The sequence below is a fragment of the Pseudacidovorax sp. RU35E genome (assembly GCF_900156165.1).
Lineage (GTDB): Bacteria > Pseudomonadota > Gammaproteobacteria > Burkholderiales > Burkholderiaceae_C > Xenophilus.
Map to the genome: position 1 here is coordinate 1 of NZ_FTMY01000016.1, position 55301 is coordinate 55301.

The window sequence follows — 55301 nt, forward strand, 5'->3', positions numbered from 1 at the left end:
ATGATAGTGCGGACTCCCGTGTGAAAGTAGGTCATCGTCAGGCTCTTACAGCCCTCAAAAAGCCCCTCAGCCCTCGCTGCGGGGCTTTTTGTTTTTGTCACCTACGCTGACGCGAATCCGGCTTCATTTCAGTTAAGGCGAAAACTGAGCCTGTCTGGGGCGCAATACCTCCAGCACGTTGCCGGTCAGACCACAGTTCAACTCACGTCTTCGATCCAGGCTCCGCTTCGCCGTGCGGCGCCGCTCCTGATCAGACTCTCCAGCGCCCGCGTCACAAGCGCGGCGCTTGGCTCGGACGCAAAGTACCTCTGGCTCAGCCCACGCCCATGCGGCATGCACAGCGCCCACTTCAACAGCGAACTGCGCTCCATGCGCCCCTGCTCCAGCAACTTGAACTTCAGCAGCACTTTCAGTGCGTGCCACGCGTGGGACTGCGGGTCGCTCCGCTGCTGATGAAGGCGGCGCCTCGCGCGGGCGAGTGCTTCTTCGACATCGACGAACACCGGACCGTGGCCTGGGATCACGATCTTCGGCGCGAGGCTTTCGATCACATCGAGCGTGGCAGCGACGTCGGCAAAGCCCCCTGCGCCATCGAGTTCGGGAAAGACCACGCCATAGCCATGCTGCCAAAGTGCGTCCGCTGAAATGAGGATGCCATTCGTCTTCTCGAAGAACAGCACCTCGTCCGGATCATGGCCAGCACCGCCGACGACCAGCCATGTCAGATCACCCATCTCCACCATATCGCCGGGGCGCAATCCATCATGGGCCTGAAACGGTGGGCATTGTTGGCCTGTCGCTTGGTAGGTCAGCACGTCTTCCCGCCATGCCTGGACGTCGGCCAGCTGCGTATACGGAACGCTGATGCTCAGTGCCGGGTAGCGCTGTTTCAGCTGCGCGTTGCCGCCGCAATGGTCGCTGTGTAGATGGGTGTTGACGATCCGGTCGAGGGGCCGGCGCTGCAGCGCGTCCTCCACCAACGCCACTGTCTGCGCACCGTGGGTGCAGTAGCCCGAGTCGACCAGAACGGCTTCGTGCGAACCGGTCAAAAGGACGTTATTGGACGACAGCCATCCCCGCTCGAAGACGGTGATCTGCGCAGGCAAGGCCGCAACCACGCAGCTCACTTCAGTGCGCGGGGCTGCTGCGGGTGGTTTGTCGAAGCTCCCGACGAAGAATCTTGCCCACATTCGTCTTGGGCAGGGCGTCGCGAAATTCGATGTACTTGGGCCGCTTGTAGCCCGTGAACTGCGCTTGGCAGTAACGCATCAGGGCGTCCTCGTCCAACTGCGCGTCCTTGCGCACGACGAAGACCTTGATCGCTTCACCCTGCTTGTCATCTGCAACGCCGACGGCAGCACATTCGAGCACCCCTGGGCACAGCGAGATGACGTTCTCCAACTCGTTCGGAAAGACGTTGAAGCCGCTCACCAGGATCATGTCTTTCTTGCGGTCGATGATGCGAGCCTGGCCATCGGGCTGCATGACGGCGATGTCGCCGGTGCGCATGAACCCGTCAGGTGTGAACGCGGCCGCCGTCTCCTCGGGCTGACCGTAGTAGCCGGTCATCACGTTCGGGCCCTTGATGCACAGCTCGCCCGACTCTCCATGCGGCAGGGTGTGCCCTTCATCGTCCTTGATGGCGATCTCGATCCCGGGCAGCGGCAGGCCGATGGTCCCAGAGAAGCTCGTGTTGGTGACGGGATTGTTGGTGCCGATCGCGCAGGTCTCGCTCATGCCCCAGCCTTCGATCATGGGACAGCCGGTGGCCTCGAACCACGCCCGCGCGGTGCCCTCGGAAGCGGCCATGCCGCCGGCCTGCGAGATGACGAGCTGCGAGCAGTCCACGTTCTTGAACTCTGGGTGCGCGAGCAGCGCATTGAACAGCGTGTTGACGGCCGGCAGCACGTGAAAGGGCCGCTTCTTGAGCACGTCGACAAACTTGCCCACGTCTCGGGGGTTGGGGACCAGCGTCATGTGTGAGCCTTGTCGAATCGCGAGCATGCACAGCGTGAGCGCGAAGATGTGATACAGCGGCAGGGCCGCGATACCGTTGATGCGCGCGGGATCCCCCACCTTGGCCATCGCCGGCGCGAACCAGGCTTCGGCCTGCAGCGTCGCCGCAATGATGTTCCGGTGCGTGAGGATCGCGCCTTTGGAGCGGCCCGTCGTCCCGCCCGTGTACTGGAGGAAGGCCGTGGAATCGAGCGTGCATGCGTCGGCAGCGAGTGTCCGGCCCTGTCCCTTCGACATCGCCTCGGACCACGTGCTGACGCTGTGCTCGCTGTCGATCGGCAGCTTGAAGGGGGGCACCATCTTGGCAAGATGCCGTACGGCCGTGGTGATCCAGGTGCCGTACAGCCCCCCGAGTTCATCGCCCATCGCCGTGAGCAGCACATGGCGCACCGGTGTACGCAGCAGCACCGGCTCCAGCGTGGCTGCAAAGTTCTCGAGGAGGATGATGGCACTCGCGCCCGAGTCGCTCAGTTGATGCTCCAGCTCACGCGGCGTGTAGAGCGGATTGACATTCACGCAGGTGTAGCCCGCGCGCAGCACGGCGATCATCGCGATGGCGAACTGGGGGATGTTGGGCAGCATCAGCGCTACGCGTGCGCCCCGTTCGAGCCCCAGCGACTGGAGCCAGCAGCCCAAGGTGCGGGACAGCACGTCCAGCTCTCCGTAGCTCATCCAGCGCTCCATGCATACCGAAAAGGGCCGATTGCCATGGGCCTTGAACGAGGCCTCGAACAGTTGGTTGAGCGAGCAGTACTGCGCCGGGTCCACCTCGAAAGGCACTCCGGGCGGGTAGTAGGGGAGGGTGGACGGATGCATGCGGTCTCCAGACTCTGTTTGCCGCATTGTGGAATGTCAGCGTGACCCTTCGTCCCCGGGCTTGCCCGAAGCGCGTGCGATCATGGCGCGATGATCGCGAGATGGCAGCGCTGGTTCGTGGTGGTCTGGTGCCTCACGGCATTGGGCTGGACGACATTCGCCGCGCAGCATTCCGTCGGATGGCTTGTTGGCGGCTGGGCGGTGCTGGTCGGTGGCCATGCACTGGTGCTGGCCGCGGAATTCGTGGCGAGCGCACTCGTCAATCGGCGCGAAGAGGGGCCCCACGCCAGCGCCAGCGACCTGCTGCGCGCCTGGTGGGCAGAGTGCCTGCTGTCACCACGCATCTGGGCATGGCGACAGCCCTTTCGATCGACCGCCCTTCCGGACCATTTCCCGGCAACGGATGGCCGACGGGGCGTTGTCCTCATCCACGGCTTCTCATGCAACCGTGGCTTCTGGCTGCCTTGGCTGCAGCGCCTGACCTCGCAGGGGCGCTACGTCGTCGCGGTGGATCTCGAGCCGCCGCTCGGCAGCCTGGACGGCTTCGTCCAGACCGTCGATGAAGCCATACGGCAGGTTCGCACCGCGACGGGCCTCCCGCCCATGGTGGTGGCCCACAGCATGGGCGGGCTCGTGGCCCGTGCCTGGTGGTGCCGCACCCGCGGCGCGCAGCCGGTCCACCGCATCGTGACGCTGGGCACCCCGCACGCGGGCACGTGGACCGCGCGCATCGGGCGGGCTGCGAGCAGCCTGGAGATGCGCATCGGCAGTCCCTGGCTGGCGGCCCTGGCGCATGCGCAACAGGGCTGCGAACCAGCGCGCTTCACCTGCTGGTTCTCCAACTGCGACAACATGGTGTTCCCCATGCACACGGCCACATTGCCGGGCGCCGACAACCGGCCTGCGCACGGGCTGGCGCATGTGGAACTGGCGTTCGACGCCGCCGTCATGAACGGGACGTTGGCACTCCTGGACGAGGATTGAGGCCGCCACCCCGCCGGTCGCCAGCGCGCGGCCGCCACGGCCGATGGGAACGCTCGCCGCTGCGCGCGATCGCGGCAAGAATCCACCCATGCACGCACTCGACAAGCAGGACCGGCTCATCCTCCAGCTGCTCCAGGCCGATGGCCGGGCCACCTACGAACAGATCGCCGAGCAGGTCAGCCTCTCGCCCAGCGCCGTGTTGCGCCGCGTCCGGCGGCTGGAAGAGAGCGGTGTGGTCGACCGCTATGTCGCCCTCGTGCGGCCGGAGGCCGTGGGGTTGGGCCTCACGGCCTACCTCAACGTGCGCCTCGAAAAGCACACCGAAACCCACAAGCGCAACCCGATGGACCTGTTCCGCGCCAGCATCCAGGCATGGCCCGAGGTGGTGGAATGCAGCGCACTGACAGGCGAGATGGACTACCTGCTGCGGGTCGTCGTCGCCGACATGGCGCATTACAGCCGCTTCATCATGGACACCCTGCTCAAGCACCCCAGCGTTCAGGACTGCAAGACCAGCTTTGTGCTCGACCGGGTGAAAGCGACGACGGCCGTGCCGGTGTGATCTTGGTGGCCAAAGGTTGCTGCGCCGCAACATTCACGCGGATGCCCTCACCCCGTGACCGGTTGGCGACAGCGCCCCGCCTGCATCCATAGGGAAAACCCTTATGATCGACCCTATGTTCCCCAAGGCTCTCGTTCAGACCGTGCGTGCTGGCGTGCAGTTGCTGCGCCCCGGCGTGGTCGCTGCCGATCCTGCGACCGCCGGCACGGCCCGCCCCCTGCGGCCCCGTCCCGCGGCGGGGATGGTTCCGATCCGGTCCGTCGGGCCCCGCGAACGTCACCGAATCCTGTCCCACCTGCTGGCGCTGTCGCAACGCGACCGGTACCTGCGCTTCGGCTATGCCGCATCGGACGAACAGGTCCAGCGCTATGTCGATGGTCTCGACTTCCAGCGGGACGAGATCTTCGGCATCTACAACCGCCGCCTTGAGATCATCGCGATGGCCCACCTTGCCTTCGCGCCGACGGGCCAGGATGGCAGCTGCGCGGAGTTTGGCGTCTCCGTATCAGAGCATGCCCGTGGCCGCGGCTATGGCGCGCGTCTGTTCGAGCGGGCCGTGACCGTTGCGCGCAACGAAGGCGTGAGCATGCTGTTCATCCACGCCCTGAGCGAGAACACGGCCATGCTGAAGATCGCACGCAACGCAGGCGCCACCGTGGTGCGCAGCGGTTCGGAGTCCGAGGCCCACCTCGAGCTGCCTGCCGCCGACTTCGACAGCCGCGTCTCCGGCATCGCACTCGACCAATTCGGCGAAGTCGACTTCCAGCTCAAGGCGCGGGCCCATCAGTTCTGGACCTTCCTGGCCGGTCTGCAGGAAGTGCGCTCCGGCGTGCGTGAAGCGCGCCAGCGCTCGGCCCCCTGAACGGATGACCGCCCGCGCGCTGCTCGCGCAGGCGACGGCTGACACGAGGCCGCCAAGGCATTCCGGTATCCTAGGCATCCCTCAACTACCGCCCTCACGCAGTGGCCGACCCCCACCCTGAACGCGCCTCCCATCCCCGGGACGACAAGCGCGGCCTGCTCCAGAAGATTGCCGAATTCATCCATCCCGGACCGGATTCGCGCGACGAACTGATCGAAACCCTCGCCGACGCCGAAGACAACGACATCATCGGCCCTGATTCCCGCGTGATGCTCGAAGGCGTGCTGCGCATGGCCGACATGACGGCCGGCGACGTGATGGTGGCAGCCCCGCGCATGGATCTCATCGACATCGACGCGGCCTACGAGGACATCCTCTACCTCGTCATCGACACCGCGCACTCGCGCTTCCCGGTCTACGAGGGCGAGAAGGAAAACATCATCGGCATCCTGCTGGCGAAGGACCTGCTCAAGCTGCAGCGCTCGCCGGAGCTGAACATACGTGCCCTGTTGCGTCCCGCCACGTTCGTACCCGAGAGCAAGGGCCTGAACGACCTGCTGCGCGAGTTCCGGGGCAACCGCAACCACCTGGCGGTGGTGATCGACGAATTCGGCCGCGTGGCCGGCCTCATCACCATCGAGGACGTGCTGGAGCAGATCGTCGGCGAGATCGAGGACGAGTTCGACATCGCCGAGGACGAGGGCGACATCTTCGGCCTGGCCGACCACACCTACCGCGTGAGCGGTGACACGCCCATCGAGCGCGTGGCCGAAGCCTTTGGCATCCAGTTCAGCGAAGAGCAGCAGTCCGAGGACTTCGAGACCATCGGCGGGCTCATCGCGCACGAGATGGGCCATGTGCCCAAGCGCGGCGAACGCCACGAGGTGGGCGGCTTCGACTTCGTGGTGATGCACACCCGTGGTGGCGCGGTGCGCTGGTTCAAGGTCTCGCCCGCACGGGCCGAAGACACCACCGCCTGATGCGCGCGCGCCGCCTCCCGGCCTATGCGCTGGCCGGTCTGGCCCAGGCGGCGTCGATGGCCTGGCCCTGGGGCGGCGAGCCGCTGTGGTGGCTGCAACTGCTGTCCCTGGCCGCGCTGGTTTTGCTGCTCGACGGCGAACAACGCCAAGGCCGTGGCTGGCGCATGCCGGCCCTGGGCGCCTGGCTCTATGCCACCGCGTGGTTGTGCGGCACCTTCTGGTGGCTCTTCATCTCCATGAACACCTACGGCGGCCTGCCGGCGCCGCTGGCAGCGCTGGCCGTGCTGTTCCTGGGTGGCGGGCTGGCGACCTACTACGGTGTGGCTGGCGGCCTGTGGGGCTGGCTGGCACCGCGGCTTTCCGCCGGAGGCCGTACGCTGCTCTTTGCCGCCCTCTGGACATTGGCCGAGCTGGTGCGAGGCAGCCTGTTCACCGGCTTTCCATGGGGCGCCGGCGGCTATGCGCACGTGGACGGGCCGCTGGCGGGCTATGCGCCGTGGGTGGGCGTCTATGGTCTCGGCACCGCGGCAGCTGCCATTGCGGCCTGTGCGGGCCTGTGGACGAGCCGGCGTCGCATGTGGGCTCTGCCGCTCACGGCCGCGGCGCTGATCGCGCTGCCACAGGCCCTGGGTCTCGTGCGCAGCGACGGTGGACCGAGGGCCAGCACCGGCCCGCTGAAAGTCGCTCTGCTCCAGGGCAATATCCCGCAGGACGAGAAATTCATTCCGGGCGCTGGCATCGACACCGCGCTTCGCTGGTACGGCGAGCAACTGCAGAAGAGCCGGGCCGCCTTGGTCGTCACGCCCGAAACTGCGCTCCCCTTGCTTCCGCGCCAATTGCCCGAGGGCTACCTGGGAGCCATTGCGCAGCGCTACGCACAGGGCGATCAGGCCGCCATCGTCGGCGTGCCGATGGAGGACGGCCCGGGCCGCTATGCCAACTCGGTGCTCGGCTTCGGCCCCGGGCTTGCCGAGCGACCGTACCGCTACGACAAGCACCACCTGGTGCCCTTCGGTGAATTCATCCCCTGGGGCTTCCGCTGGTTCACCGACATGATGAACATTCCGCTCGCCGACTTCGGCCGCGGCGGGCTTCCCCAGCGCAGCTTCGACTGGCAGGGCCAGCGCATCGCGCCCAACATCTGCTACGAGGATCTGTTCGGCGACGAGATCGGCGCCGGCTTCCGCGATGCCGCCGCTGCGCCGACCGTGCTGCTCAACGTGAGCAACATCGCCTGGTTCGGCGACACGGTGGCCATCGACCAGCACCGCGCCATCTCGCGCATGCGGGCACTCGAATTCGAGCGCCCCATGCTGCGGGCCACCAACACCGGCGCGACGGTGGTGATCGACCACCGCGGCCGCGTGACGCACGAACTGCCCCGCCTCACGCGCGGCGTGCTGGAGGCCGAAGTCGAAGGTCGCAGCAACATCACGCCCTTCGCCTGGTGGGTGTCGCGCTTCGGACTGGCGCCGCTGTGGCTGTTGTCGCTGGCCGTGCTGGGGCTGGCGGTCTGGCGGGCGCGACGGACACCTGAACGCACCTGATATCGACAGGCCGGAGAGCAGGCCGACGCGGATCAATTCACCCGAGAGGGACCCGCTCAGCGCACGGGAAAGTGCCGCAGCTTGCCCGGGTTCAGCAGCCCCAGCGGATCGAAGCGCCGCTTGACCGCCACCACCTCCTCCGGCAGGTCGCCGCCGGCCTTGCCGTCCTCGACGATGAAGGTGTGCGGGTTGTTGATGCGCACGCCGAATTCGCGGTGCTCGCGGATGATCTCGGCCAGCCGCTCTTCGGTCGTGAAGCGCACCAGTTGCAGCGCGCTGCAGCTCATCTGGCCGTCCATCGTGCGCAGGAACTCGGCGTGCATGAACACCTCGCCGGCATAGCGCTTCGTCAGCTCGGTGATCTGCTGCACATGCTGGCCGGCGGTGAAGCTGGTCTGCAGGTAGGTGAGGGTCTTGTCCACCTTCAGCGCATGCAGCGTGGTGTGGTTCCAGGTGAACTCCATCAGCGTCTTGTGGCTGCGCGCCACTTCGTCCGCGGTGCGGCGGTAGCTGACGGTGCCGCCGCGGGCCGCCACCATCTCGTTCATCGCTTCCTCGCCCGGCTCGGCCACCAGCGAGAGCACGGCGTGGCAGCCCTTGGGCAGGTGCTCGGCCAGCTGCGAAAGATAGTCCGGCACGGGGCTGGCGAAGAAGGCGACCTCGCGCTTGGACAGGCCGGGCGCACGCGCCAGTTCGTCGGCGAAGGCAATGGCCTGGTCGAAGTCGCTGAAGGTGACCAGCGTTTCCAGCCAGGGCTGGCAGGGCGCGAGACCGACCTCGATCTCCAGCACCAGGCCGTTGGTGCCCCACAGGTGGTGCATGCGCATCGCCTCGGCGCCGCGCAGCTCGACGATCTGCGGCTCGGGCTCGATGGTCATGGCCCGGATGCCCAGCACGTTGCCGGGCGCGGCCAGCGGGCCGTGGTTGATCGAACCGACGCCGCCGAAGCCGCCGCCGAAGAGCCCGCCCAACGTGGCGCTGCGGAAGGTGGAGGGCACGCAGCGCAGCTCCCAGCCGGTGGGGCGCGTGGCCTTCTCCAGCTCGTTCAGCCGGATGCCGGCCTGGGCGCGGGCCACGCCGGGTCGCGTCCACAGCACGCCGTTGTAGCCGGTCATGTCCAGCACCACGCCGCCGGCCAGCGGCGTCGTCTGCCCATAGTTGCCGGTGCCGCTGCCGCGGATGGTGAGCGGCAGCTTGAGCCTCGCGCAGGCGGCCACCAGGCGGCGGATCTCGTCCTCGGTGCGGGGCCGGACCACGCTGTCGGCCACCTTGCCTTCGAGCTGGCGCTTGAGCACCGGACTGAACCAGGAGAAGTCCTGCGACAGCCGCTCGATGCGGTTGGGGTCGGTGATCCAGTCCAGGTCGGGCAGTTCGATGTGCAGCTGCTCGATGGCGTGCAGGCGGGCGTTCATGGTCAAGGGGTCCTCGGAATCGGATTCAGTCGTGCTGCATTCAGTCGTGCGACAGCTCGCTGGCGTGCCAGCCGCCCAGCGCCACGCGCGTGAGCCAAGCCATGGCGGCGAAGAGCGCCACGCCGGTCAGCGAGATGAGCAGCAGGGCCGCGAACATGCGCGGAATGTTCAGCTGGTAGCCCGCCATCAGGATCTGGTAGGCCAGGCCGGTCGCGTTGCCGCCGGTGCCGGCGACGAATTCCGCCACCACGGCGCCGATCAGCGCCAGGCCGCTGGAGATGCGCAGGCCACCGAAGAAGTAGGGCAGCGCGCTCGGGATGCGCAGGCGCATGAGCGTCTGCAACCGCGTCGCGCGGTTCATGCGGAAGTAGGCCTGCAGGTCGGGGTCGATGCTGCGCAGGCCCAGCGTGGTGTTGGAGATGATGGGGAACAGTGCCACCAGCGCCGCGCAGATCACCAGCGAGGCCGTGGGCTCCTTCACCCAGATGATGATCAGTGGCGCCACGGCCACGATGGGCGTGACCTGCAGCAGCACCGCGTACGGGAACAGCGCCGTCTCGATCAGGCGGCTCTGCACGAAGAGGAAGGAGATCAGCACGCCCACCACCGTGGCGACCACGAAGGACAGCACCGTGATCTTGAGCGTGACCAGCAGCGCGCCGCCCAGCACGGCCCAGTCGGTGACCAGCGTCTGCAGCATCAGCACCGGCGAGGGCACGAGGTAGGGCGGCAGCTCCATGCCGACGACCAGCGCCTGCCAGCCGCCCAGCAGCACCAGGCCGACGATCAGCGGCAGCAGGATGCGCTGCACGCGCGGCTGGCGCAGCAGCGGCACGCGGGCCGCGCGTGCGGGCGGACGTTGCGGCGCAGGCGCGAAAGCGGCGGGTGCCGGCGCGGCAACGGCGGGCGAAGCCGCCGGGGCGTCGGAAGGCGCCGGCGCGGCGGCGTTCCAGGTGATGCTCATGGGATCGATCTCCGTGGCGGCCACAGCCGCCGGTCTGCGTGGCGAAAGCGGCGGGCGCGGGCGCCCGCCACGGTCAGGCCGTGTGTTCCTCGTCGGTGTTCTGGCTCGCGGCCAGCAGGCTGCGCTGCAGGTGCTTGGCGTAGTGCTGGAACTGCGAGGACACCATGAACTCGGCGCTGCGCGGATAGGGCTCGTCGATGCGCACCTCTTCCACGATGCGGCCGGGGCGGGCGGCCATCATCACCACGCGGCTCGACAGGAACACCGCCTCGTGGATGGAGTGGGTGACGAACACCACCGTCAGCTTCTTCTTGCGCCAGAGTTCGAGCAGGTCGGCGTCGAGCTTGTGGCGCGTGATCTCGTCCAGCGCGCCGAAGGGCTCGTCCATCAGCAGCAGGTTGGGCTGCACCACCAGCCCGCGGGCGATGGAGACGCGCATCTGCATGCCGCCCGACAGCGCCCGCGGCAGGGCGTTGGCGAACTTCGCCAAGCCCACCAGTTCCAGCGCCTCGGCCACGCGGGCATCGGCTTCGGCGCGGGGCACCTTGGCCAGGTCCAGCGGCAGCCGCACATTGGCCTGCACCGTGGCCCAGGGCATGAGCGTGGGCGACTGGAACACGAAGGACATCTTCTGCGTGCTCTCGTGCATCTGCTGCACCGGCTTGCGCCACAGCAGCAGCCGGCCGTCGCTGGGTTCCAGCAGGCCGGCCACCATCTTCAGCAGCGTGCTCTTGCCGCAGCCCGAGGGGCCGAGCAGCGTGACGAACTCGCCTTCTTCGATGGTCAGGTCCACCGGCTGCAGCGCGACCGTGCCGTTGGGGTAGGTCTTCTGCGCCGACAGCACCTCGATGGCCGGCACGCCCGCGGCGGGCGCGTGGACGCGATCGGTCACGGCAGCACCTTGGCGTTGCGGGCCAGGTCCAGCTTGTAGGCTTTGGCCAGGTCCACCTTGGCAGGGTCGATGAATTTCTGGCCGACCAGGAAGTCGTAGTTGGCCTTGATGCGCGCCTCGGTCATGGTGCCGATACCGCTCTTGACGGCGTCGCCGGAACCGACGATGCCCATCTCCTTCATCTTGGCCACGCTGTAGGCGAGCTGGTCGTCGGTCATGTTCGGGTTATCCTTCTTGATGAGGGCATTGCCCGGCGCCGGGTCGGCCAGGTAGCTCTTCCAGCCTTCGGCCGAGGCCTTGACGAAATCGGCCACGGCCTTTGCGCGGTCGTTCACCGTCTTCTCCATGCAGGAGATGGTGGTGGCGTACGAGGGATAGCCATGGTCCGCCAGCAGGAAGGTGTTGGCCTTGGCGCCGGCCTTCTGGATGGCGTAGGGCTCGGAGGTCAGGTAGCCCTGCTGCACCATGTTCTTGTCGGCCAGGAAGGGCTGGATGTTGAAGGTGTAGGGCTTGGTCTGCGCATCGGTCAGGCCGTACTTGGACTTGACCCAGGCCCAGTAGCCCTGCTGCGCGCTGGCGGCGATGAGCACCGTCTTGGTCTTCATCTCTTCCATGGACTTCACGTCGTCATGGGCGATGAGCACCTGCGGGTCCTTCTGGAACAGCGCCGCCACGGTGACCACCGGCAGGCCGTTGTCGCGGGCCCGCATCATCTGCAGGTCGCTGGAGCCCATCACGCAGTCGGCCTGGCCGGCGCCCATGATCTGCAGGATGTTGACCTGCGGGCCGCCCATCTTGACGGTCACGTCCAGACCGTACTTCTTGTAGATGCCCGTGGCCACCGCCTGGTAGAAGCCGCCGTGTTCGGCCTGCGCGTACCAGTTGGTCATGTAGGTGAACTTTTCCTCGGCCTGGGCGCCGGAGGCGGCGAGCGCTAGGACGGCGGCGCCCAGGGCCAGGGCGGATTGCGAAGCGAGGCGGGTGAAGCGGTGGTTCAAGGCAGGGCTCCTGGAAAGGTCGGACAAATCAGTACGGGGATGGGGACGAAAAGGGGGCGCGGGCCGGTGCGTTTCCCAAGCAAGAGCCGCACCGTTCGGCAAATGGCGTCAGCGGGCGCTCTCGATGTGACCCGTGAACTGACCTCGCTCCCAGGTGGGCTCCTCGCGCACCAGCCAGCGCAGTTGGTAGAGCTCGGTCAGCGCTTGGACCCAGCTGTCGGCCAGCGTGTCCAGGATCTCCTGGCCCTGCTCGCGCGTGGCGCTGGTGGGGTCGCCGATGACGCCGCTGGGGCCGAAGTCGCGTGCCGTCCAGGCGCAGGCGGGGCGGCCGTCGGGCGAGAGCAGCTTGATGGGGAAGGGCGGTGGAAAGTTGGCGGCGGCGCGCTCCATGTGCACCGTCTCGGGCGCCAGGGCCAGCATGAGCGCGGTCTCGGAATGGCCGGCGTGCATGGAGAGCTTCTTCTCCTGCTCGCTGACCTGCTTGCTGGCCGCGCTGGGCAGGCGGCTCACGCCATGGGGCACGACCACGAAGTCGCCGTGGCGCAGCCGAAGCTCGCGCGCGGCCATCTCCAGCACCTGCGGCTGGCCGCCATGGCCGTTGGCCAGCAGCAGCTTGCGAAAGCCCGCGCGGTAGACCGACTCGCCGATTTCGGTGACGTTGGCGAGCAGCGTGGTGCCGGTCAGCGTCATCGTGCCGGGAAAGTGCAGGTGCTCTTCCGACTTGCCATAGGTGATGGGTGGCAGCGCGAAAGCGCGCACCGAGGCCGGCAGCCGGCGTAGCGCTTCGCCCATCACGCCGGAGGCGATCACGCTGTCGACCGAGCAGGGCAGGTGCGGGCCGTGCTGCTCGATGGCGCCGCAGGGCAGCACGATCACGGTGTTCTCGCGGTCGGGCAGCTGGTCGATCTCGGTCCAGCTCAGATAGGGCAGGAAGCGGTGCGGAGGGATGTAGCCGTGCAGCATGGCGGGAGTCCTTGTTCGGGGAAGGCGTGTCAGGCGGTGGCGGCGGCCCGGGGCGGCAGGAAGGCCGCCGGCGCTGCGCCATGGGCCATGCCGGTGCGCAGCACCACGCGCGTGCCGGTGCGCGAGGGCCAGGCGCTGGCATCGGCCTGGGGAAAGATCAGCAGGTCGGCCGGCTGGCCTTGCAGCCGCGTGGGGCCGGGCGTGCCGCGGGCGAGGAAGTCGGCGCGGCACAGCGTGTCGGACCAGCGGTCGAAGGGGGCGTCCAGCTGGCCGGCGAGCACCGCCGCGGCCATGCCTTCGAGCGGGTCGTAGCTGCCGACGGGGCAGAACGGGTCCTGCACGTTGTCGCTGGCGAAGAGCAGCGGAATGCCGCGGGCGCGCGCCTCCTTCACCAGCGTCAGGCCGCGCTGGCGCGGCGTGCGGCCGGTGCGGGCGTCCTGCAGCAGCAGGTTGGTGATGGGCAGGCTGACCAGGGTGATGGGCGCGCGCGCCACCTCGTCCAGGATGGCGAGGGCGCGGGATTCGGGCATGGCCGCCAGCGCGCAGACGTGGCCGCAGACGATGCGGCCGGCAAAGCCCAGCGCGCGGGCGATGCGCGCCGTGCCGAGCAGGCCTTCAGCCTCGGCGTGCAGTTCCTCGTCCACATGCAGGTCCACGTCCAGGTCCTGCGCCTGGGCCGCCTGCAGCAGATGGCGCATGGCCTGGGCGTCCCAGTTGGTGGAGTGCACGAAGCCGCCCATCAGCGCATGCGGTCCGGTGGTCTTGACCTGTGCCGCCACGGTGCGGGCGGCAGCCGGGCCGGCAAAGCTGTCGAGCTTGGTGAGGCTCACCAGCTGCAGCGCGAGGCGGTCGGCCCAGTCGTGGGCCAGGCGGTCCAGCACCGGCCAGGCGCCCGGCAGCGGACCGATCTCGGACCAGTTGACGTGGGTGCGCAGCAGCGTGGTGCCGGCCTCCCAGGCCCACTGCAGGCCCTGGCTGGCGCGGGCATGGATGTCCTCGGGCGTCCAGCGGGCCATGTCGGCCACCGAGGCCTCGATGGCGCCGAGCAGGCCGGGCTGCACCTCGGGGATGCGCGCGAGGGTGAAGGTCTTGTCCAGGTGCACGTGGGCATCGACCAGGCCGGGCAGCACCAGGGCGCCGTGCAGGTTCCAGGCGTTGGGCTCGCAGGCGCGGTCGTCTTCGGGCGTCACGCTGCGCACGCGCCCCTGCGCCAGTTCGATGCGCGCCAGCGCGGTGCGGGTGGCCGTGTGCGGCCAGTCTTCGCCCAGCAGCCAGGCCGGCAGGCGGGCATGGCGCAGCACGGATGGCGTGGAATGCGCGGTCATGGCCGGGCCTCCGGTGCGCGGTATGCAGTGCGGGCGTGCATGGCGCGCTGCTCAGCGGAAGGCCGCCATGGCGGCGCCCACGCGGGCCTTGAAGCGGCCCAGCTGCGCCTCGGTCGCCACGTTCATGTGGTAGTGCGCGTGGTAGTCCACCCGCGCCTGGGCGGCCGTGAGCCGCTTCATGTAGCGGGTGATGATCTTGCGCGGCGGATCGCCCATGTACCAGGCCATCCAGCGCGGCCGGCCGTAGGTGACGACGGCGCTGATGCGCTTGATGTTGCGCAGCATCGGCCGGACGTTGGCCGGGTCGCTGATGTCGAAGGCCACGCCGGGCATCAGCAGGCGGTCGAACCAGCCCTTGAGCATCGCCGGCAGGCCGAAGCACCAGGTCGGGAAGCAGAACACGATGGCCTCGGCGCGCTCCAGCCGCTCGATGTAGGGCTGCAGCGGCACCCGGTTGGCGGGGACGTCGTGGTAGCCCAGGCGCTCGTCGCGCGACATCACCGGGTTGAAGCCCTCGGCATAGAGGTCGCAGTCGTCCACCTCGTGGCCCGCGGCGCGCAGGTTGCGCAGCACCTCCTGATGCATGGCCGAAGCGAAGCTGGTTTCGACTGGATGGCAGTAGACGACGAGCACGCGCATGGTGTTTGACCGATGAGTCAGAGCAATCGGTCAAATTAAGCACGTGGCGTGCCAGCGCAGATGCACCGGGGCGGTGCGGACGGTTAGGAGTCTGCAGTCAGGCGTCGGCCGGTACCGCCATGCCGCAGCCGGCGAGTACGAAGCCGATCAGCTCGCGCGCGATGGGCTCGCGGTCGATGTGCGCGTCCTCGGGCAGGCCGCCCATCGAGCGCACCTGCAGCGCGTAGTCGGCGTGGTACTGGGTCATGGCCCAGATGTGCTGCAGCAGCAGCCGGCCATCGAGCGGGCGCATCAGGCCGCGGGCAATCCAGCCGTCGATGATGTCGATCTTCTTCTGCGTCCACTGGCGCGACATGGGCCAGAAGCGCTCCAGGTTGCGGCCGCCGTCCAGCACCTCGCGGGTGAAGATGCGCGACATCTCCGGCTTGTCGAAGGCATGGTCCAGCTTCTGGCGCACATAGGCCGCGAGAACCCGGGCCGGGTCGTTGGCATGCTCGTCGAAGGAGAACACCACCTTCCATTCGTGCAGCACCTGCATCAGCAGCTCGGAATAGAGCTCTTCCTTGCCGGCGATGTAGTAGTGCAGCTGCGGCTTGGTCAGGCCCGCGCGCTGGGCGATGGCCTGGGTCGAGGTGCCCTTGAGGCCATGCAGGCTGAACTCGGTGATGGCCGCCGCGCGGATGGCCGCCAGGATGCGCTCGCGCCCGGGGCGTGCGCGCGACAGAGGCCCGTCGGGCGCGGGCATCTCCTGCGGGGGCGGGGTGCCGTCGGCAGGCATGTCGGGATCGGAGAGATGGAGAGGCACGGCGCAGCGCGAGGGCGGTCGAGAGTCGCGCGATGGTACTGCGGGGCATGGCTGGATGCCGCTTCGGCATCGACCCGGGCCGGCCGCGGCACAAATCATGAGTAGCGTTGCGGGCGGCCGCATCGAGGGTCCTACAGCAAGTCCACAGCGCTTGCTTCAGGAGCGTGCAGGCCGTGTGATCCCACATCAAGAACGGAGTTTCCGCATGTACCTTTCCTACCGTCTTCGCGCGCTCGCCGCTGGCGCCGCGCTCATGGCCGGCGCCGCCCTGGCCCAGGCCCAGCCCGCCCTGCCCAACGTGGTGATCCTGGCCACCGGCGGCACCATCGCTGGCGCAGGCGCCTCGGCCGCCAACAGCGCCACCTACGCCGCCGCGAAGGTGCCGGTGGACAAGCTGATCGCCGGCCTGCCCGAGCTCTCGAAGGTCGCCACCGTGCGCGGCGAGCAGGTGTTCCAGATCGCCTCGGAGAGCTTCACCAACGACAACCTGCTGACCCTGGCCAAGCGCGTCTCGGCCCTGGCCAAGCAGGCGGACGTGGACGGCATCGTCGTCACCCACGGCACCGACACGCTCGAAGAGACGGCGTATTTCCTCAACCTGACGGTGCACACGGCCAAACCCATCGTGGTGGTCGGCTCCATGCGCCCGGGCACCGCCCTGTCGGCCGACGGCGCCCTGAACCTGTACGACGCCGTCAACGTCGCCGCCAGCAAGGACGCGTCCGGCAAGGGCGTGCTGGTGACGATGAACGACGAGATCCAGTCGGGCCGCGACGTGGCCAAGGCCATCAACATCAAAACCGAGGCCTTCAAGAGCCAGTGGGGCCCGCTGGGCATGATCGTCGAGGGCAAGAACTACTGGTTCCGCGCGCCGGTGAAGAAGCACACGATGCAGTCGGAGTTCGACATCGACCAGATCACCGCGCTGCCCGCGGTGGACATCGCCTACGGCTACGGCAACGTGCCCGCCGCCCAGTACGAGGCCATCGGCAAGGGCAAGGCGGCGCTGGTCCATGCCGGCACCGGCAACGGCTCGGTGGCCGACCGCGCCGTGCCCGTGCTGCAGAAGCTGCGCAGCGAAGGCGTGCAGATCATCCGCAGCTCGCGCGTGAACACCGGTGGCTTCGTGCTGCGCAATGCCGAGCAGCCCGACGACAAGTACGACTGGGTGGTCGCGCACGACCTGAACCCGCAGAAGGCACGCATCCTGGCGATGGTGGCGCTGACGAAGACGCGCGACTCCAAGGAGCTGCAGCGGATCTTCTGGGAGTATTGACACCCACCCCGTGTGCGGGCCTCACTGCGTGTGGCCCGCACTCCCCTCGAGGGGCTGCGCCACTGGCGCAGCGCGGTCTGCCAGACGCCCCAGCGGCCCGGCGGAGCCGGTTCCGCGTGGCCTGCTGGCATGGCCTGCTCCGCGGCCTTTCGATCCTTATTGGGATGAGCCGTGCCGACGTTAGGGCCGGTCTGGCGATGATTCGCTTGTGATGCAGCGAGCAGCGAATGAAGGGCCTGTTTCTCACGCCGGCTGCGCATGCAGCCGTACGCCCAGGGCCTTGGCCACCTTGAGCACCGTGGCGAAGCTCGGATTGCCGTCCGCGCTCAGCGCGCGGTACAGGCTTTCGCGGCTCAGGCCCGTTTCCCGGGCGACATCGCTCATGCCCTTGGCGCGGGCGATGTCACCGAGTGCGCGGGCGATGCCGGCGGCGTCGTCGGGCGCCTCTTCCAGCCAGGCGTCGAGGTAGGCCGCCATTTCCTCCGGTGTGCGCAGGTGCTCTGCCACGTCGTAGGCGGAGGTCTTCGTCTTCGACGGCTTGTCAGTGTGTGCCTTGGTCATGCGCTTACCCTTCGTAGTCCTGTGCCAGTTGGAGGGCGGCGGCGATGTCGCGGCTCTGGGATGCCTTGTCTCCGCCCGCCAGCAGAAGCAGAAGTCGGTCGCCGCGCTGGCTGTAGTAGACCCGGTAGCCGGGGCCGACGTCGATCTTGAGTTCCGATACCCCGCCCGTCAGATGCCGATGCGCGCCGGGGTTGCCATGGATCAGCCGGTCGACGCGCATCAGGATGCGTGCGCGGCCTGCCACGTCCTTCAGGCGATCAATCCACTCCCTGTACTCGTCTGTCTGCTCGACGCGCATGCGTGGATTGTAGCCTATGGGCTACATGAGACCAGTGATTCATGCGCTTTTGCCTGCGTTTGAGGCGACTGACCCGGCCCGCCGTGTCATCCCAGCATCGGCACCAGATCCGGATCGCCCTTGGCCATCGCGCGCTGGTAGGCGGGGCGGGCGCCCATGCGTTGCAGCCATGCGCGGATGTTGGGGTAGGGCGCAAGGTCCACGGGCTGGAACAGGCGCATGGTGCTGAGCGAGAACACGCTCAGGATGTCGGCGGCGGTGAATTCGGCGCCGGCCAGATGGGCAGCCTCGCCCAGGCGCGCTTCCACCAGTGCCAGCACGCGGTCCAGCCTGCCCTGCACGGCCTGTTGCACCGGATGGTCGGCGGGCAGGCCGGCGCGGCTGACCATCATCAGGCGGCCCATCACCGGCTGCAGGTTGCCGTTGGCGAAGTGGAACCAATAGAGGTAGGCGGCGAAGTCGGGATGTTCAGGTGCCAGCCGCAGGCGGCCCTGGCCGTGGCGGGCGATCAGGTAGTCGACGATGGCGGCGGACTCGGCCAGCACCAGGCCGTCCTCCTCGATCACCGGCGCGGCGCCCAGCGGATGTAGTGCCTTGAGCGCCGGAGGCGACAGCATGGTCGTCGCGTCGCGCTGGTGGCGCACCAGTGTGTAGGGAAGGCCCAGCTCTTCGCAGAGCCAGAGGATGCGTTCGGACTGGGAGCGGCCCAGGTGATGGATCGTGAGCATGCGATGCATTCTGCGGGCCGGCGCGTGGCCGTGTCGCGGTGCGGGTCAGTCCCGGCTCAGGCCGTGCGCATGTGCAGCCGTGCGCGCCGCCGGTGGCGCGCCGACTCGGCACTCACGATGCTGATGGCGAGCCAGGCCGCGCCCGAGCACAGGCCCGCAACCACATCCGTCAGAAAGTGCGCCTGCAGGAACACGCGGCTGGCCGGGATGGCCACGGCCATCGCCGCGGCCAGCGCCAGCATCGGCAGCCGCAGGCCCTTGGGCCCGATGCGCAGGCACAGGTAGGCCAGCATGCCCCACAGCACGATCGCGGCCGAGCTGTGGCCACTGGGAAAGCTGAAGCCCGGCGCGTTCACCAGCAGCGTGTCGTGCACCGGCCGCACGCGCTCGAAGACCTGCTTGAGCGAATAGTTCAGCACTGCATTGCCCGCGTTGGCCAGCAGCCATCCCCAGGCGAAGCCGGGGTGCCCGCGCAGCCGCAGGAACAGCGCGAAGAGCAGCACGAAGACCGTCACCGGCAGCGGGTCGCCGATGTGCGTGAAGAGGGAAAAGGCTTGCCGTGCCCAGTCGGGCGTGTGGTTGCCCACGGCCACGCTCAGGGCGTCGTCCATGCGGCCCATGGGTCGACCGTCGCCCAGGTGCCGCGCGAAGAGCGTGAACAGGCTGGCCAGGCCGATGATGAGCACGAAGCCGGCGACGAGTCCGGGCACGATGCGTCCCAACTGCGGCGGCGTGTCGGGTTCGGGGCGGGTGCGCCGACGCCACGCCAGGCCGAGGCTGCCCGCAAGCAGCGCCAGCAGCATGGCTGCCAGCACGAGGAAGGGAAAGGCCGTCCAGGCCTGGCTGCCCATGCGGGCACCGAGTGCGCTCCAGTCGTCAGGGGTCATCGATCGTCGGTCGTCAGGGGTGGCTCCAAACCGGGTGGTGTCAGCCGTTGGCGGGGAGTTCCAGGGTGTCGGTGCGTGCCAGCGCAAAGGCCGTGCGGCGGGCGTCGAAATCCCACCGCTCCAGGGTGCATCGGCGGCGTGTGTCGCCGTCCGGTGCAGCCCAGCGCAGCAGGTTGACCGAGTTCGGCGCGCCGGATCGTATCCGCGAGGAAACGGCCGTCCCCGCCTGCACCGCCCAGGCGCCGCGGGCTTCGGGCAGCCGCACGGCAAAGGGCAGGTGGATGTGGCCGCCCAGCACCAGGTCCACGCCTGCCTCGGCCCAGCGTGCCAGCGCGGCCTCGCGGCCGTGCAGGAGGTTTTCGTGGTCCTCCGGCCGGGTGACGGCCACCGGCTGGTGGACCATCACGACGCGCAACTGGCCCGGCGCGGCGGCCGCCAGCCGCCGGGCAATGCGCTCGATCTGCGCAGCGTCGATCTGGCCGTCGCTGTGGCGCCAGCGTCGCGTGGTCTTGGCGCCCAGCACCAAGCTGTGAGGCAGATCCAGGACGGGCTCCAGTTCGTCGCCCAGCGCGGCCCGGTAGCGCCGATAGGGCGAAATCAGCCGCGTGCCCAGGTCGAAGAGCGGAATGTCGTGGTTGCCGGGGATGACGAGCAGCCGCGCAGCGCCCAGGCGCTGGAAGAAGTCGCGCGCCGCCATGAACTGCGCGCGGGTGGCGCGCTGGGTGATGTCTCCGCTCACGAGGACCGCGTCGGCGGCCTGCGCGCGCACCCAGCGCACCAAAGCCTCGACGACGGGGGGCTGCTCGGTGCCGAAGTGGGGATCCGACAGATGCAGCAGCACGCATCCGCGTGCGGCATGCGGTGCCAGGGCGGGATCGTTCATGGGACGACCGTCAGCGGTCCCTTCGATGCGGGCGCCGGTCGGCGCGGCCGGGCGTTCACTCATGCGCGCTCGGCCTTCGCATCCAGGGGCTTGACCAGCCACAGCGGCCGCGGCGACACGCGAAAGCGCAGCGGCATGTCCATCCATTGCACCTCGCCGTCGGTGGCCACGCGCACGCGTCGACGCCCGGAGGAGGCACCGGTCGCCGCCTGCACCTCGATCTCGCGGAACGTGAAACTGCGCACCTTGGAGGCGCTGCCCAGCCGGCCCAGGGCCGCACGCAGCACCAGCCCGATCATGGCGAGCCGGCCCAGCGGCTCCAGCGCGATGGCGGCCAGCGCGCCGCCTTCTTCCACGGCCTGGCCTTCCTCCACGCCCACCTGCTCGAACTGCAGCGCGTTGTTGCCGACGAAGAGCGTGGGTGTGCGCAGCACCTGCGTGCCACCGCCGGCGCTCACGTTGAGCGTCCAGGTGCGAAAGCCCTTGAGCAGCGTGGCCAGCGCGGCGCCGAAGGCGACCCAGCGTCGGCGGCCGAAGCGGGCCTTGAAGTCCTCGCGTTCTTCCAGCATGCGGGCATAGAGGCCCAGGCTGGCATTGACCAGGAAGGCGCGGTCGTTTACCTCGCCGGCCTGCACCGGCTGCGGCGTGCCGGTCAGCAGGGACTGCAGCGATTCCTCGATGGGCGCCGGGATGCCGTGCACCCGGCTGAAGTAGTTGAAGGTGCCCTGCGGCAGCACGCCGAAGGCGCAGCCGGCGCGCAGGGCCGCATGCGCCACCGCATTGATGGTGCCGTCGCCGCCGGCCGCCACCGCGATGCCACCCTGGGCCAGGGCCGATTCGACCGCCTCGCGCGCCAGGTCGGGCACGCGGCGCCCTTGGCCGACGACCCGCAGCGTCAGCGGCCGGCCGGCGGCGCGGCAGGCGGCCTCGATCGCCTTCCGCGTCTCGTCCGCGCTGCCGCGACCCGATCCACGGTTGAGCACCACGAAGAGCGGTGCGGCAGGTGCAAGTGCAGGGGCAGCGGGCATGGGGGACAGGCGGGGTGTCGGGCGAAGCCGACATGCTCCTGACGGCAAGCCGACTTCGCCAGGGCCGCGCGCCGCCAGCCCGTGTAGTCGTCCGCCGGCCTCGCATGCCCGCCGCGGCGCCGCACGGCGGGCACGCCCATAAAATGCGCGGTTCCCTGCGCCGGCGCTGCGACTGCCTCCGGCCTGCCTTCTTCCCGCACCATGCTGACCTTCCAACAGATCATCCTCAAGCTCCAGGCCTACTGGGACGCCCAGGGCTGCGCCCTGCTGCAACCCTACGACATGGAAGTGGGCGCCGGCACCAGCCACACCGCCACCTTCCTGCGCGCCCTGGGGCCCGAGCCGTGGAAGGCCGCCTACGTGCAGCCCAGCCGCCGCCCCAAGGACGGCCGCTACGGCGAGAACCCCAACCGCCTGCAGCACTACTACCAGTTCCAGGTGGTGCTCAAGCCGGCGCCCTCCAACATCCTCGAGCTCTACCTCGGCAGCCTGGAGGCCCTGGGCTTCGACCTCAAGAAGAACGACGTGCGCTTCGTCGAGGACGACTGGGAGAACCCCACGCTGGGCGCCTGGGGCCTGGGCTGGGAGGTCTGGCTCAACGGCATGGAGGTGACGCAGTTCACCTACTTCCAGCAGGTGGGCGGCATCGACTGCCGGCCGATCACGGGCGAGATCACCTACGGCCTGGAGCGCCTGGCCATGTACATCCAGGGCAGGGAAAGCATCTTCGACCTGGAGTACGCCCCGGGCGTCAGCTACGGCGACATCTACCACCAGAACGAGGTCGAACAGTCGACCTACAACTTCGAGCATTCCGACGCCGACTTCCTGTTCACCGCCTTCGGTGCGCACGAGAAGCAGGCCAGGCACCTCATGCAGGAGAAGCTGGCGCTGCCCGCCTACGAGCAGGTGCTCAAGGCCGCCCACACCTTCAACCTGCTGGATGCGCGTGGCGCCATCAGCGTGACCGAACGCGCCGCCTACATCGGCCGCATCCGCAACCTGGCCCGTGCCGTGGCACAGAGCTACTACGACAGCCGCGAGCGCCTGGGCTTCCCGCTGGCGCCGCGCGAATGGGTCGCGCAGATCCCCAAGAAGAACAACGAGTCCACCGCCGCCGGCGAGAAAGCCGCCGCCTGAGCCATGAACGCCACGTCCTCGCATCCCAGCCTGCTCGTCGAACTCTTCGTCGAGGAACTGCCGCCCAAGGCGCTCAAGAAGCTCGGCGACGCCTTCGCAGGCGTGCTGCGCGACCAGCTGGTCGCCCAGGGCCTGGCCGGCGGCGCCTCGGCGCTCACCGCCTATGCCTCGCCGCGCCGCCTGGCCGCGCACCTGACCCACGTCGCGCCGCGCGCCGCCGACAAGGCCGTCTCGCAGAAGCTGATGCCGGTCAGCGTCGGTCTGGATGCCGCCGGCCAGCCCACGCCCGCGCTGGTCAAGAAGCTCGCCGCCCTGGGCCTGGAAGCCTCGGCCGCCGCCGGCCTGCGCCGCGCGCCCGATGGCAAGGCCGAGGCGCTGTTCCATGACAGCACCGTGGCTGGCGCCACCCTGGCCGAGGGCCTGCAGAAGGCCCTGGCCGAGGCCATCGCCAAGCTGCCCATCCCCAAGGTCATGAGCTACCAGCTCGAAGCCCGCTGCGAGCTGCCCGGCTGGAGCAGCGTGAGCTTCGTGCGCCCGGCGCATGGCCTGGTGGCGCTGCACGGCGCCGAGGTGGTGCCCGTCACCGCCCTGGGCCTGGAGGCCGGCCGCGACACGCACGGCCACCGCTTCGAAGCCGCCGTCGACCCGGTCGTTCTGCGCGACGCCGACCACTATGCGCTGCAGCTGGAGGAAGAGGGCGCCGTCATCGCCGGCTTCGAGGCCCGCCGCGCCGAGATCGCCCGCCAGCTGGCCGCCGCCGCGCTGGCCGTGGGCAACGGCTGCGAGCCCATCCGCGACGACGCCCTGCTGGACGAGGTCACGGCCCTGGTCGAGCGGCCCAACGTGCTCACCTGCAGCTTCGAGCAGGAGTTCCTGGACGTGCCGCAGGAATGCCTCATCCTGACGATGAAGGCCAACCAGAAGTACTTCCCGCTGCTGGACGCGCAGGGCCGGCTGACGCACCGCTTCCTGGTCGTGAGCAACATCCGCCCCGACGACGCGAGCGCCGTCACCGGCGGCAACGAGCGCGTGGTGCGCCCGCGCCTGGCCGACGCCAAATTCTTCTTCGACCAGGACCGCAAGAAGAGCCTCGAATCGCGCCTGCCGCTGCTGGACAAGGTGGTCTACCACAACAAGCTGGGCACGCAGGGCGAGCGCGTGCAGCGCGTCGTGACCATCGCCAAGGCCATCGCCGCCCAGCTGGGCGAGGGCGCGCTGGCGGCCCAGGCCGAGCAGGCCGCCCGGCTGGCCAAGACCGACCTGGTCACCGACATGGTGGGCGAGTTCCCCGAGCTGCAGGGCATCATGGGCCGCTACTACTCGCTCAACGACGGCCTGCCCGCCGCGGTGGCCGACGCCATCGAGGACCACTACAAGCCCCGCTTCGCCGGCGACGAGCTGCCGCGCGGCACGGTCGGCCTGGCGGTGGCCCTGGCCGACAAGCTGGAGACGCTGGCCGGCATGTTCGGCATCGGCAACCTGCCCACCGGCGACCGCGATCCTTTCGCGCTGCGCCGCCATGCGCTGGGCGTGGTGCGCATGCTGATCGAGCGCGACCTGCCGCTCGAACTGCCCGCCCTGATCGACATCGCCCTCGGCGCCATGGGCCCGCTGGCCACCGAGGCCAACGCCCGCGCCCAGCTGCTGGACTTCATCCAGGACCGCCTGGCCGGCAGCCTGCGCGAGCAGGGCGCCAGTGCCCAGGAAGTCGACGCCGTGCTGGGCCAGCGCCCGCCGCGTCTGGCCGAGGTGCCGCGCCTGCTGGCTGCCGTGCGCGCCTTCGCCCGCCTGCCCGAGGCACCGGCCCTGGCCGCTGCCAACAAGCGCATCGGCAACATCCTCAAGAAGTCGCCCGAGGCCGATGCCCACGTCACCGAAGGCCTGCTGCGCGAGCCGGCCGAGCAGGCGCTCTACCAGGCCATGCAGCAGGTGGTGCCGCAGGCCGACGCGCAGTTCGCTGTCGGCGACTACACCGCCTCGCTGCAGACTCTGGCCGCGCTGCGCGCGCCGGTCGATGCCTTCTTCGACGGCGTGATGGTCAATGCCGAAGAGGCCGACCTGCGCCTGAACCGCCTGGGCCTGCTGGCCGCGCTGCACCGGGCGATGAACCGCGTGGCGCTGCTGGAGCGGCTGGCGGCCTGACCGGCCTCGCGCGCCTTCCTTCACCAGTGAGCCCACCATGCCCGAGAACGTCCGCCAGCAGCAGCGCAGCCAGGCCCTCAAGCTGGTGATCCTGGACCGCAACGGCAGCATCAACGAGCACCGCGACGACTTCGTCAAGAGCGACACCGAGTGGACGCCGCTGCCCGGCGCGCTCGAGGCCATCGCGCGGCTCAATCAGGCCGGCTGGCATGTGGTGATCGCTTCCAACCAGTCGGGCCTGGGCCGCGGTCTGTTCGACGTGGCTTCGCTCAACGCCATGCACGCCAAGATGCAGAAGATGCTGGCCACCTTCGGCGGTCGCATCGACGCCATCTTCTACTGTCCGCACAGCCCCGAGGACGACTGCGACTGCCGCAAGCCCAAGCCGGGCCTGTTCCGCCAGATCGGCGAGCGCTTCGGCATCGACCTGCGCGGCGTACCCACGGTGGGCGACAGCCTGCGCGACCTGCAGGCCGGCGCCGCCGCCGGCTGCGAGCCGCACCTGCTGCTCACCGGCATGGGCGCGGCCTGCCGCGGCGTGCATCCGCTGCCGCCGGAGTTTCCGCCCGGCACCCAGGTGCACGAGGACCTGGCCGACTTCGTCCGCTTCCTGCTGGCGCGCGAGGCCCACGCGGCGCCCGCGCCCTCGGCCCCGGCCAGTGCGCCGGCGGTGGCTCGCGGCTGAACCGTCCCGCGCCGACCATGTCCTGCCGCCACGCCGCCCTTGCCCGGTCCTGAGTCGGGCCGATGCATCGAGGCCCCGCGCTTCCTCCTTCCTCTCCAAACCCGTCCCCGATGGCCTTTCTCCGTTCGACCCTTCACGTGCTGTGGATGGCGGTCACCGTCGTCCCCTACGCCATCGCCCTGCTGGGGGCTTCGCTCTTCGTGCGCGGCGAGCCGCTCTACCGCATCGCCGCCGCCTGGCTGGGCGTCGCCATCGGCGGCGCGCGCTGGATCCTGGGCATCCGGCCCGTGGTCCTGGGCATGGAGAACCTGCCGCAGGACAAAGAGGCCGGTGCGGTGCTGCTGGTCAAGCACCAGTCCACCTACGAGACCTTCCTGATGCCCACGCTCATGCCGCATCCGCTGGCTTACGTGTTCAAGAAGGAGCTGCTGTATGTGCCCTTCTTCGGCTGGGCCATGTCGCGGCTGGACATGGTGCACATCGACCGCAAGCAGCGCACGCAGGCCTTCCAGAAGGTGGTGGCGCAGGGCAAGAAGCTGCTGGCCAAGGGTGTGTGGATCATCATGTTCCCCGAGGGCACGCGCATCCCGCGCGGCCAGGTGGGCCAGTACAAGACGGGTGGCACGCGGCTGGCGGTGGAGACTGGCGCACCGGTCATCCCCATCGCCGTGACCTCGGCCCGCTGCTGGCCGCGCAAGGCCTTCGTCAAGACACCGGGCACGGTGCATGTGTCCATCGGCCCGGCCATCCCGAGCGCGGGCCGCAAGGCGGACGAACTCATGGTCGAGGTGCAGGCCTGGATCGAGGCCGAGATGCGTCGCCTGGACCCGGAGGCCTACCGCTGAAGGCGGCCGGCAAGCAGGGCGCGGGCATGCACCGGCTGTTGCAGCTGACGCTGGACCTGTTTGGCGATTCGCAGGCGCCAGCGCCGGCGGTCGAGCCGCCCCTCCCGCCTGCGAAAGTGCGCGGCGTTGCGCCGACCCCCCAGGGCATGGCCGCGCCGGCGCAGCCGCTTCGCGCGCCGGACAGCCGCACCCTTGTCTTCACCCATCCGCGCGCCTCGCGCGAGATCGTGCTGGGCGACGTGCGCATCGCCTATGCCTTCGACCGTGGCCATCGCCGCACCATCGGCTTCTCGGTGGGCACCGAGGGCCTGGCCGTGCGCGCGCCGCGCTGGGCGGCCATCCGCGATGTCGAGTCTGCCCTGCAGGAGAAGGCCGGCTGGATCCTGCGCAAGCTGTCGGAGGCGCGCCAGCGCGAGGCGCAACAGGAGGCCGGCCGCATCGACTGGTGCGATGGGGCGCAGTTGCCCTTCCTGGGGCGCATGGTCACCCTGCGCCTGGACCCGACCGACCGCCAGGCCGGCACGGGAGGGCTGCTGGACGTGGGCGATGGCAGCGCCGATGCGCCGCAGGTGCTGCGGCTGGCACTCTCGCCGGACGTGGGCGAGGCCCGCATCCGCGACGCGGCGCAGGCCTGGCTGACGCGGCAGGCGCGGCGCGTCTTCACCGAGCGGCTGGCGCATTTCGCGCCCCAGTTGGGTGTGCAGTGGACCAAACTGTCGCTGTCCAACGCCGCCACCCGCTGGGGCAGTGCGAGCGCGGACGGCTCGATCCGCCTCAACTGGCGGCTGATCCATTACCGGCTGCCGATCATCGACTACGTCGTCGTGCACGAGCTGGCGCACCTGCGGGTGATGGACCACAGCCCGCGCTTCTGGGACGAGGTGGGGCGCGTGCTGCCGGACTATGCGCAGCGGCGGAAGGTGCTGAAGGACGAGCCGGCGCCGCGCTGGGGGTGAGGCTGGGCTTGCCCAGCCTGACCTGGTTCCAGTCCGGTCCGGGTCGGTTCGTCTGTGCTTGGGCCGGGGTGCATGCGCCAGAGCGCGCGCGGCGGGGCCGGGGCCTGGGGGCCGCGGGCTCATACTTTTTCAGAAATCGCCCGCGGCCCCCAGGCCCCGACCCCGCCGCGCGGGACACGGTGGTGGTGCACTGGGGGGAGGCCAGTGCTGGATTGAACGCACCGACGAAGCAAAGGTCTCGAGTGTTGGCGCAGCACTCATGCCGGCCGATCAACCATCCCGCAGGCCTTGGTGCCGGTGAGGGCGTGGCGGCGCGCCTGTGGGGCGCCGAGGAGCGCAGGGCGGACGGGCTGCGGGCCTGCCGGAGGACAGGCCCGCTTCGTGAACTGACTCGCGGCGTTTGTTTGAGCGCAGCGCGAAGCGCGTAGCGAGTTATGCCGCGGCCCGTCCGACCGAGCACCGGAGGGAAGTCGGCGCGCAGCGCCGACCGCCCCACTGAAGCGCCGACGCGCCCTCACCGGCACCAGGGCCGGACCATCGCCACAGCGCACAACCGCACAACCGCACAACCGCACAACCGCACAACCGCACAACCGCATCAGGGCGGCAGCGCAAACTACCTCAAGCCGTCGGATACGTCCCCGGCAACAGAATGCTCCGGTCCACGTTGCGCAACTGCGTATGCCCGCAGAAGGCCATGGTCGTGTCCAGCTCCTTGTGGATGATCTGCAGCGCCCGCGTCACGCCGGCCTCGCCCATCGCGCCCAGGCCGTAGACCATCGAGCGGCCGATCATCGTGCCGCGCGCGCCCAGGGCCCAGGCCTTGAGCACGTCCTGGCCGCTGCGGATGCCGCCGTCCATCCACACCTCCAGCCGGTGGCCCACCGCGTCCACGATGGCCGGCAGGGCCGAGATGCTGCTGGGCGCGCCGTCGAGCTGGCGGCCGCCATGGTTGCTCACCACGATGGCGTCGGCGCCGGCATCGGCGGCCATGCGGGCGTCTTCCTCGACCATGATCCCCTTCAAGATCAGCTTGCCGCCCCACTGCTGCTTGACCCATTCGATGTCGGCCCACGACAGGCGCGGATCGAACTGCTCGTTGGTCCAGGCGGCCAGCGAGCTCATGTCGCTCACGCCCTTCACATGGCCCACCAGGTTGCGGAAGGTGCGGCGCTTGGTCTGCGCCATGCCCATGACCCAGCGCGGCTTGGTCGCCAGGTTGAGGATGTTCTTGAGCGTCGGCCGCGGCGGCGCCGTCAGGCCGTTCTTGAGGTCCTTGTGGCGCTGGCCGATCACCTGCAGGTCCAGCGTCAGCACCAGTGCGCTGCACTTCGCCGCCTTGCAGCGGTCGATCATGCGGGCCATGGCGTCGCGGTCGCGCATCATGTACAGCTGGAACCAGAAGGGCGCCGACGTGTTCTGCGCGATGTCCTCGATGGAGCAGATGCTCATGGTCGAGAGCGTGAACGGAATGCCGAACTTCTCGGCCGCGCGCGCCGCATGGATCTCGCCGTCGGCATGCTGCATGCCCGTCAGGCCCACCGGCGCGATGGCCACGGGCATCTTCGCGGGCACGCCCACCATGGTGGTGGCGGTGCTGCGGTTCTCCAGGTTGACGGCCACGCGCTGGCGCAGCTTGATCTTCTGGAAGTCCTCTTCGTTGGCGCGGTAGGTGCCTTCGGTCCAGGCGCCGGAGTCGGCATAGTCGTAGAACATGCGCGGCACGCGCTTCTGCGCCAGCACGCGCAGGTCTTCGATGTTGGTGATGACGGTCATGGAAGTTCCGGAAGGGCGGGCCCGGCGCACGACAGGCGCGCCGGGCCGGCTTGTTCAGTGGACCACGGTCAGGGTGAAGGGCCAGACGTACGCCTGCAGCGTCACATACAGGCCCACCAGCGCCGCGAGCGCGATCGAGTGGAAGAAAACGTAGCGCAGGATATCGCCTTCGTGATTGAACCAGCGGGTGGCCGTGGAGGCCACGACGATGGACTGCGCGTCGATCATCTTGCCCATCACGCCGCCCGAGCTGTTGGCCGCGCCCATCAGGTTGGCCGAGAGGCCCAACTGCTCGGCTGCCACCTTCTGCATGCCGCCGAAGAGCACGTTCGACGCCGTGTCCGAGCCCGTGAGCGCCACGCCGATCCAGCCCATCAGCGTGCCGAAGAAGGGATACAGCACGCCGGTGTTGGCGAAGGCCAGGCCCAGCGTGGTGTCGGTGCCCGAGAAGCGCGTGAGCGTGCCCAGCGCCAGCATCAGCACGATGGTCAGCAGCGAGTAGCGCACCATCCACAGCGTGCGGAAGAAGGTGCCCACGATGGCCACCGGGCTGTACTTCATCAGCACGGCACTGAGCACCGCCGCCAGCAGGATGCCGCTGCCGGTGGCCGACAGCAGGTTCAGCACGTAGACGGCCGCCTCCTTGTGGGGCGTCGTCACCACCGGCGGCATCTTGTCGATCATGTTGTGCAGGCCCGGCATCGGGAAGCTGGGCGCGAACAGGCCGTTGAGCCAGGTCTTGACCGCCGGCAGGCCCCAGACGAAGACGAACACCGACAGGATCAGCCACGGCATCCAGGCCCGCACCAGCGCGGCGCGGCTGTGCTGGCGCACCGGCTGCGGGGGCTTGGCCTCGGCGGCGCTGGGGTCGTTGCCGCGCATCGACGGCGAGGTCCAGATGCGCTTGGGCTGCCACACGCGCAGGAAGGCCACCAGGCTCAGCATCGAGACGACGGCCGCGATGATGTCCACCAGCTCCGGCCCGATGAAGTTGGACACCAGGAACTGCGGCACCGCGAAGCTCACGCCCGTCACCAGGATCGCGGGCCAGATCTCCATCATGGCCTTGCGGCCGGCAAAGGCCCAGATCAGCCAGAAGGGCACCATCAGCGAGAAGAAGGGCAGCTGCCGGCCGATCATGGCCGTCACCTCCATCAGGTCGTAGCCATGCACCTTGGCCAGCGTGATCACCGGCGTGCCCAGCGCGCCGAAGGCCACCGGCGCGGTGTTGGCGATCAGCGACAGGCCCGAGGCCGCCAGCGGCGAGAAGCCCAGCCCGATCAGGATGGCCGCGGTCACCGCCACCGGCGTGCCGAAGCCGGCCGCGCCCTCGAAGAAGGCGCCGAAGCAGAAGGCGATCAGCAGCAGCTGGATGCGCCGGTCCTCGGTGATGCCCGAGAGCGAATCCTGCAGCACCGCGAAGCTGCCGTTCTGCTCGGTCAGCTGGTGCAGGAAGATGATGTTGAGCACGATCCAGCCGATGGGCAGCAGGCCGGTGAAGGCGCCGAAGAGCGCCGCGCGCCCGGCCAGGTCGGCGGGCATGCCGTAGGCGAAGACGGCCACCAGCAGCGCCGCGACGAGGCCCATGCCGGCGGCGATGTGCGCCTTGATGTGGAAGAAGCCCAGTGCAGCGAGCATCACCACCACCGGGATCGCCGCGAGGGCGGTGGAGATGAACATGTTGCCGAACGGGTCGTAGATCTGCTGCCAGGGCATGGCGTGTCTCCTGCGTGTTGTTGTGAACGGTGCGCTGCGTGGGGCGGCCCGCCGAGGCGGCCGTGCGGCGCGACGCCAATGTAGGAGCGCTGGGGGGGTGCAGGCCTGAAAACGACGCGCGGGGGGCGTGAATCTTTTTCACGGCTTGCCGCGGCGCAAGGCGGCGGGACGAGGCTTCGACAGGCTCAGCCCGCGCTGAGAAAAACGCAGGCCTGCTCAGTCCCGCATCGCCTGCCGGATCCAGTCGACGAAGGCGGCGCATTCCCAGCGCTCCAGCGTGCCCGGCTTCCAGCACAGAAAGTAGTCGTGCGGCGAGCGCACGCTGCGCCGCGACAGTCGCACCAGCCGGCCGCTGTCCAGCCAGCCCTGGCCGAGCTTCAGCCGCATCAGCGCCACGCCGAAGCCAGCCACGGCGGCGTCCAGCACCAGGCCGAGGTCGTTGAACTGGTTGCCCGAGGCCGGCTCGGGCAGGCCGATGCCGCACGCGCGGAACCAGGTGCGCCAGGGCTCCAGCGGCGAGCGGATCAGGTGGGCGCGGCCGATCTCGGCCTCGGTGTCGAAGTCGCCCTCGAAGGGGCCGGCCTCGCCCAGGTATTCGGGGCTGCAGACGGGGCAGACCTCGTCGGAGAGCAGGTGCATCGACTCCCGGTCCGGAAAGGGTCCGACGCCGAAGCGCAGCTCGATGTCGGCCTCCTCGGCCGTCACGTTGTGGATGGGAATGGCCACCTGCAGCATCAGCTCGATGTCGGGGTAGGCATGGCGGAACAGCGCCAGCCGCGGCAGCAGCAGCTGGCGCGAGAAGGTGGGCGTGACGGCCACGCGCAGCCGCGTGGCGGCCGGCGCCGGCCGGGCGGGGCGCGGCGCGTCCTGTAGCGCCGCCATCGCCTCGCGCACCCGCAGCAGGTAGGCCGCGCCTTCGGGCGAGGGCAGGAACTCACCGCGTGTGGCGAAGAGCTTGAGCCCCAGCTGCGTCTCCAGCTGACGGATGCGGTGGCTCACCGCGCTGGGCGTGACCGACAGCTCGGCCGCCGCCTGCGTCACGCTGCGCAGACGCGCGACGGCCTCGAAGGCCAACAAGGACTGGATGGGCGGGATGCGGACGGCGGTCATGGGCGGTCATGCGCCGGGGCGGGCCGCCGGCGGGTCGAAGACGGTCCCGCATTCTGGCGGCACGGCACGCCGCCGCCGCCGCTTCCCGAGCGGGCCGGGTGGGCGCTCAGCGCCCCCAGGCGCAGCCGCCGTCGACCACCAGCGTGGAACCGACGACGTAGTCCCCGGCGCGCGAGGCCAGGAAGATGGCGGCACCGGCCATGTCCTCTGGCGTGCCCACGCGGCCCAGCGGAACGCGGCCGGCCACCTCGTCGCCGTGGTCGCGCGCTTCCTTGTTCATGCTGGAGGCGAAAGGCCCGGGCGCGATGGCGCTGACCACGATGCGGTGCGGTGCCAGGTGCATCGCCATGCGCTTGGTCAGGTGGATCAGGCCGGCCTTGCTGGCCGCGTAGGAGTAGGTCTCCCACGGGTTGACCGAGATGCCGTCGATGGAGGCGATCTGAATCACCTTCGCCAGGTGGTCGGTGGCCGCCTTCTTGAGCATGGGCGTGAGCGCCTGCGTCAGGAAGAAGGGCGACTTCATGTTGAGGTCCACCACCTTGTCCCAGCCGCTCTCGGGGAACTCTTCATACGGCGCGCCCCAGGCGGCGCCTGCGTTGTTGACCAGGATGTCGAGCGAGTCTTCGTGCTTTGCATAGGCGGCGACCAGCGCCTGCACGCCTTCCATCGTCGACACGTCCGCCGGCAGCGAGACGCAGTGGCCGAGCGCCGACAGCTCCTGGGCCGTCTGGTCGCAGGCGTCGGCCTTGCGGGCCGAGATGTAGACCCGGGCGCCTTGCGCCAGGTAGCCCTCGGCGATCATGCGGCCGATGCCGCGCGAGCCGCCGGTGATGAGGGCCGTGCGGCCCTTGAGCGAGAAGAGGTTCGAGGTGTCCATGGTGCGTGTCTCCTTCTGGGGCGCAGCTTAAGAGCGCCCGCCCTGCGGGGCCGTCGCCAAGGCGCCAAACGCAACGGGATGCATCGAAGTGCAATTCCGACATGAGGGGAATCCCGGAGCGCGGTATGGTTGCCCCCTTCACAAGAACAACGACCTTTCCCCTGCCTATGCTCGACCGACGCTCCTTCGTCTCTTCCGGCGCCGCCGCCTTCGCCCTGGGTCTTCTGGGCCGGCCCGCCTCCGCTCAGAACGCCAAGGCCCTGCAGCTGAGCCAGCCGCGGCCCTTCTCGTGGGACGGCCTGGTGGCCGACGCCCAGGCCCTCGCCGGCCAGCCCTATGCGCAGGAAAACCGCCTGCCGAAGGACGTGCTGGAGCGCATCGACTACGACGCCCACGGCAAGATCCGCTTCGACACCGACTACGCCCTGTTCAAGGACGGGCCCGGCGCCTTCCCGGTCACCTTCTTCCACCTGGGCCGCTTCTTCCAGGTGCCGGTGCACATGCATGTGCTCGAGAACGCCGGCGGCGACGTGTTCTCGCGCGAGATCGTCTACGACAGCGCCTACTTCGACATGCCGGCCGACAGCCCGGCCAAGCAACTGCCCGATGGCGCGGGCTTTGCCGGCTTCCGCTTCCAGGAAAGCCGGCTGGGCGACCAGGCCAAGCTGGACTGGCGCAAGAACGACTGGGTGGCCTTTTTGGGGGCCTCGTACTTCCGCGCCATCGGCGAGCTCTACCAGTACGGCCTGTCGGCCCGCGGCATCGCGCTGGACGTGGCCCTGCCGGACCGGCCGGAGGAGTTCCCCAACTTCACCCGCTTCTGGTTCGAGCCGCCCAAGGACGACACCACGGTGGTCGTCTATGCGCTGCTGGAAGGCCCGAGCGTCACTGGCGCCTTCCGCTTCGTCATGCAGCGCAAGGCGGCGGTGATCATGGACATCGAGCAGCGCCTCTTCTTGCGCCGCGATGTGGGCCGCCTGGGTCTGGTGCCGCTGACCTCGATGTACTGGTATTCGGAGACGCTGGGCGCCCGCGGCATCGACTGGCGGCCCGAGGTGCACGACTCCGACGGCCTGGCGTTGTGGACGGGCGGCGGCGAGCGCATCTGGCGCCCGCTCAACAACCCGACCGTCACCCGCGCCTCGCAGTTCAACGACCGCGGGCCCAAGGGCTTCGGCCTGCTGCAGCGCGACCGTGCCTTCGACCACTACCAGGACGGCGTGATGTACGACAAGCGCCCCAGCCTGTGGGTGGAGCCGCTGGGCGACTGGGGCGACGGCTCGGTGCAGCTGATCGAGATCCCGACCGACGACGAGATCCACGACAACATCGTCGCCTTCTGGGTGCCGGCCGCGCCCGCCGCCAAGGGCAGCAGCTACAACCTGCGCTACCGCCTGTACTGGCAGGCGGATGAGCCCTTCCCCGGCCCGCTGGCACGCTGCGTGGCCACGCGCATCGGCCGCGGCGGCCAGCCGGGCCAGCCGCGTCCGCAGGGCGTGCGCAAGTTCATGGTGGAGTTCGTGGGCGGCACGCTCAAGGACATTCCCTTCGGCGTCAAGCCCGAGGCGGTGCTCACCGCCTCGAGCGGCAGCTTCTCGTACGTCTTCACCGAGGCCGTGCCCAACGGCGTGCCGGGCCACTGGCGTGCGCAGTTCGACTTCACGCCCGCGCCCGGCAACAACGAGCCGGTGGACATGCGCCTCTACCTGCGCAACGGCGGCGTCACGCTGACGGAGACCTGGCTGTATCAGCTGCAGCCGGGCTGATCGCTGCCCAGCGGGCCGTGGCGGCGGCCAGGGCTGCAGCGCTGGGGCGTTGGGTGGCGTCGGCCTGCGTGCAGGCGGCTGCCCAGGCGCTGGGCGTGTCGGCCGGAGCCGCATCGGTCGCAGCGGCACCGTCGGCGAGCGCCAGAAGTTCTGACAGCAGCACGCCCAGGGCCCGCACGTCCATGCGGCGAAGCGCATCCCCTAACTCCCCTTCTGGCGCGAAGGCCGCGGCGCCGAAGTCGCCGAGCAGCGCCGTCGCCTCGCCCTGGGGCGCATCCGGCCGCCACAGCAGGTTGTGGGCATACAGGTCGCCATGCACCAGTCCGCGTGCATGCAGGTGGGCCAGCGCCGACGCCACGTCGGCAGCGATGCGCAGCGCCACGTCGGCCGGCATGCGCAACCCGTCCGCGTACACATCGCGCGTGCAGCTGTCGAAGCTGGGCGGGCCGGCCAGCGTGCGGTAGTGCGGCGCGATGCGCGCCATAACCAAGCCCTGCGTGCCGGCTGGATGGCCCTGCAGCCGCCCGAGCACCGGGATCAGGCGCGGATGCGTGCCCGCCGCCAGGCTGGCCGCCATCTCGGTCAGTGGCCAGCCGTCGCTGGTGACCTCGCCCTTGAAGAGCTTGATGGCCACGTCCTGTGCCGCCGCGCCTTCGCCCAGCACGCCGGCATGGATGCGGCCCGAGGCGCCTTCGCCCAGCAACTCGCCGACCTGCAATGAAGACCAGTCGATGGCGTCCGAAGACTGGCCATGGCGCGCCGCGTCCTCGACCGCTGCGTTGAAGGCGTTGCCGCCGACGGCCAGCCACGACAGGGCCGGCAAGTCGGCCAGCCAGCCGGGCAGCGCCTCGAAGCGGTTGGCTGCGAGGCGCAGCAGTTCCAGCGCCTGGCACTGCCGCAGGTCGGGCAGGGCCGCGAGCCGGTTGCCGGCCAGCATCAGCTTCTGCAGCCGGGTGCGCCGGCCGAGTTCTTCGGGCAGTTCGGCGAGGTCGTTGTCGGTCAGGATCAGCCAGCGCAGCCGCGCGGGCAGTGCTTCGGGGGGCACATGGGCGATGCGATTGGCCTTGAAGCCGACCATCTCCAGCTGCGGGCAGGCGCCCAGCGCGGTGGGCAGCGCGGTGAAGCGGTTGGACGAGGCGAAGAAGACGCGCAGCCGGTGCAGGCGGTGCAGGTCGTCGGGGAGCGTGTCGAGCCGGTTGCCGGAAAGGTCCAGCACTTCCAGCGTGTCGGCCAGGTCGAAGATCTCGCGGGGGAAGGTGTCGAGGTCGGCGGCGATGCGCAGGCGCCGCGCGCCCACCAGGTCGCCGGCGCGCAGCCGTTGCAGGTCGTCGGTCATCGGGGCAGTTTAGGGGGCCGCCTCGACCCGCGGGCTCACACCTTGTCAGGCCAGGCGGAAGCGGTAGATGCCGTCCTCGCCCAGCTCGCGGCGCAGCTGGCCGGCGAACCAGAGGCAGTGCAGGTGGGCGATGGTCTCGCCCAGGGCGAAGGTCATCTGGTGCAGGTCCAGCTCGCGCTTGAAGAGGATGGGCAGGGCCTCGGCTGCCGTGTGCGGCTTCTGCGCGCAGGCGGCCTGCAGTTCGGCCAGGCGGTCGCGGTGGTGTTCCTGCAGCTGCTCCACCCGGCGGTGGATGCCGCGGAAGGGCTTGCCGTGGGCGGGCAGGCCCAGGGTCTCGGCAGGCAGGGCGTTGAAGCGTTCGATGCTGTCCAGGAAGAGGCGCAGCGAGTTGGCCTCGGGCTCGCCCGCATGCACGCTCACGTTGGTGGAGATGCGCGGCAGCATCATGTCGCCGCCCAGCAGCACGCCCGCGTGGCGTCCGGTCTCGTCCTGCCATTCGAGCGAATCGCAGAACAGCGAGATGTGTTCCGGCGCGTGACCGTAGCCGACGATGCAGCGCCAGTCGTGGTCGCCGATGCGAATGACGTCGCCGTCCATCATGCGCACGAAGCGATCCGGCACGGCGGGCACCATGTTGCGGTAGTAGCTGGTGCGCGCGCGCAGCTTGTCCAGGGCCTCGGGGTCGGTGAAGCCGTGCGTGGCGAAGAAGGCCGCGGCTGCCTCGCCGCCGGCCAGGGTGTCGCCGGCGGTGCTGAGCACGCGGGCCACGTGGTAGTCGGTCGAGCTGATCCACAGCGGCGCGTTCCAGCGCTCGCACAGCCAGTGCGCCAGTCCGATGTGGTCGGGGTGCATGTGCGTGACGATCACGCGCAGGATGGGCAGGCCCTGCAGCTCGGTCTCGAACACCTGCTCCCACTGCTGGCGCGCCTCGTCGCGCGCGATGCAGCAGTCCACCACGCTCCAGCCCTCGCGGCCGTCGATGCGGTCGCGCAGCAGCCAGAGGTTGATGTGGTCCAGCGCGAAGGGCAGGCGCATGCGGATCCAGCGCACGCCGGGCGCGACCTCGAGGGTCTTGCCGGGCTCGGGCAGCGTGTCGCCCAGGGGGTAGTGGAGTTCGCGTTCGAGGAGGTTCATGCGGCATTGCCGGCGGCAGCCGGCTCGGCTAGTATTGACGTTTACGTCAACGTAAGAGTTGCGGTCATTGTAGGCAGCGCTGCCAGATGGCGCTGTCACCGGTGCGCGACCCTTCGCCGCGCGCGGCAATCCCTCTCGCATGTCCAACACCACCTTCACCATCGGCGAACTGGCCAAGGAATTCGACCTCACGACGCGGGCCATCCGCTTCTATGAGGACATGGGCCTGCTCACGCCGGAGCGCCAGGGGCGCAACCGCGTCTACACCGCGCGTGACCGGGCGCGGCTGCTGCTCACGCTGCGGGCCAAGCGCCTGGGCCTGAGCCTGACCGAGGCCCGCGACGTGCTGGACATGTACGACAGCCCGCGCGACACCGTGCCCCAGCTGGAGGCCTTCCTGCGTGTGCTGGGTGCCCACCGCGAGCGGCTGGAGGCCCAGATGGCCGAGCTGCAGGCCAACCTTGCCGAGGTGCGCGCGCAGGAGACCGCCAGCCGCTCGGCGCTGGCCCGCGCCCGCAAGGCCGCCACCAAGGCCACTGCGTAGGACGACGCGCCCCCACTGACACAATGCCCGACATGACCGATCCGATCCAAGAACTGTTCGCCCACAACCGCGCCTGGTCCGCCCAGATGGAGCGCGACCGCCCCGGCTTCTTCACCAGCCTGGTCAAGCAGCAGACGCCCAAGTTCATGTGGATCGGCTGCTCCGACAGCCGCGTGCCCGCGAACCAGATCACCGGCCTGGAGCCGGGCGAGGTGTTCGTGCACCGCAACGTGGCCAACGTGGTGGTCCACTCCGACCTCAACGCGCTGTCCACCATCCAGTTCGCGGTCGACCTGCTCAAGGTAGAGCACATCATGGTCGTGGGCCATTACGGCTGCGCCGGCGTCAAGGCGGCCATGAAGGGGGTGCGCGTGGGTCTCGCCGACAACTGGATCCGCCACATCCAGGACGTGCGCGATCGCCACCATGTGATGCTCGAGAGCCTGCCCGAGGCCGTGCGCGACGACGCGCTGTGCGAACTCAACGTGGCCGAGCAGGTGGTCAACGTGGCGGTGAGCACCGTCATGGTCGATGCCTGGAGCCGCGGCCAGAAGGTCACCATCCATGGCTGGGCCTTCGGTGTACACGACGGCCTGCTGCAGGACCTGGGCATCAGCGTCGACGGCGCCAAGCCGCTCGACGGCATCTACAAGGCCGCAGTGCAGCGCATCCGCGCCAAGTGGAGCACGCCTGCCGCCGCGACGCCGCAGCCGCGCGCGCAGGCGGCCATCCAGGGCGAGTGAGGCCGGGCGCAGGGGCAAGAGGGGCGAGGCCGCCATGTTTCCGCAGCGCCTGGATTCGCCGCTTGCCTATGGCATCGCCAAGGCGCTGATCGACGGCTTCAACCGCCACTACCGCCTGTTCCGCGCCGAGTCGGCGCGCGCCAAGCACCGCTTCGAGACGGCCGACTGGGCCGGCCAGCAACGGGCGCAGCGTGAGCGCATCGAGTTCTATGCCCTGCGCGTGGCCGAGGCGGTGGCCCGGCTCGAGAAGGAGTTCAGTGCCGGCACGCAGCCCATGGACGTGTGGCAGCAGGTCAAGCTGCACTACATCGGCCTGCTGGTGGACCACCACCAGCCCGAGCTGGCCGAGAGCTTCTTCAACTCGGTCACCATCAAGATCCTGCACCGGGCCTACTTCCAGAACGACTTCATCTTCGTGCGGCCTGCCATCAGCACCGAGTACATCGAGCCGCAGGGCGCCCCCACCTATCGCGCCTACTACCCGCGCGACGGTTCGCTGGCCGGCAGCGTGGCGCAGATGGTGAACGACTTCGGCCTGATCGTGCCCTTCGCCGACCTGGCCGGCGATGCGCAGCAGGTGGCGCAGGCCGTGCTGGGCGCGCTGGGGCCCGTGCGGCTGCGCGCCAACTTCCAGCTGCAGGTGCTGTCGGGGCTGTTCTTCCGCAACAAGGGCGCCTACGTGGTGGGCCGCGTGCTCAACGGCTTCACCGAGCTGCCCTTCGCCCTGCCCATCCTGCACGACGCGAACGGGCGCCTGGTGATCGACGCCGCCCTGTTCGGCGAGGACGAGCTGCAGATGCTGTTCTCCTTCGCGCGGGCCTACTTCATGGTCGACATGGAGGTGCCCAGTGCCTGGGTGCGCTTCCTGCGCGCGCTCATGCCCCACAAGCCGCGCGCCGAGCTCTACAGCGCGCTGGGGCTGGCCAAGCAGGGCAAGACGCTGTTCTACCGTGACTTCCTCTCGCACCTCAACTACAGCAGCGACCGCTTCCGCATCGCGCCGGGCATCCCGGGCATGGTGATGCTGGTGTTCGACCTGCCGTCGTTTCCGTACGTCTTCAAGGTCATCAAGGACTTCTACCCGCCGCCCAAGGACACGACGCGCGAGCAGGTCAAGCGCAAGTACCAGCTGGTCAAGCAGCACGACCGCGTGGGCCGCATGGCCGACACGCTCGAGTACAGCGAGGTGGGCTTTCCGCTGGACCGCTTCGAGCCCGCGCTGGTCGAGGCGCTGCAGCGCTTCGCGCCCAGCCAGGTCGAGATCGGCGACCGCGACGGCAACGGCGAGATGGAGCTGGTCATCAAGCACGTCTACATCGAGCGGCGCATGATCCCGCTGAACATCCTGCTGGCCGAATGCCTGGAGCAGATCGCGCAGCCCGAGTCGCCGGCCGCGGCCGAGCGGGCGCAGCAGCAGCTGACGCAGGCGGTGGTCGAGTACGGCCACGCCATCAAGGACATGGTGGCCGCCAACATCTTTCCCGGCGACATGCTGTGGAAGAACTTCGGTCTCACGCGCGGCGGCAAGGTGGTGTTCTACGACTACGACGAGATCGAATACCTCACCGACTGCCAGTTCCGCCGCGTGCCGCCGCCACGCTGCGAGGAGGACGAGCTGAGCGGCGAGCCCTGGTACAGCGTGGGCCCGCGCGACGTCTTCCCCGAGACCTTCGAACCCTTCCTGCTGGCCAATGACCATGTGCGCGCGGCGTTCATGGCGCACCATGCCGACCTGCTCGACGCCGCCTTCTGGCAGCGCCACAAGGAGCGCATCCTGGCGGGCCACATGCTGGACGTGTTTCCCTACGACGAGCGGCGACGCTTCAGCCGTGCTCAGGGCGGCAAGAGCGTCGGAGCGAACGAGGCCGACGACGTCGCCGACATGCCTGCCGCTGCCGAGCCGGCCCCGGCACCGAACGCCCGCGCTACCGCCGCCGCAACGCCCTGACCTTTCCACCCCCACTTGCACAAGGAGACTCCCGCCATGTCCGACTCCATCGTCATCCTCGGCGCCGCCCGCACGCCCATGGGCGCCTTCCAGGGCGACTTCGCCTCGCTCGCCGCCCACGACCTGGGCGGCGTCGCCATCAGGGCCGCGGTCGAGCGCGCCGGCGTCGCGCCCGAGGCGGTGGGCGAGGTGCTGTTCGGCAACTGCCTGATGGCCGGCCAGGGCCAGGCGCCGGCCCGCCAGGCGGCCTACAAGGGCGGCCTGCCCGACAGCGCGGGCGCCGTGACGCTCAGCAAGATGTGCGGCTCGGCCATGAAGGCCGCCATGCTGGCGCACGACCTGCTCCTGGCCGGCACGCACGACGTGATGGTGGCCGGTGGCATGGAGAGCATGACCAACGCGCCCTACCTGATGCTCAAGGGCCGCGGCGGCTACCGCATGGGCCACGACCGCATCTTCGACCACATGATGCTCGACGGCCTGGAGGACGCCTACCAGCCCGGCCGCAGCATGGGCACCTTCGGCGAGGACTGCGCCGCCAAGTACCGGTTCACCCGCGAGCAGCAGGACGCCTTCGCCATCGCCAGCGTGCAGCGCGCCCAGCATGCGAGCCGCGACGGCCTCTTCAAGGCCGAGATCGCGCCGGTCACCGTCAAGGGCCGCGGCGGCGAGACCGTGATCGCGCTGGACGAAGGCCCGGGCAAGGTCAAGCTGGACAAGATCCCCACGCTCAAGCCCGCCTTCAAGAAGGACGGCGGCACCATCACCGCGGCCTCCAGCTCCTCCATCAACGACGGCGCCGCGGCGCTGGTGATGAGCACCGAGGCGCATGCGAAGAAGATCGGCGCGAAGCCCATCGCCCGCCTGGTGGCCCATGCCACGCATGCGCAGCAGCCCGAGTGGTTCTCCACCGCGCCGGTGGGCGCCGTGCACAAGCTCTTCACCAAGACCGGCTGGTCGGTGAAGGACGTCGACCTGTGGGAGGTCAACGAGGCCTTCGCCGTGGTGCCCATGGCGCTGATGCACGATCTGGGTGTGTCGCACGACATCGTCAACGTGCACGGCGGCGCCTGCGCGCTGGGCCATCCCATCGGCGCCAGCGGCGCGCGCATCATGGTCACGCTGATCCATGCGCTGCAGCAGCGCGGCAAGAAGCGCGGCGTGGCGACGCTGTGCATCGGCGGGGGCGAAGGCACCGCGGTGGCACTTGAATTGCTGTGAGACCGAGGGCGGCACAGTGCCGCCCTGCGCTTGCGTTTCCTATTTCCTGAACGACAACTTCCCGTGAACTCTTCCTTCAAGCTCCGTCCCCTGCTCGCCGGCCTGCTGGCTGCCTCCTTCCTCGCCGCCGCGCCGGCCCATGCCCGCGACGAGGCGCTGCTCAAGGCCGCCACGGCCGAGCAGCCGGCCGTGGTCCAGACGCTCGAGAAGCTGGTCAACATCGAGACCGGCACCGGCAATGCCGACGGCATTGCCGTGGCCGGCGCCTACCTGGAAGAGCGGCTCAAGGCCCTGGGCTTCACCGTGACGCGCAGCGCGGCGGCCGGCCCGGTGGTGGGCGACAACATCGTCGGCACGCTCAAGGGCAAGGGTGGCAAGCGCCTGCTGCTCATCTCGCACATGGACACCGTGTACCCCAAGGGCACGCTGGCCAAGTCGCCCTTCAAGATCGAGGGTGACAAGGCCTATGGCCCGGGCATCGCCGACGACAAGGGCGGCAACGCCGTCATCCTGCACGCGCTGCAGCTGCTCAAGGCGCGTGGCTTCCAGGACTTCGGCAGCATCACGGTGCTGTTCAACACCGACGAGGAGAAGGGCTCCTTCGGCTCGCGCGATCTGATCCAGCAGGAGGCGGCCAAGGCCGACTATGTGCTGTCCTTCGAGCCCTCGTCGGCCATCAAGGAAGGCTTCACGCTGGGCACTTCGGGCATTGCCTATGTGCAGGTCAACATCAAGGGCAAGGCCTCGCACGCGGGCGCCGCGCCTGAGCTGGGCGTCAACGCGCTGGTCGAGGCGTCGGACCTGGTGCTGCGCACCATGGACATCGACGACAAGGCCCGCGGCCTGCGCTTCAACTGGACCATCGCCAAGGCCGGCGCCGTGTCCAACATCATTCCCGACAGCGCCACGCTCAATGCCGACGTGCGCTATGCCCGCAACGAGGACTTCGAGGCGGCCATGAAGGAGCTGGAGGCCCGCGCGCAGAAGAAGAAGCTGCCCAATGCCGAGGTGCAGGTGCTGGTCACCCGCGGCCGGCCGGCCTTCAACGCCGGGGAGGCGGGCAAGGTGCTGATCGACAAGGCCGTGGGCTACTACACCGAGGCGGGCGGCAGCGTGGTCATCGAAGAACGCTCCGGCGGCGGCACCGACGCGGCCTATGCCGCGCTGGCCGGCAAGCCGGTGATCGAGAGCCTGGGCCTGCCGGGCTTCAACTACCACAGCGACAAGGCCGAGTACGTGCAGATCGACGCGATCCCGCGCCGGCTGTACATGGCGACGCGCCTCATCATGGACCTGGGCGCGGGCCGTTGAAGCGCACGCTGCCATGATCCAGAACGCCGACCAACTTCGCGCGCTCTACGCCGCCCCCGGCGAGCGCGCGCTGCGCAAGCAGCTCGACCATCTCGATGTGCATGGCCGGCGCTTCGTGGCCTTGTCGCCCTTCTGCGTGGTGGCCAGTGGTGGCGTGCATGGCGCGCTGCTCGATGCGTCGCCGCGCGGCGGTTCGCCCGGCTTCGTCAAGGCCAGCGAGGACGGCCGCACGCTGCTGCTGCCGGACTCGGGCGGCAACAACCGGCTCGACACCTTCGAGAACCTGCTGGCCGATCCGCGCATCGCATTGATCTTCCTGGTGCCCGGCGTGGACGAGACGCTGCGCGTCAACGGCCGTGCCCGGCTGCGCGACGAGCCGGAGTTCACTGGCCAGTTCGAGGGTGAGCGCCAGCGGCCCAGACTGGTGGTCGAGGTGCAGGTGCACGAGGCCTACCTGCACTGCCCCAAGGCCTTCATGCGTTCGCAGCTGTGGAATGCATCGACCTGGGGGCCGCGTTCGGCACTGCCCACGCTCAACCAGATGATCCATGACCAGATGGGCACGCCGGCTCCGGCGGAGTCGCAGGAGCAGATGCTGGCGCGCTACCGCACCCAGCTGGACGAGGAAGGGCGTCCCGGCCCCTGACGTCGGGCACTCAAGCATCCACACGAGAACGACAGGAGACACGACCCATGCTGCTCACCCCCGACCAGGAAGCCATCCGCGACGCCGTGCGCGATTTCGCCCAGGCCGAGTTGTGGCCCCATGCCGCGCAGTGGGACCGCGACCACCATTTCCCCAAGGACGTGCACCAGGGCCTGGCCCAGCTGGGCGCCTACGGCATCTGCGTGCCCGAGGAGCACGGTGGCGCGGGCCTGGACTACCTGACGCTCGCGCTGGTGCTGGAGGAGATCGCCGCCGGCGACGGCGGCACCAGCACGGCCATCAGCGTCACCAACTGCCCCGTCAACGCCATCCTGATGCGCTACGGCAATGCGCAGCAGAAGAAGCAGTGGCTGGAGCCGCTGGCGCAGGGCCGCATGCTGGGTGCCTTCTGCCTGACCGAGCCGCAGGCGGGCAGCGACGCCAGCAGCCTGCGCACCACGGCCAGGAAGGACGCCGACGGTTGGGTGATCGACGGCACCAAGCAGTTCATCACCAGCGGCAAGAACGGCCAGGTGGCCATCGTTATCGCCATGACCGACAAGTCGGCCGGCAAGAAGGGCATGAGCGCCTTCCTCGTGCCCACCGATGCGCCGGGCTATACCGTGGCCCGCCTGGAGGACAAGCTGGGCCAGCACAGCAGCGACACGGCGCTGATCCAGTTCGACGGCTGCCGCATTCCGGCCGAGAACCTCATCGGCGCCGAAGGTGAGGGCTACAAGATCGCCCTGGGCGCGCTGGAAGGCGGGCGCATCGGCATCGCCGCGCAGAGTGTGGGCATGGCGCGCAGCGCCTTCGACTTCGCGCTGCAGTACGCCAAGGACCGCACGGCCTTCGGCGGCCCGATCTTCGACCAGCAGGCGGTGGGCTTCCGCCTGGCCGACTGCGCCACGCAGCTCGAAGCCGCGCGCCAGCTCATCTGGCATGCGGCCAGCCTGCGCGATGCCGGCCGGCCCTGCCTCAAGGAGGCGGCCATGGCCAAGCTCTTCGCCAGCGAGATGGCCGAGCGTGTCTGCAGCGCGGCCATCCAGACGCTGGGCGGTTACGGCTATGTGAAGGACTTTCCGCTGGAGCGCATCTACCGCGACGTGCGGGTGTGCCAGATCTACGAAGGCACCTCGGACATCCAGAAGCTGTTGATCCAGCGCGCCCTGGCCTGAGCGATCACAAGCCGCTGCTATCCTGCCCCGATGACGGGCGACAGGCTTCAACGGCTGCGGCGATGGTGGGGCGATGCGCCGCATGCCGATGCGCGCGTGGACCTCACGCTGGCGCGGGCCTACATCCTCGACACGCGCGACACGCCCTTCGTCGCCGCACTCACGGCAGCTGCCTTCTGGATCAGCTTCGCGGTGCTCACGCGCCAGGCCGGCGTGTTCGTGTGGGCCGTGATGGTCCATGCGATGCAGTGGCACATGTACCGCCACCTGCATGGCGTGGACCCGGACACCTTCCAGACGGCCGATGCGGCGCGCTGGCGCCGCCACCTGGAGTGGCGGATGCTGCTGCCGGGCCTGGTGTGGGCCGCCGCGCCCTGGCTGTTCTTCCCGCGGGGCGACCTCGCGCTCATCCTGCTGCAGTACTTCTTCATCAGCGGCGTGGCAAGCGTGTCCATCGCGGCCCTGGCGCAGTGGTGGCTCGCCACGCTGTGCTTCGGCGTGCCGCTGTACCTGAGCATCGCCGTGCGGCTGATGACGGCGGGCGAGGGTGGGCCCGCCGTGCTGATGGGCGTGCTGGCGCTGTCGCAGCTGCTGGCCACGCTGCACTACGCCCGCAAGCAGAACCTGCTGATCGTCGGGGCCATCGAGTCCGGCCTGGAGAACGCCCGCCTGGCCGAAGCCCTGCAGACCGAACTGGACCGCGTGGCCCATCTGGCCGCGCAGCGGGCGCGCATCTTTGCCGCAGCAAACCACGACCTGCGCCAGCCCATGCATGCGCTGGCCGTGTTCATCGATGCGCTGGAGGCCGGGCGGCCGGCCGCGCCGTCCAGCGTGCGCCACATGCAGGGCAGCATCGAAGCGTTGCGTGGCTCGGTCGACGCCCTGCTCGACATCGCCCAGCTGGACCGTGGCGCCATGGCCGTGCACCTGGCGCCGGTGGACCTGGGTGAGCTCTTCGAGTCGCTGCAGGGGCGCTTCGCGGCCACGGCGGCCACCAAGGGCCTGCGACTGTTCGCGCGCCCGACGCGCGCCCGGGTGCTCGCCGATGCGCAGATGCTCTCGCGGCTGCTGGCCAACCTGGTCGACAACGCACTCAAGTACACCGAGCGCGGCTGCGTGCTGATGGCGGCGCGGCCCTGCACGCAGGACGGCACGGCCGGGTGGCGCATCGAGGTGCGCGACAGCGGCATCGGCATCGCACCGGCCCTGCGCGAGCAGGTCTTCGAGGAATTCTTCCAGGTCGACAACCCGGGACGCGACCGCTCGCGGGGCCTGGGCCTGGGACTGGCCCTGGTGGCCAGCATGGCCCGCACGCTGGGCACCCGCATCGCGCTGCGCAGCGCGCCGGGCCAGGGCAGCACCTTCTCGCTCTGGCTGGCGGCCGCCATGCCGCAGCTGCCAGTGCGGGCTCCCGAGGCGCTGCCGCCCTGCGCCCCCGCACGCATCCTGGTGCTGGACGACGAGGCGCCCGTGCGCGAAGGCATGCGGGCGCTGCTGGGCGGCTGGGGCCACGAGGTGCAGGTCGCGGCCACGCCCGGCGAGGCGCTGGCGCTGCCGGGACGCTTCGACCTGCTCCTGAGCGACCTGCGCCTGGGCGAGGGCCTCTCCGGCCTGGCGGCGGCGCGCACGCTGCACGGGCTGGGCAAGGTGCGCGAGGTGTCGGTGGTGACCGGCGAAACCGCGCAGGCCGACCGGGCCCAGGTCGAGGCCGCGGGCTTCCAGCTGCTGTACAAACCCGTGCCCTCGACCCAGCTGCGGCTCGCCATCGCACGGGCCATGGGGCCCTGCCGCGAGACCGGTGGCGCCGCGGCCGGTCCGTCCGTTCCTGATGTCCCCGACCATGTCCGCACCTCTGCCTGAGTCCGACCAACCCTGTCCCTGCGGTCGCAAGGGCCGCGGCAGGCCCCTTGCCTTCGGCGCCTGCTGCGGCCGCTTCCTGGCCGATCCGCAGACGCCGGCCGACGAACGCGCCGCGCTTGTTCCCGACGCCGAGACGCTCATGCGCTCACGCTACACCGCCTATGGCCTCGGCGACGAGGCCTGGCTGCTGGCCACCTGGCATCCGCGCACCCGGCCGGCATCGCTGCAACTGGACGCGTCGACACCGGTCCACTGGCTGGGGCTGGACGTGCGGGCGCACCTGCCGCTGGGCGCCGACCGGGCCGAGGTGGAGTTCGTCGCCCGCTCGCGCGATGCCGCGGGGCGCGCCTCGCGGCTGCACGAGCGCAGCCGCTTCGTGCGCGAGGATGGCCGCTGGTACTACGTGGACGGCGACCTGCGCTGAGCTGCCGCCGCCGGATCGCCAGGTCCGTCGGCCTTCGGGGCCGCTTTGCGCATCGTGATCGCGCGGAAGGGGCACACCACGGCGCAGTCGCTGCAGCCGGTGCAGCCCGGCGCGTCATGCAGCACTGCATGTTTCTTCCAGTCGCGCGCCGCGAGGCTCAGCACGTGCGGCGGGCAGGCTGCCACGCACCAGCCGCAGCCGGTGCAGCGCGATGCGTCCACCACCGGCTGCCAGCCGGGGCGATGGCGCGCAGCGCGCAACGGGGAGGGTGGAGCGGCGGAGGCCATGGTCCTGCGGGCCCAGTCTACGTTCGCTCGCCGGGCGACGGCCGCCGCCTATACTGAAAAAATGAACGAACTCGTCCATTCGCGTGCGCGCCGCAGCGCCGCCGCGAAGCCCGCCGCCAAGGCACCGGCCAGCCGCACCAACGACCCGGAGCGCACGCGCGCCAACATCCTGGATGTGGCGGCCGAGGAGTTCGCGGAGAAGGGCCTGGCCGGCGCGCGCATCGACGAGATCGCCGCGCTCACGCAGACCAGCAAGCGGATGATCTACTACTACTTCGGCAGCAAGGAAGGCCTGTACCTGGCCGTGCTGGAGGAGTCGTACCGCCAGGTGCGCGAGATCGAGGCCGACCTGCGCCTGGACGACCTGGAGCCCGAGGCGGCGCTGCGTCGGCTGGTCGCCTTCACCTTCGACCACCACCTGCAGCACGAGCGCTTCATCCGCCTGGTGATGAGCGAGAACATCCACCGCGGCCAGTACATCGCGGCCTCGCAGCGCATCCAGGAACTCAACGTCCCGGCCATCGCCGCCATCGAGCGGCTGTACGCGCGCGGCCTCGCCAGCGGCCTCTTCCGGCCGGGGCTGGATGCAGTCGACATCCATGCGTCGATCTCGGCGCTGAGCTTCTTCAACGTCGCCAACCGCCACACCTTCGGCACGCTGTTCAAGCTCGACACCGCCTCGGCCGCCTACGTGGCGCACCGCCGCGACAGCGTGATCGACATGGTGGTGCGCTTCATGCGGGCGCCCTGAGCGGACGGCAGCGCGCCAAGCCACGGGGTGCGCATCCCCGGGTTTGCCCCGACCCACAAAACTAACCAGTTCGTACAAACTTCGCCCCACTTCAAGGAGCGTGTATGTGGGGGACGTGCCTCGACCGGCTGTGCCGGCTCTTTTCCTTCGCCATGGTGGTCTGCCTGGCGTTGATGGTGGTCATGGTGTTCGGCAACGTCGTGCTGCGCTATGGCTTCAACGACGGCCTGCTGATCTCCGAGGAGCTCTCTCGCTGGCTCTTCGTGTGGATGACCTTCCTGGGCGCGCTGGTGGCGCTGCGCTCGCACCAGCACCTGGGCACCGACACCCTGGTGTCGCGCCTGCCGCGCCTGGGCAAGAAGCTGTGCCTGGGCGCGAGCCACCTGCTGATGCTGATGCTCTGCTTCTTCATGCTGCAGGGCTCCTGGACGCAGATGCAGATCAACCGCGAGAGCACGAGCGCCGTCATGGAAGTCTCCATGGCCTGGTTCTACGGTGCGGGCGTGTTCTTCTCGGCCATCGCCATGGTCTTCATCACCACCGAGTTCGTGGCGCTGCTGGCGGGGCGGCTGGCCGAGTCCGAGTTGATCGGCGTGACCGAATCCGAGGATGCGCCGCACGAGGCGGCCTCCCAACCCGTGCGCTGAAAGGACGGCCATGACCATCGCAATCTTCCTCGGCGCCCTGCTCGGCGCCATGGCCCTGGGCGTGCCCATCGCCTTCTCGCTGCTGGCCTGCGGCGCGGCGCTGATGTGGCACATGGACATGTTCGATCCGCAGATCCTGGCGCAGAACACGCTGGAGGGCGCCAACAGCTTCCCGCTGCTGGCCGTGCCTTTCTTCATGCTGGCCGGCGAGATCATGAACGCCGGCGGCCTGTCGCGCCGCATCGTCAATTTCGCGATGACGCTGGTGGGCCATGTGCGCGGCGGCCTGGGCTACGTGGGCATCATGGCGGCCATCATCATGGCTTCGCTGTCCGGCTCGGCCGTGGCCGATGCGGCGGCGCTGGCGGCGCTGCTGCTGCCCATGATGAACCGCGCCGGTTACGACAAGGCGCGCTCGGCCGGCCTGCTGTCGGCCGCCTCGATCATCGCGCCCATCATCCCGCCCTCCATCGGCTTCGTGGTCTTCGGCGTGGCCGCCAACGTGTCGATCTCCAAGCTCTTCATGGCCGGCATCGCGCCGGGTGTCATGCTCGGCGCCGCACTGTGGTTCACCTGGTGGTGGCTGGTGCGCAAGGAGAAGATCGAGCCCGCCCCGCGCGCCAGTCGTGCCGAGGTGCTCACGGCCCTCAAGGACGCCACCTTCGCCCTGGTGCTGCCGGTGATCGTGATCGTGGGCCTGAAGTTCGGCGTCTTCACGCCCACCGAGGCGGCCGTGGTGGCTGCCGTGTATGCGCTCTTCGTCTCGACCGTGGTCTACAAGGAGCTCAAGCTCTCGCAGCTCTACGGCCTGTTCGAGGCCGCAGCGCGCACCACCGCCGTCATCATGTTCCTGGTGGCCGCGGCCATGGTGTCGGCCTGGATGATCACCGTCGCCAACCTTCCGGCCGAACTGGTGGCCGTGCTGCAGCCGCTGCTGGACCGGCCCATCCTGCTGATGGTGGTCATCATGGTCATCACGATGCTGGTGGGCACGGCCATGGACATGACGCCCACCATCCTGATCCTCACGCCGGTGTTCATGCCCATCATCAAGGCCGCCGGCATCGACCCGGTGTACTTCGGCGTGCTGTTCATCATCAACAACGCCATCGGGCTGATCACGCCGCCGGTGGGCACGGTGCTCAGCACCGTGGCCGGCGTCGGCAAGGTCAGCATGGACGAGGTCACCAAGGGCGTGTGGCCCTTCATGGTGGCGCAGTTCGCCGTCATGTTCCTGATGGTGTTCTTCCCCGCACTGGTCATCGTGCCGGCGCGCTGGTTCCACGGCTGAGCGAGCCGTCCTTTCCTTCCTCTCATTGCTACCCACCCAGGAGACCCCCCATGAAGCGACTGTTCCTCAAGACCGTGGTGGCCGCCGTGGCCCTCGCCGCTGCCGGCATGGCACCCGCGCAGACGCGCACCATCAAGTTCGCCAACCAGAACGCCAAGGGCCATCCCATCGTGCTGGGCATGGAGAAGTTCGCCGAGCTGGTCGACAAGAAGTCCGCCGGCCGCCTCAAGGTGCAGGTCTTTCCCGGCGGCGTGCTGGGCAGCGACCAGGCCAACGTCTCGGCCCTGCAGGGCGGCACGCTGGAGATGGCCTCCATGAACTCGGGCATCTTCTCCAGCCTGGTGAAGGACTTCGCGATCTACGACTTCCCCTTCCTGTTCGGCAATGCGCGCGAGGCCGATGCGGTGGTGGACGGCCCCTTCGGCCAGAACCTGCACAAGAAGCTGGAAGACAAGGGCCTGGTCGGCCTGGCCTACTATGAGCTGGGCTTCCGTCAGCTCACCAACAGCAAGCGGCCGATCCAGAAGGTGGAGGACATCGCCGGCCTCAAGCTGCGCGTGATCCCGAGCCCGATCAACGTGGACTGGGTCAAGGCCCTGGGCGCCAACCCCACCCCGCTGCCCTTCCCCGAGCTGTATGCCGCGCTGGAGCAGAAGGCGGTGGACGGCCAGGAGAACCCGGTGGCCACCATCAAGGGCGCCAAGCTCAATGAGGTGCAGAAGTACATGACCATCACCAACCACCAGTACAACCCGCAGTCGGTGGTGATCAGCAAGAAGTTCTGGGACCAGCTGCCGCCGGCCGATCAGAAGATCCTGAAGGAGGCTGCGGTCGAATCGGCCCAGTACGAGCGCACCCAGTCCCGCGCCATGCTGCAGAGCGGCCTGGAAGACCTGAAGAAGAGCGGCATGGAGGTCAACGAGCTGTCCGCCGCCGAGGTGACCAAGCTGCGCGAGAAGATGAAGCCCGTGATCGACAAGCACTCGGCCAGCGTGGGCGAGGGCACGGTGCAGGCCATGATGGCCGAGCTGGCCAAGCTGCGGAAGTGATGGCCTCGGGCCGCACAGGCGGCTCCGGTCGACGAGGCGGCCTGCGGGCCGCCTTTTCACTGGGCCGGCGGGAAGGGCGGCCGTGTTTTCTATGATCCCGTCATGGCCACTCTCTATGACCTCGCCCTCCAAGCCATCCGCAAGCACTGGGCCGAGAACGACAACGCGTATCCGCAGAAGCTGTTGCTCACGCCAGCGCAATACGACGAACTGATGCGCGCGCGCCGCAACGGCCGCGTCGCCATCAACATGGGTGACGAAGGCATGGACAAGGAGCGCTTCATGGGCGTGCCGCTGACCCAGAGCGACACCACGCCGGGCGTGCTGGTGGCGGCCGACGGCCAGGAGTGGCCCCTGGCCGGCGGTTGAGGCCGCAGGCCATCGCAAGCAGCAAGCGGCAGGAGTGGCTCCGCGCCCCCCAAGCCGTTCGGGCTGAGCCTGTCGAAGCCGGGCATGCCTCGGCCCGCGCGCCCTTCAGCCCGCCGCCGGCGCCTGCGCCATCAACCGCTCCAGCACCTCGATGCGGTGCCGGTGCGGTGTCGTGATGGCATAGAAGCGCTCCTGCAGCGCGTCCGAGCGCCCGACGATCACCAGCGCACCGTTGCGCAACTCGTCCTGCACCACCACCTCGGGCAGCACCGTCAGCCAGCCGCTGTCGCGGGCGATCAGGCGCAGCATGGCCATGTCGTCCACCTCGGCCCGCAGGCGCGGCATCACGCCGGCCGAGGCGCACAGGCCGTCGAACTGGCCGCGCAGCGCATGGCGCGGGCCGGGCAGGGCGATCTCCAGCCCGTCCAGGTCCTCGGGGATGCGCAGCGGCCGGCCTTGCCAGCGGCTGGCCGGGCCCACCAGCGAGATCGACTGGCTGCCGAGCAGGCGGCAGTGCAGTGGCCGGTCGGGGTCGGCGGGCACCGTCTCGGTGGCCAGCACCACGTCGAGCTGGTGCTGCACCAGGCGCTCGACCAGGCCTTCGAGCAGCCCCGACTCCAGGGTCAGCACCACCGCCGAGTCGGCCAGCAGCGGGCGCAGCCAGTTCTCCTGGTAGTTGCGCGAAAGCGTGGCCACCGCACCCACGCGCAGCCGCGTCACGCCGTCGCTGCGGCCCTGCAGCCGGCCCAGCATCTCCTGGCCCAGGCCGAAGATGTTCTCGGCATAGGCCAGCACCAACTGGCCGGTGTCGGTCAGCACCAGGCGCCGGCCCTCGCGGGTGAACAGCGCCTCGCCCAACCGGTCTTCCAGCTGGCGGATCTGCGCCGACACGGCCGACTGCGAGGTGTGCAGCTCTTCGGCCGCCCGCGTCAGGTGCCCCAGCGTGGCCACGCGCCAGAAATAGAACAGGTGGTGGAAGTTGAGCTGCTCCAGCTGCATCGTTCTAATTTGTGGATTGATTGGTTCTTATCAATGTAATTTACAGAACGAAAGCCGCCAAGCATCATCGCGCCCAGTTTTCATTCGGAGGGTTCGCGATGGACTTCGCACACATCCCGGGGCCGGCGCTGTCGGTGCTGCCGCCCCTTGCCATGGGTCTGGCCGCGGTGCTCGCCCTGTCGGGCCGGCTCACCGTGGCCGCCAGCTGGCGCGGCTTCCAGGCGCTGTGTGGCGTGGCGCTCACTGCGGCCGGACTGGGACTGCTGGCCGGGCCGTCGCTGCTGCAGGGCCTGCCCGGCCTGCAGCCCACGGTGCTCGGTCTGGTGCTGGCGCTGCTGGTACAGGGCTTGGGCACGGTGATCGCCAGCTTCTCAACCCGCTACCTGGAGGGCGAGGCCGGCCAGCGCCGCTATGCGGCCGCGCTGGGCGGCGTGCTGGCGGCCGTGCACCTGCTGCTGATGGCCGACCACTGGCTGGTGCTGATCGCTGCCTGGGCGGCGGTCGGTGCGGCCCTGCAGTCGCTGCTGTGCTTCTACCCGGACCGTCCCTTCGCGCTGCTGGCGGCGCACAAGAAGCGCATCGCCGACCGGGCCGCCGACGGGTTGCTGCTTCTGGCCGCAGGCCTGACCTGGCATGAGGTGGGCAGCGGTTCGCTGTCGGCGCTATGGGCGCATGTGGCGCAACAGGGCCTGTCCCTGTCCCTGCAGGTGGCCGCCGCGGCGCTGGTGCTGGCGGTGGTGCTGCGCACGGCGCTGCTGCCGGTGCACGGCTGGCTGACCCAGGTGATGGAGGCGCCCACGCCGGTGTCGGCTCTGCTGCATGCGGGCGTGGTCAACCTGGGCGGCTTCGTGCTGATCCGGTTTGCGCCGCTGCTGGACGCCGCGGCGCCTGCGCGCTGGCTGTTGCTGGGCTTCGGCCTGGCCACGGCGGTGCTGGCGGGGCTGGTCATGCTCACGCGCATCAGCATCAAGGTGCGGCTGGCCTGGTCCACCGTGGCGCAGATGGGCTTCATGCTGGTGGAGTGCGCGGTCGGCCTGTACACGCTGGCGGCGCTGCACCTGATCGGCCATTCGCTCTACAAGGCGCATGCCTTTCTGTCGGCCTCGGGCGTGGTGCGCGACACGCGGCGGCAGGCGCTGCATGCGCCGGCCGTGCCAACTTCGCTCAGCCTGCTGCTGGCGCCGGTGCTGGCCGTTTGCGCGGTGCTCGTCGTGCTCGCCGCCGTGGGCGGCCCGGCCTGGCCGCTGTGGTGGAGCGCGCTGCTGGGCCTGGCCTGGGCGCCCATGCTCTGGTTGCCGGCCACGCCGGCGGCGGTCGGTGCCCGGGCGCGGGCGCTGCTCTGGGGCCTGCTGATGATCGGCGGCCTGGCCCTGGCCGCACGGCTCATGCATGCGCTGCCGCTGGGCCTGCAGGACGCACCGCAGGCGCTGGCCGGCGCCGTCGCGGTGCTGGGCATGGCCCTGCTGTACCTGGCTCTGGCCACGCTGCAGTGGCGGCCCCAGGCCCTCGCCCGCGCGCGGCGCTGGAGCTATGCCGGCTTCTATGTCGACGAGGTCTACACCCGGCTGGCGCTGCGGCTCTGGCCCGCCCGCTGGACGCCCGAGGCGCGCCGCCATGCACAGGCCGGCCGGCTGTCGGCCCCTGTGGCCTGACTACGCCCACCCCATTCCCGCACGGAGAACACCATGACGGATGTCCTGAACCCTACGCGCCCGGCCTCCGCCTCGGCGCCCATCGATGCCGCGGCGTGGCCTCATCCCGACGGCCTGCAGGCCGACCGGATCGATGCCGCCTGCCGCCGCGCCTGCGAGGCCATCGCGCCCGCCTGGCCGCTGGAAAGCGCCATCGCCGTCAACCCGCACTGGTCGCGCATCGGCATGCCGGTGCGCCGGGTGGCGGCGCGCATGGCCGTGCTGGGCGGCATCCAGGTCTTCCCGCCGCGCGAGCGGCAGGCGCAGGCCTGGGCCGACGGCCGCATCACCGCGGCCGACCTGCAGCAGGCCCTGCAGCAGTTGCATGAAGCGGAACTCACGCCCGAGGCCTGCGTAACCGCGCTGGCCCGGCCCCTGCCGGTGCAGCCGCTGCCGCTGCTGATCGACGTGCTCGACAACGACCCGCAGCGCCACACGCGCCTGGCCTGGCGGCAGGCCATCACCCACCAGGTCAGCCAGACCTGTGCCGCCTGGTTCGACATGCACCAGGCCGACTGGCAGCCGGCGCGCGCCCAGGGCCTCTACGCCTTCTGGCGCGAGACCCTGCAGCACGACCACGGCATCGGCCTGCTCATGGGCCTGCCGCACATCGGCCGCAGCATCGACGCGTTGCCGCCCACGGCCCGCGAGGCCGAGCAGTGGGTGATCGAGCGCCTGGGCCTGCCGCCGGCCGTGTGGGCCGACTACCTGGAGTCGGTGCTGCTCACGGTCAATGGCTGGGCGTCGTGGTGCGCCTACCTGGGCTGGCAGGCCCGGCTGGCGGGCCGCGAGGACCCGCACCTGCGCGAGCTGCTGGCCATCCGCCTGGCCTGGGGCGCGTTGCTGCTGGACTGCAAGGACGACCTCGCCGCGCGGCAGGCCTTCGCCACCGTGCAGCGCGAATGGGGCCGGGCGCCGGAGGCGCTGGCCCAGGCCGAAGTGGCGCTGCGTGTGGACGAGGTCTGGCAGGTGGCTCTGGAGATGGGTTACCAGCGCGGGCTGGCCGCCTCGCTGGCCGGCCGTGCGTCTTCCAACGGCCCGTCTGCGGCGACGCCCGAGGTGCAGGCCGCCTTCTGCATCGACGTGCGCAGCGAGCCGCTGCGCCGCGCGCTGGAGGCCGCCTGCCCCGGCATGCAGACCCTGGGCGTGGCCGGCTTCTTCGGCCTGCCACTGGCGTACACGCCGCTGGGCACCGCCACCCAGCGGCCCCAACTGCCCGGACTGCTGGCGCCGGCCGTGACGGTGGGCGATGTGCTCGTGCCGACCGACGCCCGCGACGCTGCCGCAGCGCCGCAGCTGCAGCGGCAGGCCGGACAGGCCCGCCAGCATCGCTTCGCGCTCGGCGACCAGTGGCATGCGGCCAGCCGCTGGCCGGGCGCGGCCTTCTCCTTCGTCGAGGCCGCAGGGCTGGGTTATCTGGGCCGGCTGGGCCG

The 55301-nt window shown here is 69.6% G+C and carries 52 protein-coding genes (1 of these 52 running past the window's edge); 28 read left to right on the forward strand and 24 right to left on the reverse strand.

Annotated elements, in window-relative coordinates; all coding sequences use genetic code 11:
- Positions 1–197: 197 nt before the first annotated feature.
- On the reverse strand, positions 198–1118 hold the full coding sequence (locus BXA03_RS23190) for an MBL fold metallo-hydrolase (protein ID WP_234983807.1): 921 nt from the start codon (positions 1116–1118) through the stop codon (positions 198–200).
- Between the two features lie 10 nt (positions 1119–1128).
- A complete protein-coding gene (locus BXA03_RS23195; protein ID WP_076511560.1) occupies positions 1129–2832 on the reverse strand; it encodes an AMP-binding protein in 1704 nt (567 codons plus the stop codon).
- A 90-nt stretch (positions 2833–2922) separates the two neighbouring features.
- Here BXA03_RS23195 and BXA03_RS23200 point away from each other — a divergent pair, with 90 nt between their 5' ends.
- From BXA03_RS23200 to lnt, 5 genes are all read left to right on the forward strand, one after another.
- Entirely contained in the window at positions 2923–3816 is an 894-nt protein-coding gene (locus BXA03_RS23200; protein ID WP_076511561.1) for an esterase/lipase family protein, read from the forward strand.
- 88 nt (positions 3817–3904) lie between these two features.
- On the forward strand, positions 3905–4378 hold the full coding sequence (locus tag BXA03_RS23205) for an Lrp/AsnC family transcriptional regulator (RefSeq protein ID WP_076511562.1): 474 nt from the start codon (positions 3905–3907) through the stop codon (positions 4376–4378).
- A 115-nt stretch (positions 4379–4493) separates the two neighbouring features.
- Positions 4494–5240 carry a GNAT family N-acetyltransferase gene (locus tag BXA03_RS23210; RefSeq protein ID WP_369822463.1) on the forward strand — a complete coding sequence of 249 codons (747 nt, stop codon included), beginning with the start codon at positions 4494–4496 and terminating at the stop codon, positions 5238–5240.
- Positions 5241–5341: 101 nt separating this feature from the next.
- On the forward strand, positions 5342–6220 hold the full coding sequence (locus BXA03_RS23215) for an HlyC/CorC family transporter (protein ID WP_076511563.1): 879 nt from the start codon (positions 5342–5344) through the stop codon (positions 6218–6220).
- Positions 6220–7767, forward strand: a complete 1548-nt coding sequence (lnt, locus tag BXA03_RS23220) for an apolipoprotein N-acyltransferase (protein ID WP_076511564.1) — start codon at positions 6220–6222, stop codon at positions 7765–7767. Before BXA03_RS23215 ends, lnt begins: the two co-directional genes overlap by 1 nt.
- Positions 7768–7823: 56 nt before the next feature.
- Here the strand turns inward: lnt and BXA03_RS23225 are convergent, their stop codons facing one another.
- The 8 genes from BXA03_RS23225 to BXA03_RS23260 all read right to left on the reverse strand — a co-directional run bounded on the left by BXA03_RS23225 (position 7824) and on the right by BXA03_RS23260 (position 15738).
- The gene (locus BXA03_RS23225; RefSeq protein ID WP_076511565.1) at positions 7824–9179 is read right to left on the reverse strand and encodes an FAD-binding oxidoreductase; all 1356 of its coding nucleotides are present in this window, start codon (positions 9177–9179) and stop codon (positions 7824–7826) included.
- Between the two features lie 40 nt (positions 9180–9219).
- The gene (locus tag BXA03_RS23230) at positions 9220–10143 is read right to left on the reverse strand and encodes an ABC transporter permease (protein WP_083716373.1); all 924 of its coding nucleotides are present in this window, start codon (positions 10141–10143) and stop codon (positions 9220–9222) included.
- Positions 10144–10216: 73 nt separating this feature from the next.
- Positions 10217–11035, reverse strand: coding sequence for an ABC transporter ATP-binding protein (locus BXA03_RS23235; protein WP_076511566.1), 819 nt, complete (start codon positions 11033–11035; stop codon positions 10217–10219).
- The gene (locus tag BXA03_RS23240) at positions 11032–12033 is read right to left on the reverse strand and encodes an ABC transporter substrate-binding protein (RefSeq protein WP_369822464.1); all 1002 of its coding nucleotides are present in this window, start codon (positions 12031–12033) and stop codon (positions 11032–11034) included. The genes BXA03_RS23235 and BXA03_RS23240 overlap by 4 nt, the downstream gene beginning before the upstream one ends.
- 108 nt (positions 12034–12141) lie before the next feature.
- Entirely contained in the window at positions 12142–12996 is an 855-nt protein-coding gene (locus BXA03_RS23245) for a creatininase family protein (protein ID WP_076511567.1), read from the reverse strand.
- A gap of 29 nt (positions 12997–13025) precedes the next feature.
- Entirely contained in the window at positions 13026–14321 is a 1296-nt protein-coding gene (locus BXA03_RS23250; RefSeq protein ID WP_076511568.1) for an amidohydrolase family protein, read from the reverse strand.
- A gap of 51 nt (positions 14322–14372) precedes the next feature.
- Entirely contained in the window at positions 14373–14960 is a 588-nt protein-coding gene (locus BXA03_RS23255) for an NAD(P)H-dependent oxidoreductase (RefSeq protein WP_076511569.1), read from the reverse strand.
- Between the two features lie 97 nt (positions 14961–15057).
- Entirely contained in the window at positions 15058–15738 is a 681-nt protein-coding gene (locus BXA03_RS23260; protein WP_234983808.1) for a TetR family transcriptional regulator C-terminal domain-containing protein, read from the reverse strand.
- Between the two features lie 232 nt (positions 15739–15970).
- Here BXA03_RS23260 and BXA03_RS23265 point away from each other — a divergent pair, with 232 nt between their 5' ends.
- On the forward strand, positions 15971–17041 hold the full coding sequence (locus BXA03_RS23265) for a type II asparaginase (protein ID WP_076511571.1): 1071 nt from the start codon (positions 15971–15973) through the stop codon (positions 17039–17041).
- A gap of 243 nt (positions 17042–17284) precedes the next feature.
- Here the strand turns inward: BXA03_RS23265 and BXA03_RS23270 are convergent, their stop codons facing one another.
- The 6 genes from BXA03_RS23270 to BXA03_RS23295 all read right to left on the reverse strand — a co-directional run bounded on the left by BXA03_RS23270 (position 17285) and on the right by BXA03_RS23295 (position 21426).
- Positions 17285–17602 carry an addiction module antidote protein gene (locus tag BXA03_RS23270; protein ID WP_076511572.1) on the reverse strand — a complete coding sequence of 106 codons (318 nt, stop codon included), beginning with the start codon at positions 17600–17602 and terminating at the stop codon, positions 17285–17287.
- 4 nt (positions 17603–17606) lie between these two features.
- On the reverse strand, positions 17607–17900 hold the full coding sequence (locus BXA03_RS23275) for a type II toxin-antitoxin system RelE/ParE family toxin (protein WP_076511573.1): 294 nt from the start codon (positions 17898–17900) through the stop codon (positions 17607–17609).
- 86 nt (positions 17901–17986) lie between these two features.
- On the reverse strand, positions 17987–18628 hold the full coding sequence (locus BXA03_RS23280) for a glutathione S-transferase family protein (protein WP_076511574.1): 642 nt from the start codon (positions 18626–18628) through the stop codon (positions 17987–17989).
- A gap of 56 nt (positions 18629–18684) precedes the next feature.
- On the reverse strand, positions 18685–19515 hold the full coding sequence (locus tag BXA03_RS23285; RefSeq protein WP_083716323.1) for a phosphatase PAP2 family protein: 831 nt from the start codon (positions 19513–19515) through the stop codon (positions 18685–18687).
- Positions 19516–19555: 40 nt separating this feature from the next.
- Positions 19556–20398: a metallophosphoesterase family protein gene (locus tag BXA03_RS23290; protein ID WP_076511576.1), complete on the reverse strand. Its 843-nt coding sequence runs from the start codon at positions 20396–20398 to the stop codon at positions 19556–19558.
- A 59-nt stretch (positions 20399–20457) separates the two neighbouring features.
- Positions 20458–21426, reverse strand: a complete 969-nt coding sequence (locus BXA03_RS23295) for a diacylglycerol/lipid kinase family protein (RefSeq protein WP_076511577.1) — start codon at positions 21424–21426, stop codon at positions 20458–20460.
- A gap of 201 nt (positions 21427–21627) precedes the next feature.
- Between BXA03_RS23295 and glyQ the strand changes: the two genes are divergently transcribed.
- From glyQ to BXA03_RS23320, 5 genes are all read left to right on the forward strand, one after another.
- A complete protein-coding gene (glyQ, locus tag BXA03_RS23300) occupies positions 21628–22566 on the forward strand; it encodes a glycine--tRNA ligase subunit alpha (RefSeq protein WP_076511578.1) in 939 nt (312 codons plus the stop codon).
- 3 nt (positions 22567–22569) lie between these two features.
- On the forward strand, positions 22570–24708 hold the full coding sequence (gene glyS / locus BXA03_RS23305) for a glycine--tRNA ligase subunit beta (protein WP_076511579.1): 2139 nt from the start codon (positions 22570–22572) through the stop codon (positions 24706–24708).
- A gap of 37 nt (positions 24709–24745) precedes the next feature.
- Positions 24746–25393: a D-glycero-beta-D-manno-heptose 1,7-bisphosphate 7-phosphatase gene (gene gmhB / locus BXA03_RS23310; RefSeq protein WP_076511580.1), complete on the forward strand. Its 648-nt coding sequence runs from the start codon at positions 24746–24748 to the stop codon at positions 25391–25393.
- Positions 25394–25503: 110 nt separating this feature from the next.
- Complete coding sequence (locus BXA03_RS23315) at positions 25504–26238, forward strand: lysophospholipid acyltransferase family protein (RefSeq protein WP_076511581.1); 735 nt, start codon at positions 25504–25506, stop codon at positions 26236–26238.
- Between the two features lie 26 nt (positions 26239–26264).
- Positions 26265–27194, forward strand: a complete 930-nt coding sequence (locus BXA03_RS23320) for a M48 family metallopeptidase (protein ID WP_076511582.1) — start codon at positions 26265–26267, stop codon at positions 27192–27194.
- A 621-nt stretch (positions 27195–27815) separates the two neighbouring features.
- Here BXA03_RS23320 and BXA03_RS23325 read toward each other — a convergent pair.
- The 4 genes from BXA03_RS23325 to BXA03_RS23340 all read right to left on the reverse strand — a co-directional run bounded on the left by BXA03_RS23325 (position 27816) and on the right by BXA03_RS23340 (position 32673).
- Entirely contained in the window at positions 27816–28970 is a 1155-nt protein-coding gene (locus BXA03_RS23325) for an alpha-hydroxy acid oxidase (protein WP_076511583.1), read from the reverse strand.
- Positions 28971–29024: 54 nt separating this feature from the next.
- Positions 29025–30686, reverse strand: a complete 1662-nt coding sequence (locus BXA03_RS23330) for an L-lactate permease (protein WP_076511584.1) — start codon at positions 30684–30686, stop codon at positions 29025–29027.
- 216 nt (positions 30687–30902) lie between these two features.
- Positions 30903–31796 (reverse strand): LysR substrate-binding domain-containing protein, encoded by an 894-nt coding sequence (locus tag BXA03_RS23335; protein ID WP_076511585.1) that lies wholly within the window; start codon positions 31794–31796, stop codon positions 30903–30905.
- 106 nt (positions 31797–31902) lie between these two features.
- Entirely contained in the window at positions 31903–32673 is a 771-nt protein-coding gene (locus BXA03_RS23340) for an SDR family oxidoreductase (RefSeq protein ID WP_076511586.1), read from the reverse strand.
- Positions 32674–32840: 167 nt separating this feature from the next.
- Between BXA03_RS23340 and BXA03_RS23345 the strand changes: the two genes are divergently transcribed.
- Positions 32841–34439, forward strand: coding sequence for an OpgD/OpgG family glucan biosynthesis protein (locus BXA03_RS23345; protein WP_076511587.1), 1599 nt, complete (start codon positions 32841–32843; stop codon positions 34437–34439).
- Here BXA03_RS23345 and BXA03_RS23350 read toward each other — a convergent pair.
- Positions 34396–35775 (reverse strand): leucine-rich repeat-containing protein kinase family protein, encoded by a 1380-nt coding sequence (locus tag BXA03_RS23350; RefSeq protein ID WP_076511588.1) that lies wholly within the window; start codon positions 35773–35775, stop codon positions 34396–34398. The two genes, BXA03_RS23345 and BXA03_RS23350, sit on opposite strands and share 44 nt — an antisense overlap.
- A gap of 45 nt (positions 35776–35820) precedes the next feature.
- Positions 35821–36909, reverse strand: coding sequence for an MBL fold metallo-hydrolase (locus BXA03_RS23355; protein ID WP_076511589.1), 1089 nt, complete (start codon positions 36907–36909; stop codon positions 35821–35823).
- A gap of 139 nt (positions 36910–37048) precedes the next feature.
- On the opposite strand from BXA03_RS23355, the gene BXA03_RS23360 reads away from it, so the two are divergent.
- The 9 genes from BXA03_RS23360 (at position 37049) to BXA03_RS23400 (ending at position 46784) form a co-directional block, all read left to right on the forward strand.
- A complete protein-coding gene (locus BXA03_RS23360) occupies positions 37049–37453 on the forward strand; it encodes a MerR family transcriptional regulator (protein WP_076511590.1) in 405 nt (134 codons plus the stop codon).
- Between the two features lie 32 nt (positions 37454–37485).
- Positions 37486–38196, forward strand: coding sequence for a carbonate dehydratase (gene can / locus BXA03_RS23365; RefSeq protein ID WP_076511665.1), 711 nt, complete (start codon positions 37486–37488; stop codon positions 38194–38196).
- Between the two features lie 34 nt (positions 38197–38230).
- Entirely contained in the window at positions 38231–40144 is a 1914-nt protein-coding gene (aceK, locus tag BXA03_RS23370) for a bifunctional isocitrate dehydrogenase kinase/phosphatase (RefSeq protein WP_083716325.1), read from the forward strand.
- A gap of 36 nt (positions 40145–40180) precedes the next feature.
- Positions 40181–41365 (forward strand): acetyl-CoA C-acyltransferase, encoded by a 1185-nt coding sequence (locus tag BXA03_RS23375; RefSeq protein ID WP_076511591.1) that lies wholly within the window; start codon positions 40181–40183, stop codon positions 41363–41365.
- Between the two features lie 63 nt (positions 41366–41428).
- Positions 41429–42676 carry a glutamate carboxypeptidase gene (locus BXA03_RS23380; RefSeq protein ID WP_200803425.1) on the forward strand — a complete coding sequence of 416 codons (1248 nt, stop codon included), beginning with the start codon at positions 41429–41431 and terminating at the stop codon, positions 42674–42676.
- A gap of 13 nt (positions 42677–42689) precedes the next feature.
- A complete protein-coding gene (locus BXA03_RS23385) occupies positions 42690–43322 on the forward strand; it encodes a pyridoxamine 5'-phosphate oxidase family protein (RefSeq protein WP_076511592.1) in 633 nt (210 codons plus the stop codon).
- A 47-nt stretch (positions 43323–43369) separates the two neighbouring features.
- Positions 43370–44500, forward strand: coding sequence for an acyl-CoA dehydrogenase family protein (locus BXA03_RS23390; RefSeq protein ID WP_076511593.1), 1131 nt, complete (start codon positions 43370–43372; stop codon positions 44498–44500).
- 30 nt (positions 44501–44530) lie between these two features.
- Positions 44531–46360: an ATP-binding response regulator gene (locus tag BXA03_RS23395; RefSeq protein WP_076511594.1), complete on the forward strand. Its 1830-nt coding sequence runs from the start codon at positions 44531–44533 to the stop codon at positions 46358–46360.
- Entirely contained in the window at positions 46341–46784 is a 444-nt protein-coding gene (locus BXA03_RS23400; RefSeq protein ID WP_076511595.1) for a YchJ family protein, read from the forward strand. Before BXA03_RS23395 ends, BXA03_RS23400 begins: the two co-directional genes overlap by 20 nt.
- On the opposite strand, the gene BXA03_RS23405 is transcribed toward BXA03_RS23400, so the two are convergent.
- Entirely contained in the window at positions 46760–47071 is a 312-nt protein-coding gene (locus BXA03_RS23405) for an ATP-binding protein (protein ID WP_076511596.1), read from the reverse strand. The genes BXA03_RS23400 and BXA03_RS23405 overlap by 25 nt on opposite strands.
- Before the next feature lie 61 nt (positions 47072–47132).
- Here BXA03_RS23405 and BXA03_RS23410 point away from each other — a divergent pair, with 61 nt between their 5' ends.
- The 5 genes from BXA03_RS23410 (at position 47133) to BXA03_RS23430 (ending at position 51178) form a co-directional block, all read left to right on the forward strand.
- Positions 47133–47822 carry a TetR/AcrR family transcriptional regulator gene (locus BXA03_RS23410; RefSeq protein WP_076511597.1) on the forward strand — a complete coding sequence of 230 codons (690 nt, stop codon included), beginning with the start codon at positions 47133–47135 and terminating at the stop codon, positions 47820–47822.
- 104 nt (positions 47823–47926) lie between these two features.
- Positions 47927–48469 carry a TRAP transporter small permease gene (locus BXA03_RS23415; RefSeq protein WP_076511598.1) on the forward strand — a complete coding sequence of 181 codons (543 nt, stop codon included), beginning with the start codon at positions 47927–47929 and terminating at the stop codon, positions 48467–48469.
- Between the two features lie 10 nt (positions 48470–48479).
- Positions 48480–49760, forward strand: a complete 1281-nt coding sequence (locus BXA03_RS23420) for a TRAP transporter large permease subunit (protein ID WP_076511599.1) — start codon at positions 48480–48482, stop codon at positions 49758–49760.
- A 50-nt stretch (positions 49761–49810) separates the two neighbouring features.
- The gene (locus BXA03_RS23425; protein WP_076511600.1) at positions 49811–50809 is read left to right on the forward strand and encodes a TRAP transporter substrate-binding protein; all 999 of its coding nucleotides are present in this window, start codon (positions 49811–49813) and stop codon (positions 50807–50809) included.
- Between the two features lie 102 nt (positions 50810–50911).
- Positions 50912–51178 (forward strand): hypothetical protein, encoded by a 267-nt coding sequence (locus BXA03_RS23430; RefSeq protein ID WP_076511601.1) that lies wholly within the window; start codon positions 50912–50914, stop codon positions 51176–51178.
- Positions 51179–51283: 105 nt separating this feature from the next.
- Here the strand turns inward: BXA03_RS23430 and BXA03_RS23435 are convergent, their stop codons facing one another.
- Positions 51284–52177, reverse strand: coding sequence for a LysR family transcriptional regulator (locus BXA03_RS23435; RefSeq protein ID WP_076511602.1), 894 nt, complete (start codon positions 52175–52177; stop codon positions 51284–51286).
- A 98-nt stretch (positions 52178–52275) separates the two neighbouring features.
- On the opposite strand from BXA03_RS23435, the gene BXA03_RS23440 reads away from it, so the two are divergent.
- Entirely contained in the window at positions 52276–53829 is a 1554-nt protein-coding gene (locus tag BXA03_RS23440) for an NADH-quinone oxidoreductase subunit L (protein WP_076511603.1), read from the forward strand.
- 33 nt (positions 53830–53862) lie between these two features.
- On the forward strand, positions 53863–55301 hold the 5' portion of the coding sequence (locus tag BXA03_RS23445; protein ID WP_076511604.1) for a YbcC family protein. It continues 1105 nt past the right edge of the window; only the first 1439 of its 2544 coding nucleotides appear in the window; the start codon lies at positions 53863–53865; the stop codon falls past the right edge of the window.

What these genes read in the sequence shown, in the direction of transcription:
- BXA03_RS23195 (WP_076511560.1), bottom strand. Translation starts at nt 2,832, where the DNA reads ATGCATCCGTCCACCCTCCCCTACTACCCGCCCGGAGTGCCTTTCGAG.
- BXA03_RS23200 (WP_076511561.1), top strand. Translation starts at nt 2,923, where the DNA reads ATGATCGCGAGATGGCAGCGCTGGTTCGTGGTGGTCTGGTGCCTCACG.
- BXA03_RS23205 (WP_076511562.1), top strand. Translation starts at nt 3,905, where the DNA reads ATGCACGCACTCGACAAGCAGGACCGGCTCATCCTCCAGCTGCTCCAG.
- BXA03_RS23210 (WP_369822463.1), top strand. Translation starts at nt 4,494, where the DNA reads ATGTTCCCCAAGGCTCTCGTTCAGACCGTGCGTGCTGGCGTGCAGTTG.
- lnt (WP_076511564.1), top strand. Translation starts at nt 6,220, where the DNA reads ATGCGCGCGCGCCGCCTCCCGGCCTATGCGCTGGCCGGTCTGGCCCAG.
- BXA03_RS23225 (WP_076511565.1), bottom strand. Translation starts at nt 9,179, where the DNA reads ATGAACGCCCGCCTGCACGCCATCGAGCAGCTGCACATCGAACTGCCC.
- BXA03_RS23230 (WP_083716373.1), bottom strand. Translation starts at nt 10,143, where the DNA reads ATGAGCATCACCTGGAACGCCGCCGCGCCGGCGCCTTCCGACGCCCCG.
- BXA03_RS23245 (WP_076511567.1), bottom strand. Translation starts at nt 12,996, where the DNA reads ATGCTGCACGGCTACATCCCTCCGCACCGCTTCCTGCCCTATCTGAGC.
- BXA03_RS23250 (WP_076511568.1), bottom strand. Translation starts at nt 14,321, where the DNA reads ATGACCGCGCATTCCACGCCATCCGTGCTGCGCCATGCCCGCCTGCCG.
- BXA03_RS23255 (WP_076511569.1), bottom strand. Translation starts at nt 14,960, where the DNA reads ATGCGCGTGCTCGTCGTCTACTGCCATCCAGTCGAAACCAGCTTCGCT.
- BXA03_RS23260 (WP_234983808.1), bottom strand. Translation starts at nt 15,738, where the DNA reads ATGCCTGCCGACGGCACCCCGCCCCCGCAGGAGATGCCCGCGCCCGAC.
- BXA03_RS23265 (WP_076511571.1), top strand. Translation starts at nt 15,971, where the DNA reads ATGTACCTTTCCTACCGTCTTCGCGCGCTCGCCGCTGGCGCCGCGCTC.
- BXA03_RS23270 (WP_076511572.1), bottom strand. Translation starts at nt 17,602, where the DNA reads ATGACCAAGGCACACACTGACAAGCCGTCGAAGACGAAGACCTCCGCC.
- BXA03_RS23275 (WP_076511573.1), bottom strand. Translation starts at nt 17,900, where the DNA reads ATGCGCGTCGAGCAGACAGACGAGTACAGGGAGTGGATTGATCGCCTG.
- BXA03_RS23280 (WP_076511574.1), bottom strand. Translation starts at nt 18,628, where the DNA reads ATGCTCACGATCCATCACCTGGGCCGCTCCCAGTCCGAACGCATCCTC.
- BXA03_RS23285 (WP_083716323.1), bottom strand. Translation starts at nt 19,515, where the DNA reads ATGACCCCTGACGACTGGAGCGCACTCGGTGCCCGCATGGGCAGCCAG.
- BXA03_RS23290 (WP_076511576.1), bottom strand. Translation starts at nt 20,398, where the DNA reads ATGAACGATCCCGCCCTGGCACCGCATGCCGCACGCGGATGCGTGCTG.
- BXA03_RS23295 (WP_076511577.1), bottom strand. Translation starts at nt 21,426, where the DNA reads ATGCCCGCTGCCCCTGCACTTGCACCTGCCGCACCGCTCTTCGTGGTG.
- glyQ (WP_076511578.1), top strand. Translation starts at nt 21,628, where the DNA reads ATGCTGACCTTCCAACAGATCATCCTCAAGCTCCAGGCCTACTGGGAC.
- glyS (WP_076511579.1), top strand. Translation starts at nt 22,570, where the DNA reads ATGAACGCCACGTCCTCGCATCCCAGCCTGCTCGTCGAACTCTTCGTC.
- gmhB (WP_076511580.1), top strand. Translation starts at nt 24,746, where the DNA reads ATGCCCGAGAACGTCCGCCAGCAGCAGCGCAGCCAGGCCCTCAAGCTG.
- BXA03_RS23315 (WP_076511581.1), top strand. Translation starts at nt 25,504, where the DNA reads ATGGCCTTTCTCCGTTCGACCCTTCACGTGCTGTGGATGGCGGTCACC.
- BXA03_RS23320 (WP_076511582.1), top strand. Translation starts at nt 26,265, where the DNA reads ATGCACCGGCTGTTGCAGCTGACGCTGGACCTGTTTGGCGATTCGCAG.
- BXA03_RS23325 (WP_076511583.1), bottom strand. Translation starts at nt 28,970, where the DNA reads ATGACCGTCATCACCAACATCGAAGACCTGCGCGTGCTGGCGCAGAAG.
- BXA03_RS23330 (WP_076511584.1), bottom strand. Translation starts at nt 30,686, where the DNA reads ATGCCCTGGCAGCAGATCTACGACCCGTTCGGCAACATGTTCATCTCC.
- BXA03_RS23335 (WP_076511585.1), bottom strand. Translation starts at nt 31,796, where the DNA reads ATGACCGCCGTCCGCATCCCGCCCATCCAGTCCTTGTTGGCCTTCGAG.
- BXA03_RS23340 (WP_076511586.1), bottom strand. Translation starts at nt 32,673, where the DNA reads ATGGACACCTCGAACCTCTTCTCGCTCAAGGGCCGCACGGCCCTCATC.
- BXA03_RS23345 (WP_076511587.1), top strand. Translation starts at nt 32,841, where the DNA reads ATGCTCGACCGACGCTCCTTCGTCTCTTCCGGCGCCGCCGCCTTCGCC.
- BXA03_RS23350 (WP_076511588.1), bottom strand. Translation starts at nt 35,775, where the DNA reads ATGACCGACGACCTGCAACGGCTGCGCGCCGGCGACCTGGTGGGCGCG.
- BXA03_RS23355 (WP_076511589.1), bottom strand. Translation starts at nt 36,909, where the DNA reads ATGAACCTCCTCGAACGCGAACTCCACTACCCCCTGGGCGACACGCTG.
- BXA03_RS23360 (WP_076511590.1), top strand. Translation starts at nt 37,049, where the DNA reads ATGTCCAACACCACCTTCACCATCGGCGAACTGGCCAAGGAATTCGAC.
- can (WP_076511665.1), top strand. Translation starts at nt 37,486, where the DNA reads ATGACCGATCCGATCCAAGAACTGTTCGCCCACAACCGCGCCTGGTCC.
- aceK (WP_083716325.1), top strand. Translation starts at nt 38,231, where the DNA reads ATGTTTCCGCAGCGCCTGGATTCGCCGCTTGCCTATGGCATCGCCAAG.
- BXA03_RS23375 (WP_076511591.1), top strand. Translation starts at nt 40,181, where the DNA reads ATGTCCGACTCCATCGTCATCCTCGGCGCCGCCCGCACGCCCATGGGC.
- BXA03_RS23385 (WP_076511592.1), top strand. Translation starts at nt 42,690, where the DNA reads ATGATCCAGAACGCCGACCAACTTCGCGCGCTCTACGCCGCCCCCGGC.
- BXA03_RS23390 (WP_076511593.1), top strand. Translation starts at nt 43,370, where the DNA reads ATGCTGCTCACCCCCGACCAGGAAGCCATCCGCGACGCCGTGCGCGAT.
- BXA03_RS23395 (WP_076511594.1), top strand. Translation starts at nt 44,531, where the DNA reads ATGACGGGCGACAGGCTTCAACGGCTGCGGCGATGGTGGGGCGATGCG.
- BXA03_RS23400 (WP_076511595.1), top strand. Translation starts at nt 46,341, where the DNA reads ATGTCCGCACCTCTGCCTGAGTCCGACCAACCCTGTCCCTGCGGTCGC.
- BXA03_RS23405 (WP_076511596.1), bottom strand. Translation starts at nt 47,071, where the DNA reads ATGGCCTCCGCCGCTCCACCCTCCCCGTTGCGCGCTGCGCGCCATCGC.
- BXA03_RS23410 (WP_076511597.1), top strand. Translation starts at nt 47,133, where the DNA reads ATGAACGAACTCGTCCATTCGCGTGCGCGCCGCAGCGCCGCCGCGAAG.
- BXA03_RS23415 (WP_076511598.1), top strand. Translation starts at nt 47,927, where the DNA reads ATGTGGGGGACGTGCCTCGACCGGCTGTGCCGGCTCTTTTCCTTCGCC.
- BXA03_RS23420 (WP_076511599.1), top strand. Translation starts at nt 48,480, where the DNA reads ATGACCATCGCAATCTTCCTCGGCGCCCTGCTCGGCGCCATGGCCCTG.
- BXA03_RS23425 (WP_076511600.1), top strand. Translation starts at nt 49,811, where the DNA reads ATGAAGCGACTGTTCCTCAAGACCGTGGTGGCCGCCGTGGCCCTCGCC.
- BXA03_RS23430 (WP_076511601.1), top strand. Translation starts at nt 50,912, where the DNA reads ATGGCCACTCTCTATGACCTCGCCCTCCAAGCCATCCGCAAGCACTGG.
- BXA03_RS23435 (WP_076511602.1), bottom strand. Translation starts at nt 52,177, where the DNA reads ATGCAGCTGGAGCAGCTCAACTTCCACCACCTGTTCTATTTCTGGCGC.
- BXA03_RS23440 (WP_076511603.1), top strand. Translation starts at nt 52,276, where the DNA reads ATGGACTTCGCACACATCCCGGGGCCGGCGCTGTCGGTGCTGCCGCCC.